We start from the raw sequence: 57671 nt of genomic DNA on the forward strand, positions 1-57671 counted from the left end.
CATTTCCCCGGACAGGACCACCTTTGCCGCCGAGACCTTGAACTGCCTGTCGTATCGCTTTCTTCTTTGGGTCATCTTGAACACCTTTCGCTCTTAACTAGGTGTCCAATTCATCATACCCACTCCAGAAAGCCTCCCATTTCTCATGTCCAAGAAATGGGAGGCAGTTCAAAGTGATCGGACGGGCTTCTCTATTTAACCCGGGCCGCCACCCATGGCGGCTTTCCAAGCGTATTCTCAGTGCAAAGCAATCGTCAGTTTAATCCTATGCGCTGATACCGCATTTCATTTGTTCGGCTCGAATTCTACGGCCTGGCAACCCTCGCACTCTCCGGCAAATGGATTGAACGCGAAGGCAGAGATGATGTGTGCGTGGACATCGAGGCTGCTGTAGGCAACATACTGGGACATGGACCCCCGCTGCGCGTGGTATGCGGCCCGGCATATTCATTGCCGTCCAACCCCGTGTAGTTGCAGCAAAGGGTGGAACCTCAATGCTCAGCTCATGTTGTCCGTGGGACACGAGAATCGTAAGTACACTTTGGTGCGATTCTCACGCTGATACTGAGCCACCTGGAATAAGATACGTCGCGACAACACTTCGCTTCACCTCTGTCTCGACAAGATGACGTAGACTAAAGTTTCCTTTAGTAAGAGAACGAGAACTATATCTGAAAGCGTTGCGATGGCGTGAAGGCACCGAGTCCGAACCGCCTGAATGCTACGTGCATCTGCATCGCCTTTTTGTTATCTCTGCCAGTTGGGCAGCACTACACTTGTCATCATTTACCCTGGTACATGCTGCCTAAATCCACTACCCCTTCTACCGCGCCGACCATCTCGTCATCGTGAGAGACAACGATGATCAGCTGGCTTTGCTTGTTGCGCTTAACATAGGCCGCAAGCTCGGCGCGGCTTACAGCGTCTAACCCAGTCGTGGGCTCGTCGAGTACCAAAACTGACGACTTGCGTGAAATCGCCGACCATAAGTACACTCGGCGCAGCTCACCGCCCGAAAGCGCGGAGCAACGTTTCCCGAGCAACTCCTTCACGCTGTTTTCCAGCGAAAGTAGGCCATCTACACCCCGGTGATAGGAAGAAAAGGGCGTGTCGAAATACTCTAACAGCTCTTTCACCGTTTCGTCCGGCGCGAAGCACGACTGTGGGCAGCACGATATCTCTCTCGCACGTATGTAATCCAAGTCGCATTCTTCGATTGGCACGCCGTTGTATTTTACTTTGCCTTTCGATGAGTATAGCCCGAGCATCAAGTAAAGAAGTGACGTCTTGCCTCTTCCGTTTTCCCCAACTATGCAATATGTACCAGGACCGGAAAACTTGAAAGAAAACCCGCCGAGGACCTCTCGGACAGATCCGTCTGGAAGGGCAACCGAGAATTCCAAATCAGATACCGAAATGTCATTTATTTCATCGAGTTTAGCTAAATCGGTCCGATTCCACCCCGATCTCTCCTTTTCTCTCGTCGCGATAGCCGTCCTATCCCATGATGCTTTGGCATCTTGATAGGATTTGAACAATGACATCATACTTTTCAAAGTCTTAAAGAGAACCGCGAAGTATGTACCGATGATAGTGTACTCGCCTATTGACATAGTTCCGTTAATGATTCGTACTCCGGAAACAACAAGTATCACCGCTTGAAACAACGCTGCGAAAAGACCATCGAGCGATGTCAGAGAATATGATAGCTTTCCGGAGCGCAAAACTTTGGGAAAATAGCTCTTAAACCCAGCGTCGAGCGCTTGTTCGCTCTTGCCGTACGAAGATGTCAGTTGAATGTTGAGAATCTGATTAAGCTGCGATGCAATTGCGGCGTAAAAGGCGCTGTCCGCCTCTTTCTTCTCATACGTGACCCTATACAAAAGTTTCCTCAACCCAGTAATTACACAGAAATACACGATGAGGAGAATGATGGAAAACACCGCGAGAGTTGAATCAATTGACCATATGATAAGCAATACGATGGGAATGGCTACAATGGACAGCGGCGCACTGATAAAATTCGCCAAAACGAAGGATGAGACCACGCTGGAGTCGGAAATAATCCGTTGCGTTGTATAGGCTGGATCGATGGTCCGACTCACCAAGTAATCGTCTCTTTCAAAACGCAAGACGGCCTCCCTGAGAAGATCAAAGGAAAGTCTCGTGGTTATGCGAATGGAAAGTGTTCCTGCAAAATAAGTAAAGAGGGTGGAGAAAACTCCTATTGACGCAACCAGGAGCGCGAAGAGTACGGCGTCTCTTTCGCTGCGGTTACCGAGAAGAAAATCTAAGAATTTCCCGTTCACGTATGGCATGGCATAGGAGAGAGCGGTTCCAATCACCGTGATAGCAATGAAGACGAAAGCCCCTTTTGCTCTGATGAACCTCGAGAGAACGCATCGAATCAAGGAAGGCCCCAATCTACCCGCCACAAAACATCAATCACTGATACCTTACACCTCAACACAACAGGAGCGAAGATTTGCCAATGAGACTGCTTTAAGATTGCCTTGGGCCAATACGATCTCAAGCTCTTCCTACAAGAGAGTCGGAATCGGACATCTCCTCCGACGAACCTGGCAATCGGGCGGTTGAAATATCTTTTTCAACCGCCCGATTGCCACAATAGATTTGAGCATCCGCCCACAAACGTCCGCGTTTTATACCCATCAAATCCTTTGCCTTTTGTCGTCTAGACTAGAAAAATCGCTCGAAATAACGCAACCGGCCTGCTCGCTTGAAGAAACCTAAGCCCGTAACGTAGATGTGCAAACTTCCGAAACGCCTTGCGCGGCATAGTGCGTATAAACTTCGTCAACCGCCTCAGAAATATCTGAGTATCGCGCCGGGTCAAAAGCATACGATGTCGCAGCTATACCCTGCACCCATTCGGAACGCGGATTAATTGAATAGCCACACAGCATCATCATACATGCATCTAGACCTGATTTCCCAAGTATCCGACGTATTGATGAGAGCATCGCGGGTCGCCCCTGCACCATCGTCGTCACCCCTATTAGCAGTATTTACCGTTTTTCTCTAAATGCGTATCGCCACCCTTAAGAATACGAAGTGTTTTATCCAGACCCGATTGTCCTCCATCTCAAACGAAGGGATAAGGAATCTCATCCGGAATCGGCAGTAACGGAGGATTCACAACGACAAGCGAAAAACATGAGTCATCTCTCAGAGGGGAGTAAAGGCTCCCCTCAAGCACCCTAGTTTCGTCATCCAAAGAGTTGATGGCAGTGTTTTTCTTACAAAGGTCGACAACAAAAGGGTTGATTTCTACAGATGTTACATCCATGCCACAGTTGGTAAGTATCAGGCCCTGTATTCTGGGGCCAGAACACAAATCGAGAGCCTTCCGTGCGCTCTGCGGTGTAAGGCGCCAATCTCAGCAAATCTGTCCCACAATACTGCGCTGAAGAACAAGACGGAACCCCTGAGCCAAACTCCCCTATACCTTATTAAGGCTAAGACAGGCAAGTTCACGCACCCGGCATATTCCAGAATAACATCCTATTGTTTTAGATGCTCTACAAGCATGAACAGCCGCGAATCGGAAAGATCTTCTAGTTTCGCCCCGACTGACCGCCAAGGGGCGAAATGGCCCCTCCATCCCCGGGCGACCGGCTCTGGCGCGCCGAGGAGTGTCCCCAAGTGCCGGCAGAAAAGGAACGGCCCTATCTGCCGGCTAGAGGGCACCGAAGAGAATGGCGTAGGTAGTGGATTCGCCGAGCTTGAGCTCGTCGCCGGGATTGAGTTGGGCGGAACGGCCGGGCTCGACCTGAATGCAGACGCGCGTGGCCCCGTTTACCACCACGGTTCCGTTGGTGGACGACAAGTCCTCGACGTGCCAGATATTTTGAGCATCGCACCAGATATGGGCATGGCGGGCCGAGACATCATCGCCGACGTCGGTAATATCGCCCTCACCAGTGGCCAGCGCGCCAATCTCAACACCCTGCTCACTCGGCTGAATCCAGCGCGGGGCGCTCACGACAAAACTGTTTTGCACGCGCAGCAAGCCCAAGGGGTGCGCCGGGGCGGGTTCGCGCTCGCCTGCGGTCATCGACATGCCAAGCGAACGCGGCGTGGAGGTGCCTCCGCCACAGGTCGCGTGCGCGTAGTCGATGGCATAGTTCACCGAGGACCGCACATCCGCCGAACAACCGACGGCGACAAACAGCACCAGCACGGCCTCGGCGCGCTCGGCGGGCATGAGTTCCGCCGCCTGGGACAGGCGATCGAGCGCGTTGCGATAGAGATTCGTGTCCTGGTGGCACTCTTCGAGCGCGCGTACCATCGGTTCACCTGCGGGACCGCACACCATATTGATCACAGCCGTGGAGTCCATGGGATTTCGCTGGCGCAGGGCCAGTTGCGACATAATACGCGCAGCCGAGGTACCGTATTCGGCAAAGTAGTGCTGCTGAAGCGTGCCGACCGGCGCGCGAACGATAAAGCGGGAAACCCAAGAGCGATCGGCGGCCCGGCTCTGCGGGCTGCGGCCGTCGGCGAGCGGACGGGACGAAAGCACCGAGCCGCACAGCTCGATATGGCTCAGATGCGCCGCGCGCTTAAAGATGTCAAACATGGCCCCGCATGGGGTGAGCTCAACTTGAGATGCCATGACCTAAGCCTCCTTGGTCGTAGAAATAGAATCGGACGATACTTCGACAGGTCCGCCAAAAGTACGGGCAGCTGCGGCTCCACCGGCAAGCGGAGTCGCCATCTGGGCTTTTGTGCGTCGCGGTGCCGAAACGGGAAGTTCAAAGGCAAAGCCCATCGCAAGCAAAAACCACGTAAGCGTATAGGTTGCAACCAGAGCGGCAACAAGGCCGCCCGTCACGGCGCGTTGGGAAAATACGATACATGCAGCCACAACCAGCACCGGAACCTCGCAGGCAGAAAGCGCAAGCACACCCTGCAGGAACCCCGAGCGCCGATTGCGCGCAAGTGCCCCCGTGGCAACGCCGGCTATGCCTGGCAGCGCCAACGCCAGCGCGGCAATAATACCCGGTAGCGACCCAGACCACACGAGCGATCCCAAAGTCGCCGTCACGCGAGCGCCCGACGCCAGCAGCGCGGCCGAAACCACGACCACAGCCCAAACCACGCCACAGACGACCGTCGCGCCGACCATCAGCGCGCGACGAACCGCGCGGCCAGACGCATCCATGGGGCACGGCGTGAGCGGCTCGCCGCGGAGCGAACGACCGACATTTTGCGCATAGTGGTCACAAAACGCCGAGAGCGCCGCCTCGACCGCCGCCGGCTCGGGACGATCTTTTTGATGGCTGGACAGACAGGCCATCACCACGTCGAACAGCTGGGCATCGACAAACGTCAGCGCATCGCGTAGCTCTTCGGAATCCGGCTCAAGCCCTAGCTGCTGGGCCTGCTCGGCCGCGGCGAGCGCCACATCGGGCTCACGACGAAGCAGCTGAGTCAAATCACAACCGGGCGCATGGGCACCAATGGGATAGTCGGGCCGCGTGTCCATCTTGAGACGGTAGGGGCTGGCGATGTCGCGCGTCTTTTTGCGCGAACCCGAGGTGCCCGAAGTGCTCGGCGCGGCTTCGTATGGCGCGACGCCGGCAATGAGCTCGTAAACCGTGCTTGCCGCGGCGTAGACGTCGATCGCCGGCGACATACGCAAAGCGCGCAGATCGGGAATATCGTCGGTGAGCATCTCGGGTGGGGCATAGGCAACCGTCGCGCGACGCAGCGTGGCATAGCGCTCCGTAAACGACGCCTTGCCGCCGGTACCGGCCACGGCCGACGCAGGCTCGAGCGCCAGCGACGAGCCAAAGTCGATCAGGCACAGGTCAAAGGTGCCCTCGGCAAGCTGCCGGTCAAGCGGTAGACGCGCCGTACGCACCATAATATTAGCGGGCGAGATATCGCGATGGACAAAGCCCTCACCCACCAGGCTCATACGGCAGAGCAGATCGAACAGGTCGCGACCCAGACGCGCCGCCACAAGCGGCGACAGGCGTCCGGCATCGTCCACGGCGAGTCGCGAACGCAAGCGGGCAAGCGTCTCGCCCTCGACCCATTCCATGACAATTGCAGGCACACCGTCGACCTCGCCCCAGCCATAGAGGCGGGGAAAGCCCTTAAGGCCCGAAAGGGCGCGATGGCATTCGTATTCCTCGCGAAACGCCGCCTTGAACTTGGCGACCAGCGCCTCGTGAGCGGCATCGTCGTCAAACTCATCGCGCGTCGGCAAGATGAGCTGCTTGAGTGCCACGGCCTCGCCTTGGGCGTTGACGGCACGCGTCACGCGGCCGATACCGCCACGGCGCATGGTGGCATCGTCGGCAAACAGCATCGTAAAACGACGCAGATAGGCAGGCAGTTCGTCCTGACCGAGCGCAATGGCCGGCTCAAACCCGTCGACACGCGCCAGGCGCAGACCGACCATGGGATCGCGACCGAGCGATTGTGGTGTGGTGGATGCAAGATCGATCATCATAGGGCAAGCGCCGCCACGTTATTGTTGAAGTTACCGAGCGCGACGTCATCATCGCCGTAATGGCCGACCCATTGACATAGGTTGGTGTAACAGCCCCACAGATTGGCATACTGCTGATACCACTTTGACCGGGGCGAGAATGTCTGACGACCGAACTCAGCTCGAATAACAAACATCTCCCCGACCAGGCTGTCGCACGGCCTGGGATCTCCCGTAGAGTTATAGGTCGAGACCACGTCATTGGCACGAGAAACATAGCCGTCGAGCATGTTGTACTTGGTCACAAGCCAACTGTGAATGCCCTCTTCATCAGCAGCGGAAAGGCCACCGGAGTTTGCATCGTTGTCAGTGTTGCCGCCCGTCGAGCCGCCGTTTCCAGACCCTCCGGTAGAGGAGCCCGACCCAGAGCCGCCGCTCGAACTCGACGAATTCGAGCCGGAGCCAGAAGTATCCGAGCTACCGGGCTTTCCGGACTGCTGGGCGTCCTGCTCCTTCTGCTGCTCGACCTTATTCACCGTTGCCGCCACGTTATTGTTGGACAACCGATCGATGATCTTGGTGTTGGTGAGCACGATGGTTTTGCCATTGGCAAGCGTGACTTCGTTGTCCGGGGCCTCGGCGCCGTCCGCATCGTCGGTGCCAAACACAATATGCGCGACCACGCTTGCCCAAGCATATCCAGTCGTGGTACCCAGATCACTTTTGACCTCATGCCCCACGCGCGGTTCGCGTGCGGCATGCGCCTGCATCATGGACGGCACGGTCATGCCATAGGCAGAAACGCCAGCTATGACCAGCACCAACGAGCACGATAGCAGTGCGTACGCCCGAGGCGCCAAGCCCAGTCGGCGTCGCATGCGCACCGCGGCGCCGCGCTTTGTCTGAGTGCCACCGGGCCGCATGCGTTCTCCTCCAACAAAAACACGCCGCTCAGAAGCGGCGCATTCATTCGAATCCATATTTGAGTGTATCAGCGAACCCAAAAGGTTGCGCAACGAATGGGCAAATTAAGGATGCGAGCGGAAGCATCCATGCGATAAGCGGATACGAAGTATCTTTGTTGCACAACAAACTCACAGTCGCACGGGGAAATTATGACTACCCCGTGCGACCGCGAAGATAACGTACGGCAGGAGCAGGCTCGCCACCTAAATCGCGCGACGGGCCTCGATGGCGCGGCCAAGCGTAAGCTCGTCGGCATACTCCAAGTCGCCGCCCACGGGAAGGCCGCTTGCCAGACGCGACACCTCGACGCCCAACGGCTTGATGGTACGGGCCAGATAGCTCGCCGTGGTCTCGCCCTCGATGTTGGGGTTGGTGGCGATGATGACCTCATGGATATCCTCGTGGCCCAAGCGTGCCAGCAGCTCGCGAATGTGCAGCTGCTCGGGGCCAATCTTGTCCATGGGGCTGATTACGCCGCCCAATACGTGGTAGAGACCGTGGTAGCTGCCCGTGCGCTCGATTGCCTGGACGTCGCGCGGCTCGCCCACCACGCAAATACGAGTGGTATCGCGCATCGGGTCCTGGCAGATGGAGCACTCGTCGGCCGTGGCGTAGTTAAAGCAACGGCTGCAAAAGTGGACCTCCTGCTTGACCTCCAGGATGGCCTCGGCCAGGCGGCGGGCCTCCTCGGCATCGGCCTCGAGCAGGTAATAGGCGATGCGCTGGGCCGACTTGGGACCAATGCCCGGCAGACGGCCCAGCTCATCGAGCAGTTTTTGCAGACTGTGATTCGCACTCATTTATATGTGTGTCTTAGAACGGCATGCCCGGGATGTTGAGGCCGCCGGTGATGGCGCCCATCTGCTTGTTGGCGAGCTCGTTGACGCCGCGGACGGCCTCGTTGACGGCAGCCATGATCATGTCCTGCAGCATATCGACGTCCTCGGGATCGAGGGCATCGGGATCGATGGTGAGGTTGACGAGCTCCATCTCGCCGTTAACGGTCACCTTGACCATGCCGCCGCCGGCAGAGGCGTCGACGGTCTGGGACTTGAGGTTCTCCTGCGCGGCGGCAAGCTGCTCCTGCATCTTGCGAGCCTGCTTCATCATCTGCTGCATGTTCATACCGGCCATGATGGCTCCTTTACGTGCGGCCGCACGCCGAGCTGCAAGGGCAGCCGGAGCACGGCGGGACTTTCAAACTCGAAAATCGTACCACGGCGCGAGGCCAGCGAACGGGGCGGACACGCTACCTCAGTCGATATACATGTCCTGGAGTGCAAGCCGCACCCAAAAATTATGCAAAGTTGAATAATTCGCATCTGCATAATATTGAAAGCTAAATCTTGTAGAGCCGGAATCCGACATTTAATGCGTACCACTAAATGGCTAAATGCCGAGCCACTACTCGAGGCGGCGCTCATGACGGCGAGGTATAATTTGATTGCCATAGATAGCAATTTGGAGGTGCCCCATGAATGCCCACGACGTGCTCCAAAACATCCGCTCAAAACACCCCGTTGCATATTTGGTTCTCTATCTCTTTGTCGGCTGGACATTGCTGGTTGTCATCACCCATGCCATAGCTTTTGGAGCAGAACTGCTGATAGCCAGCTCGGACCAGCCCGTCGTCAAATGGGAAGCGACCGATGAGTGCACCGACGGAACTCGAACCATTTACTACAACAGCCCGTCCCTCTACCAAGAGTTCAAGGTCAAGATAAAGGACTCCAAGATTGTCGATGCCGAACCAGGCGCTTTCTTGACAATCGGAGCAACCCTCAACGCCGAGCAAGTCGAGCACACGGACAGCCATGCGACGTATCGTATCGACCTCAGCATCCTAGGCCGACCGTCACGTACCTGTCTGCTCGAATGCGATATACACGGCACCACACTACACATGTCCGAAATACAGATGCGCCCGGACAAAAGAAAGTGATATATGGCCAAGTCGAAACAGACTAGGCATTAGGCATAGACTCGTCCGCCTTCGTAGGCAAAACGCAGGATGAGCGGGGCATTGTTACGCACGAAATCATCGAGTTCTTTGAGGTCCGCTTCGCTAAAGCCCTCGTGTGACACCCAATTGAATGCCGGCAAGATACACTCCGCCGTGTCAAAACCCCAATCGCGCGGGCGCTCCACAACAACCTTCACCGTGTTGTCCTCCCGGACTTCGGAATACGAAACCTGCGTATCGTCCTCAAGGCGGACATATTCCCACATCATAAGCTCGCTCCGTTCAAAGGGTTCTCTTCTTGAGCAGTATACCCGCCTGCGCAGCTACTCCACCGGTTTGAAGATGGTGGCCTGACCGAAGACGCTGCGGATGAGGTCTTTGGCCTCGTCCTCGGTCTGCGGGATGCTCGGGGCTGCACCCTGATGGCCGAAGGGGCTGCCCGCACCGGGGTTGGACTCCCAGGGAGCCGCAGGAGCGTCCTCCTCTTTGGGGGCAGCTACAGCGGACTTGGGCGCGGACGCCGCACCCGGCACGTCGAACGGAGGCAGATCGTCCCCGCCAGCATCGGCAGCAAAGCCGCCGACCATGGCGTCGTCGTAGGGTACCTGCTCGGATTCCCACGGCGCGGCAGGCTGAGTCTTGGGAGCGGACGCGCGCTCGGGCGCACGGGGTGCGGGCTCGGTCGGGAGCTTACCCGTGGCAGGAGCACCGGCGGGGTTGTCGGAGCGTAGCCAGGGGGCTTTGCCCAGGTCAGACGACTTGGGCGCAGGCGAGACGGGCTTGGGCGCGGGTGTCGGAGCAGCCGGTTTGGGCGCCGCGGGCTTAGGCGCCGACGGGGTCGATGCCGCTACCGGTGCCGTTTGCTGCTGCGACGCGCTGGCGCTCGAGGATACAGGGGCCGCCGAGGACACGGGTTGCGGGTCCGCAGATGCCGCAGCCCGTGCAGATGGAGAATGCTCCTCATGTTGAGGAGCCGGCGTGCCACCCCCATCCAGGACATAGTCGACGGTACGACGACCGAAGACCGCGCAGACCGTCGGTAGGACCACCGACTGCGTATCAGCGCGACCGAGCATCTTAATGGCAAAAGTCGAACCCGCGGGGAACGAGACCGTGAGCTTGGAGCCGTCGTCGGCCGTGGCGCGGGCGTTGAGCAAAAGCCCTGCGTAGGAAGCCTGACGCGCCTTGACACGCTCGACAACCTCGGCCCATTTGCGCTGCAGCTCTCCGGCATCCTCGACCGCGGGCGTCTCGGCGGCACCGGCGGCGGCAACCTGGGCGGCGTTGTTGGACTGGGGCTTAGGTGCCGGAGCGGTGGCAGGCGCGGGGGCCGCAACGGGCTGAGGCGTCGGAGCCGGCGCAGGCTGAGGTGCAGGCGCTGCAGGCTTGGAAGCTGACATGGACGCAGAACGGGGCGCAGGCTGAGCCGTCGGAGCGGCAGCACCACGGTCCCAAGGCATACCGCCCTGGCGCGCGGACGTAACAGCGGGGGCAGCGGATGCCGCCGGGGCGGCAGCGCGGGCGCCCGAAATGAGCGTCGGCTGTTGGGCAGCAGCGGGTACGGATGCTGCAGGCGCGGCGGCCTGAGCAGCAGCCACGCTCGCCGGCACGGCGGCGTTGGCAACCATGGCCTCCAGGCGTGCCACGCGCTCGGCCAATGCCTCAATCGTTAAATCAGCCTCGGGACGAGCCAGACGCGTGCAGGCAATCTCGAGCACCAGGCGCACGTCGCTCGCGCCCCTCATCTCCAGTGCGGCATCGTCGAGCACTGTCAGCACACGAGCCAGGCGGTCGGCAGGATGCTCGCCAAAGGCAGCGGCCTCGGCAGCAAGCGCCTCGGCCTGCTCGGAGCCGCCCTCAAACAACTCGGCACGGGCACCGGCAACGCAGGCAACATACACGTCGCGCACGTGCGCCACCAGGTCGCGCGTCAGTTCCAGCAGATCGTTACCTTCCTCGACCTGCGCGCGAATAAGCCCATACAGCTCGGCAACATCGCGATCGGCAATGGCGCGGGAAAACTCGCCCAGAATCTGGTCCGAAACCTCGCCTAAAAGCGAGCGGGCGTCGTCCGCATGCACAGAACCGTTGCCAAAGACGCTCAGCTGCTCCAGCGTGGACAACGCGTCGCGCATGCCGCCCTTTGCATGGCGCGCCACGATAGCCAGCGCCTCGTCGTCGTAATCGAAGCCCTCCTGCTCGCACACGTATGCCAGGCGATGCTCGATATCCTCGTTGCCGATACGGTGGAAATCGAAGCGCTGGCAGCGCGAGAGGATGGTCTCCAGAATCTTTTGCGGGTCGGTGGTGCACAGCACAAAGATCACGTGCGCCGGCGGCTCCTCAAGCGTCTTGAGCAGCGCGTTGAACGCCGCCGTCGTGAGCATGTGGACCTCGTCGATGATATAGATCTTGTACTTGCCGCGCACCGGGGCAAAGTTGACGGAGTTGATGATCTCCTCGCGCACATTGTCCACGCCCGTGCGGGAGGCGGCATCGAGCTCGTAGACATCGGGGTGGTTACCCTCGGCAATGAGCTCGCACTCCTCGCAAGTACCGTCGGGCATGCAGCCGCTTGCACCCTCGGCGCGCGCCGCCTCGGCATTGCGGCACAGCAGCGCCTTGGCCAGAATGCGCGCCATGGTGGTCTTGCCCGTGCCGCGCGGTCCGCAGAACAGGTACGCGTGGGACAGGCGCCCCTCGGTGATGGCGTGCTCGAGCGTCGAGACGATATGCTGCTGGCCCACCACGGAGTCAAAGGTGAGCGGGCGATACTTTCGGTACAACGATTCCATGGGTGCTCCCCCGGGTATACTGAGATTTGTTGCCGCGACGGCCATGCGGTCGCACGGCATACTGCATTCATAATAACCCGTACGGCGAGCCCGCCGCGATAGGAGTCTAAAGAGCATGGCAGACGCAGAGAGCAACCTCGTTCCCTCCGAAGCAGCCGACCAGGTCGAGGTCGCGCTCGAGGAGCAGGCCGCGGCCGACGACGGCATCCTGTACCTCAACGAGTACCAGTACGAAAACGACCTGGTCACCGACTTTGCGCGCCTGGTCGCCTCGCCCAGGCGCCGTGGCTCCCTGTACGTCGCCGCCGCGATTGCCGCGCTCATCGGCGTCGGCATGTTGGTGGCCGGCGGCAGCTGGATCAAGTTCGGCGTCGTGCTGATCGTGTTCGGCGCCTTTTTGGCCTGGTGGAGCAAGAACCTGCACCACACGCTAGCCCGCGACTTTATCGACGCCGTCGAGGCCGACGAGTCCATGGGTGGCCGCTATCGCCGCGTCGCCGCCAACGAGGACGGCCTGATGGTTTGGGGCAAGAGCGGCAAGTCGCAGTTCTTCCCGTTTGACAAGCTCGACCACGTACTCGACGGCGAGCGCATCTTTGTGGCCATGTTCGCCGACCAGGGCGTGACGATCCCCAAGGACACCTTCGTCCGTGGCGATGCCGAACAGTTTGGCTCCTTCCTCAAGGCCCGTATCAACAAAAAACTCCGCATCGAGACCAAGAAGAAGAAAATGAAGGCCGAGAAGGCCGCCGCCGAGGCCAAACAGGGCGACAAGCCCCAGGAGACCAAGGGCAAGCAGCGCAAGCAGAAGAAGAACAAGAAGAAGCGCTAAGGGCAAGCCAGACAGGCAGCCTCGCATCCCGTTATCCTCGCCATCCGCCCGAGCGTGCTACACTAGCAGCATCTATGCCACCGCGAACGGCTCGGCCCCGCGCCCGCCGCTCGCAAACGAACTTTAAACGCACGAGGGTTGGCCATGCCGCTTTTCTCGCAACATACCGCCCGGTTCTCGCCGGACGTTCCCTTGGAGGGCACCAGCTCTCGCGAGCTGCTCAAGCGGTACCAGCCGCTCGAGACGCTCGCGACCGGCGGTTTTGGCTCCATCGAGATCTGCCGCGACACGCACCTGCGCCGCCGCGTCGCCATTAAGCGCATCCCCCTTATCAACGGTGCCGGCATGCCCGCCAGCGACATCATGGATGTCCTGCGCGAGGCGCACACTGCCGCCATGCTTCAACATCCCAATATCGTGCAGGTCATCGACTTTACGCACGACACAGCCTATGCCTACCTGGTTATGGAATATGTCGATGGCATGTCGCTGGCCGAGTTTTTACATCGCGTGGACGGCCACTCACTTACCTTTGACGAGGCCGCAGCCATTGCCGATGCCCTGGGCCAGGCGCTCACCTTCGCCCATAGTAATGGCGTACTCCACCTGGACATTAAGCCCGCCAACGTGCTCATCGACCACTCGGGCAATGTAAAGCTCACCGACTTTGGCATGGCGCGGCTGTCGTCCGCCGGTGGCTTTGGCGGCTCGCGCGGCGGCACCATCGGCTACATGCCGCCCGAGCAGCTCGATATCGAGACCGGCACGGTCGACGAGCGCGCCGATGTCTTTGCCCTCGCCTGTGTGATCTACGAGGGCCTGTGCGGCAGCGCTCCCTTTATGGCGGCCACGCCCGCCGACTCGCTCGACCGCATCATCGGCGGCGCCACCTATCCCAGCGAGCTGATACCACACTTTCCCCCGGGAGCCGAGAGCGCGCTCATGAGCGCGCTCTCCCCCATGCCGCAGGACCGCCCCAACAGCATCGAGGCATTTTGCGACCAGCTCCTTGCCGGTCTGGGCAGCGTGCGCGAGGGCCGTCGCAGCCTGGAGCAAATGGTTGGCGAGCTTTCGGATGACGAGCAGGAGCTCGACGGTATCGAGCCGTCGCACTACGAGGACGACGCCATCGAGGTCGACCCCGCACTCGGCTGGGCGGGCACGCGCTGGAGCCATGCGCGCGACTACACCATGCGCATTATCTCGACGCTAACGTGCGGCACCTTTAGCTTTTTGCTGATGCAAACGGCCGGGGTCGCGGCGCTTCCCAGCCTGGTCATTGCGGCTATCGCGATCGGAGCGGCGGCTGGCCTGGCCCCCCAGATTGGCTCGGCCATCTCGGCTGTGGGCTTTTTGGTGCTCATGGCCAACGCCACCATGCAGGCGCAGGGCATCCTGTCGATGTTGCCCGTCGCGGTGATCTTTGCCGCCGCCATGTCCGGTTGGTGGATCGCCTGGGGTCGCACCGAGGCTGCCGCGAGCGCCGCACTCACCTGTGCACTCGCGCTTGGCTGTCTGACCGGCAATACCTTCCTGGCAGCTGGGGTCGCCGCCGGCGTCGCGTCATTTTGGCTCGGCCCGGCAAGCGCCGCCGCGGCAACGGGCATGGGCGCGCTTTTTGCCCGCCTGGCGACAGTCGCGCTTTCAGCCGGAGGCGTGCTGGGGCTCGGTAACGTTGCCGCAGCGCTGGGAGACCCACTCCTTTGGGCTGCCTTTGGGCTGGCCGCGGCAACTGCCGCAGCGTCATCCGCGCTGCTCAATGCCCATGCCAAGCGTGCCAATCAGGGCTCAAACCTTGCCGCAATCGCCGCCATCGCTGTCACCGGCATCGGCTGCGCAGCGGCGTCCTGTCTTGCACACCATATGGAAATTGCCAGCCTTGCAGCCGCGGTCATCGCCAAGGCGGCGGTTGCGGGAACCCTATCCTCTATAATCGTTGGGATATGCCTATATTTGCTCGGATACCAAAGAACCTATACGGAGAGTGATCTTTCGTGAACTTCCTGAACATCTTCGAGGACCACGTGGCCGGCATCTTCGGTGCCACCCGTGCCCCGTTCTCCTTTAAGAAGCTTGCCAAGCAGGCCGCTCGCGACATGGAGGATCAGACTCTGGTGATCAACGGCGTCAACACGGCGCCGGCACTCTATACCATCCTGATCGCCGCCGACGACGATCCCATGCTCGCCCCGTTCTACCCCGAGCTTTCGCGCGAGGTCCGCGAGTTTGTGAAGGCGCAGGCCGAAAAGCGCCGCTATGTGTTTGTCGGCGAGCCCCTCGTGCGCTTTATGATCGATCCGCAGCTGCGCGCCGGCAAGTTCTCGGTCTTTGCCGAGAACGTCGATGCCCCCACGCTCGGCCGCCTGTACGAAGAAGAGCGCGCCTATCAAAACGGCCTGGGCCAGAACAACTCCGCGGCAAGCCGTGCCGCCAGCGCCCCGCGCGCCGGCCAGCAGCAGTTTGCTGCCCCGCAGCAGCAGCGCCCCGCCGCCATGCCCCAGCAGCAGCCGACGCCTCGCGCCGCCGCTCCCGACCCGCTTGCCGTGGCAGACCCCTTCGCGCCTAGCGTCCCCGACCCCGCCGCCGCACCCATCCCGGTGCCTCAGACCGTCTCGCGCGACGCGCTTGCCGGCATGGGCGGAGCCGCCGCGACCGGTGCCGCCGTGGGCCTAGGCGCCGCAGCCGGCATCGCCTCCAACATGGCGAGCACTCGCGCCCCGCAGCGCCCGCTCGCCCAGCTCGTCGACGTCGTGAGCGGCGAGAGCCATAGCATCACCTCCGCACAGGTGACCATCGGTCGCGAGCGCTCAGTTTCCGACATTGCCCTGCGCGACCCCAACGTGTCGCGCCGCCACGCCCAGCTCACCTTTACGGGCTCGGATTGGTCGATCGAGGACCTCAATTCCACCAACGGCACGCTCGTCAACAACCGCCGCATTACGCGCTGCCCGCTGCGCAACGGCGATCTGCTGACGTTTGGCCTGAGCACCTTTGAATTTAGGGGATAGTCGCTTATGAACATCGATATCGTCCTTTTTGCAGGCCGCATCGTCCTGGTCGCCCTGCTCTATATCTTCTTGTTCGCCGTCATGAAGACCGGCGTGGGACTTGTGCGTGGACAGCGCCGCGACTCGGCTATCTGGACGATTGATGTGGACAAGGGTCCGCGCGGTATCCGCGGCATCCACGTAGACATGCTCGGCCCCGTCATCGTCGGTCGCTCGCCGTCTTCGGACATCTGCATCAACGAACCGTTCGTCTCGGCCTCGCATGCGCGCTTTTCGCTGCAGGGCCCGGCGCTCATCATCGAGGACCTCAACTCGCTTAACGGCACGCTCGTCAACGGCCGCCAGCTCGTGGAGCCCGCGACGCTGCGTGAGGGCGACGAAGTCCAGATTGGCGACGTGGTCATGAAGGTGAACCGTCGATGATCGACGAGGAGAACAAGTCCGCAACTATGACCGAGGCACCGGCCGCCGCCACAGCTGCGCCGGCCCACGCCGCTCCGGCGGGCTCCGCACCCGTGGAGCCCGAGGACACCGTGTTCTCCCTGCCTCTTTCGCATGTAACGCATGATATTTCGGATCTCGCCGATAACGAGGACGAAGAGGATGCCGTAGCGGCGCCCATCGGCGCACATGCTGCGGAACAGCCCACAGCGCCCGAAGCAACCCCGGCGCCGGCTCACTTTGCAGAGCCCGTCGCCGCGGCAATCAACGAGAGCGCTGCGGTGTTTGCGGCACCCGAGCCCGCCGCGCCGGCGTTTCCCATAGCCCCGGCATCCGAGGTTGCGCCCGCGTCTACGCCGGCACCCGAGGCAGGGCCATCCCCCGAGGACGGCCCTGCACCCGCAAGCGAGTCCGATGCCGTGGCCGAGCCCGCCGCCCAGTCGCAAAGCACGCCCGCGCCGTCGCACTTTTCGACGCCCGAGCCTATAGACGTCAGCCCGCAAGACGACGAGTCGACCGCCCGCATGTCCGAGGAGCCCGACTCCCCGGACACCGGCGATTCCGAATCAAACGCCGAGACCGACACCGTCTCTCCCGGTGACACCGCCGAAATCGACGTTGCCGCCGTTGAGGCCAAGCTCAAAGACCCCGGCTCGACCATGAGCTTTGAGCCCCTGACCGAGGAACGCATCGAGACCGACTCGACCTATGATGCCGGCACCACCACGCAACTCATGTGGGGCGCCCGCTCCGACGTTGGCTGCGTGCGCCCGCATAATGAGGATTCCTACCTGGTGCAGTCGCCGCTCTTTTGCGTATGCGACGGCATGGGCGGTCACGCCGCCGGCGAGGTAGCCTCTTCTATCGCCGTCGAGACTATTGCCAAAACGGCCCCGCAGTCCGCCGACGCAGCACGCTTGGCCGCAGCCGTCGAGGCCGCTAACGCCGCCGTAATCGAGGCCGCCTTGAACGGCCTGGGCAAGCCCGGCATGGGCTGCACAGCCACTTGCGCCTATATCGAAAACGACACGCTCGCCATCGCCCACGTGGGCGACTCTCGCGCCTATCTGCTCCACGAGGGCACGCTCATCCGCGTGACCCGCGACCACTCCTACGTGGAGGAGCTCGTGGACGCCGGCGAGATCACGGCAGACGAGGCTCGCGTCCACCCCAACCGTTCGGTCATCACCCGTGCGCTGGGCTCGGACCCCGCCATGTATGCCGACCACTTCACTCTGCATATCGAGGAAGGCGACCGCCTGATCCTGTGCTCTGACGGCCTTTCGAGCATGATTCCCGATAGCGATATCGAGAACATCGCCACGCAATCCTCAACCGCGCAAATCTGCGTCGACAACCTAGTGGACGCGGCACTTGCCGCCGGCGGCCACGACAACGTGACCGTAGTAGTCGTTGACCTGGTTGACGATGGCGTCATGCGCGAGGCGCAACGCGTGCGTCGCCGCAACGTTACTATCGCCGCCATCCTGGCCCTCGTCTTTGTGCTGGCAGCTGGCATCTGGGCCTACACGGGTGTCACCGGCTCGTACTACCTGGGTACCTACCAGGGCAATGTCGCCGTCTGGCGCGGCCTGCCCGGCAAGCCACTCGGACTCAAGCTCCACTGGCTCGAAAGCGAAACCAGCATCAAGCTGTCCGACCTGCCCGAAGACACGCAAAACCGCCTCAAGGCGGGCATTCCGCAAACAAGTATCGACGATGCGCAGGACACGATATCCAAGTACCGCCACCAGATCGACGAGGAGCAGACCCGCCAGGTGATCGACGCGCAAACGATTCGCGACAACACCAATCAGGGATCGACCTCCGAATCAGATTCCGAGAAAACCGCCGAACAGTCCGCCGAGGCCGAAGCCTCCGATAAGAATTAGAAAGGGAGTGCCGCTTATGAGTCGCCGCAACACCGAGCTGCTCTTGCTCATCGCCTCGGCGTTCCCCGTCATCCTGCTGTATGCGATGTACGTCCTCACCGCGGGCGCTGCCATCTCCTTTGAGACGCTCGCCGTACCGATCGGCCTCTTTGCCGCCTTCGCCGCGGCACATATCGCCGTGCGCATCTTGGCGCCCGGCGCCGACCCCGCCATCCTACCCATCGTATTTATACTTTCGGGCATCGGCATCACGTTCGTGACGCGTCTCGCCCCCGCTCTCGCCATCTCACAGCTCATCATCCTGTTTGTCTCGGTGGCGCTCATGGTGGGAACGCTTGCACTGGTCAAAAACCTCGACGTGGTCATGCGCTACAAGTACACCTTTGGCATTATCGGCATCATCCTGCTGATGCTGCCCATCTTTATCGGCACCACGATCTCGGGCTCCAAGCTGTGGATTCGCATCGCGGGCTTTACCATCCAGCCCGGCGAGTTCGCCAAGGTCTTTATCGTCCTGTTCCTGGCCGGCTACCTAGCCGAGAACCGCGAGCTGCTCTCCATCTCCAACCGCAAGATCCTGGGCTTTAAGATCCCTCGTCTGCGACTGCTGCTGCCGCTGTTTGCCGTGTGGGGTGTGTGCCTGCTCGTCGTCGTCTTCGAACGCGACCTGGGTTCGGCCGTGCTGTTCTACACCATCTTCTTGCTGATGCTCTACGTTGCCACGGGGCGCTTTTCGTATGTCGTTATCGGCCTTGCGCTCTTAGCCGTCGGAGCCGTGGGCGCCTACAAGTTCCTGTCGCACGTTCAGGTGCGTTTCCAGGTTTGGGTCGATCCGTTTAAGGACGCTCAGGGCCAGGGCTACCAGATCGTCCAGTCGCTCTTCTCGCTTGCCGATGGCGGTCTGGTCGGTGTTGGCATCGGCAACGGCATGGCCAACAACATCCCCGTCGTCGAGTCCGATTTTATCTTCTCGGCCATCGGCGAGGAGATGGGTCTTTTGGGCGGCGGCGCCGTGCTCATCCTGTTTATGCTCTTTGCCGTGCGTGGCCTCACCACAGCTGCCCGCGCAAAGTCCGACCTTGCCGCCTTTAGCGCCACCGGTCTTACGGCAGCCATCAGCTTCCAGGCCTTTTTGATCGTTGGCGGCGTTACCCGCCTGATCCCGCTGACCGGCGTCACCCTGCCCTTTATGAGCCAGGGCGGCTCCTCGCTGCTGGCGAGCTTTATCATCGTCGCGCTCCTGCTGCGCGCCGGTGACGAGGCGACCGGACGCGAGGCCGAGCTTACCGGCACCGGCACCATGGCCGCCATCACCGATGATCAGGCCGCATCTGCCGCCGCCCCGACGGGCACGCGCTTTGCCACCTCGTCTTCCTACGGCAGCGGCAGCCATTCCGTCGGCTCGCGCATGCGCCGTCGCCTGCTCGACACGCCTGAATCCGGTGTGCTCGGCCGCGTTGCGCTCGCCAACCGTCTAACCCGCGCGGTGCTCGCCTTTACGGCGCTGTTCGCCATCCTTATCGGCAACCTCACCTATGTCCAGGTCATCAAGGCCAAGGACTATCAGGACATGCCGACCAACAACCACACCATCGCCCGCTCCAAGTACATCCAGCGCGGCTCCATCATCACGTCCGACGGCGTGACGCTGGCCGAGTCGCTGCAGCAGGAGGACGGCACCTACGTACGCTCCTACCCCAACGGTAACCTGGCAGCGCACGTGGTTGGCTACGTGAGCCAGCAGTATGGCACCACCGCCATCGAGAGCGTCATGAACGACACGCTCACCGGCTCTAAGGATTACTCCAGCTGGAACAACGCCATCGCGTCGCTCGCGGGCCAGACCCAGCCGGGCAACACCGCCAAGCTCACCATCGACTCGCGCATCCAGACGGCTGCTGAGCAGGCGCTCAAGGGCTTTAAGGGCGCTGTAGTGGTCATCGACCCGCGTACCGGCGCGGTGCTCGCATGTGCCAGCTCGCCCACCTACGACAACACCAACATCGACGCCCTGCTGCAGGCGGGCGGCGGCGAGGACGGCTCCATGTACAATCGCGCCATGGACGCGCTGTACACGCCGGGCTCAACGTTTAAGGTCGTTACGCTTTCCGCGGCACTCGAGACCGGTACCGCCAGCCTTACCAGCACCTACCAGGCGCCCGGCTCCATGGACATCGGCAACGCACCGGTCACCAACTATGCCAACGAGAGCTACGGCACCATCAGCCTGCAGCAGGCCTTTGCCGTGTCCTCCAACGTCGTCTTCGGTCAGGTGGCAAACGAAGTTGGCGCAAACACGCTCGTACAGTTTGCCAACGCCTTTGGCTACGGCCAAAAGCTCGGCCAGGACCTGACCTCCGCGGCCTCCATCATGGCCGACCCGTCGCTCATGACCGAGTGGGAGACCGCCTGGGCCGGCGCCGGCCAGCCTGTCGGCATGGACCACACGCCCGGCCCGCAGACCACCGTCATGCAAAACGCCGTGATTGCCGCCGCCATCGCCAACAGTGGCGTGGTCATGGACCCGTACTTTGTAGCCCAGGTACTTGCCCCGGACGGAACCGTGGTCAAGACCACGCAGTCCCGCTCGCTGGGGCAGGCCGTCAGCTCCGCCACGGCCGACCAGGTCAAGCAGGCCATGCTTGCCGTCGTCCAGTCCGGCACCGGCACCGATGCCCAGATCCCCGGCGTCAAGGTCGCCGGCAAGACCGGCTCGGCCGAGACCGGCGGCACCAACGTCAACTCTATGTTCGTTGGCTTTGCACCTTACGATTCACCCACGGTCGCCATCTCGGTGGCCTTGGAGGATTTCGACAAGCATGACGTCAAGGCCGCCAAGATCGCCGGTATCGTTCTGACCGCGGCGCTTGCCGCACAGGGAGCGTGATGCCCATGATCGAATCAGACACCCGAGGCGCGCCGCGGCCGAAGAGTTAGCGGCAACGCGCCACACGGCCCCAGCGGCCACATCGTAGGTACTACACACATCGTTGAGCGAATAGTTATGTTAGGAGCAGGAATGGAACAGAGGGTCCTCGGGGGAAGATACCTCCTCAAGGATAAGGTGGGGACGGGCGGCATGGCGACCGTCTACCGTGCACAGGACCAGGTCCTCGACCGCACGGTAGCCGTCAAGATCATGCTGCCACAGTATGCCGGCGACGCAACCTTCGCCGCACGCTTTAAGCAGGAGGCCCAGGCAGCAGCCGGTCTCTCCTCCCCCTATATCGTGGGCGTCTACGATTGGGGCAAGGACGGCGACACCTATTACATCGTCATGGAGTACCTGCGCGGCACCGACCTTAAGAGCGGCATCAAGAGTCACGGCGCCCTCGACCCCAAGAAGGTCGCCCAGATCGGCTCGCAGATCAGCTCTGCGCTTTCGGTCGCCCACAAGCACGAGATCATCCACCGCGACATTAAGCCGCAGAACATCATGGTGCTGCCCGACGGCAACATCAAGGTGATGGACTTTGGCATCGCGCGTGCCAAGAACAGCCACCTCACGCAAGACAACAACGTGCTGGGAACCGCCCACTACGTCAGCCCCGAGCAGACCCGCGGTCAGGACCTCGGCCCCACCTCGGATATCTACTCGCTGGGCGTCGTGATGTACGAGTGCGCCACCGGCCGCGTTCCCTTTGACGGTGACGACGCCATCTCGGTCGCACTCAAGCAGGTCAACGAGCTGCCTATTCCGCCGAGCCAGATCAACTCCGGTGTCGACGCCGACCTTGAGCGCATCATCCTCAAGTGCATGGAGAAAGACCCGGCAAACCGCTTCCAGACCGCCGACGAGCTGCGTCAGGTGCTCAACAGCTACCTGTCGGGCCGTGCCGTCAACGTCTCGGAGCCCACGCGCATCATCGGTGCCCCCGGTGAGCTGGGCGCCACCAAGACTCGCGAGCTTTCCGATCAGACGCGCGCCATGGTGCGTCCCGTTTCGGGCGTGAGCGGCCAGAATACCGCCCGTAGCTCGGTTTCGGGCTCTACCGGCTCCTACGAGGTCGAAAAGCCCAAATCCAACAAGAACAAGATCATCGCCGCCGTGGTGGCAGCCGTTGCCGTCATCGGCATCGTGGTGGCCTTTGCCACAGGACTCTTTGGCGGCGAGCAGGTCACCGTGCCCGATGTGCTGGGCAAGGACCAGCAGACTGCCGTCGAGCTGATCAAGGAAGCCGGCCTCGAGGTCGGCACCATCGACCAAAGCTACAACGACGATGTCGACGAGGGCAAGGTCGCCGAGCAGACGCCCAACGGCAACACCAAGAAGGCCAAGGGCACCAAGGTGAACCTGGTAATCTCCAAGGGTCCCAAGCCCTCCGAGAAGGTTGAGGTTCCCCGGCTTGTCGGCCTGACCAAGGACCAGGCCGAGGCCGCGCTGGCAAGCGTTGGCCTGAAGGGCAACGCCTCCGAGGAGGCCAACGAGGCCGATGAGGGCCAGGTCTTTGAGCAGGGCACCGAAGCCGGTAAGGAAGTCGCGAAGGGCACGACCATCTCGTACAAGGTCTCGAGCGGCCCGGATACCACGTCCGTCCCCGACCTGACCGACATGACCGAGGCCCAGGCGCGCAACGCCCTCGATATGGCAGGCTTTGGCGTCGACGTGAGCTACCAGGAGAACGACTCGGTTACCGAGGGCACCGTGATCAGCTGGAACCCCAGCGGCAAGCAGAAGCCCGGCGCCACGATTACCGTCGTCATTGCCAAGAAGTCCGGCAAGGCCACCATCCCGGGCAACCTGTACGGCAAGAGTATTTCCGCCGCCGTTACCGCGCTCAACAACGCCGGTTTCTATAACATCGGCTTCTGTGACCAGAACGGCAATCCCGTGAGCGGTAACGAGGATGCCACCGTTACGGGCGTCTCCCCCACCGGCAAGCAGTCCACCGACAGCACGATTACGCTGACGGTCGCACTTTCTGGCTCGGGTTCGGGCTCTGGCTCGGGCACGGGTGACGATTCCGGTACGACCAACTAGTCGCCACCCCACCGCTCATCACGGCTCTCGCCGCAAACATATTCGCTCACAGGTGCCCGCTTGCTTCCCCAGCAAGCGGGCGCTTCGTTTTTGACATGGCATAAACCAGAAGAGCCCGGCACCGTGGTGGTACCGGGCTCGACAAATCTCTGGTGCCCCCGGGCGGATTCGAAAACTCCCCCCGCGGGGAAATTGGTGACGCGGGTGTCGACGGTCCGAATCCTGCCCTTAGACCAGAAGAGCCCGGCACCGTAGCGGTACCGGGCTCGATATTCCTCTGGTGCCCCCGGGCGGATTCGAACCGTCGACACCCGCTTTAGGAGAGCGGTGCTCTATCCCCTGAGCTACGGAGGCATGTTGTACTAGTGTAGCAGATTTGCGCCACTGCCATGCAGCGCATAGCCACTCTTCGAAGTTACGGTGGAACAGCCTTCCGGAAAGCGTGTCCCACTATCCAGACGAAATCTGGGACGGGCTTTCCGGATGGGGCCTCTCTAGGAAACTACGACCCGGAATTTGAGCTCGAAACGGGATATGGTTTCCCAATTGAGCCTGTTCCGGAAACTGCATCCCAGAATAGGCGCTCAAACCGGGATAATATTTCCCCAACGACTAGTTACCTTTGTGGAAGAGGTTTTTGATAACGGAGGGGATGCTCTTGGCGCCCTTGGCCGTCACATCGATAAAGTCGGGCGAACGCACGAGCTTATTCTCGTCGACGTACTTGCGGACCGCGCGAAGCGTCTCTTTGTCGTCACGCGTCGAAAACGTAAAGTGACCGTTGTCCTTGGTGAAGATGGCAAAACGCGTGATCTTCTTGGTGCCGCGCAAAACCTCGGCGGCAATATAGTCGACCTCGTCCCACGGGATTTGAATATAATCCTCGGGATTGCGCTCGTTATAGTACTCAAACGCCTTATTGCCCACCATCACGTTACCGTGGCTGGTAAGCCCCATCAGGCAGGTTGCCGGCGTTGCCAGATCGACCGTGCTGTTCTGAGATTGCGCCATGCGCGCCTCGCCCTCCAAATAAAACAATCGGACCGCATCCAGTGTACCCACCGGGTGCGGTCCGTTTCAATGGCTCAAAAGCCCTTGCCTAGCAATTCTCGGTCTTAAGCCGAAGCGTGCTTACATGAAGCCGCAGAAGCGACCGATGATGCCGACGGCGAAGAGAGCCAGGATGATGACGATCGGGCTGACCTTCTTCTTGAGGAGCTTGCAGACCAGCAGGGTCAGGCACACGGCGGCAAGGCCGGGGATGAGCTGATCGAGGTTGGCCTGAAGCGTGGTGACCTTCATCTGATCAAGGGCGGTAGCACCGACGGAGTTGTACATCGTCAGCGCTTCCTTGATACCCTCGGAACCGGAGGGCAGGCTAGCCCAGTCGATAAAGGCGCCAGCAGACTGCTTGACCGTGGAGACGATCGGGGTGAAGGAAATGGACACCCAGCGCTCGACCAGGGCGCCGATGATGAACATACCCAAGATGGAAGCGCCCTCGGTGACCTTGCCCATCAGACCACCGGAGAGGTCCTTGGCGATGGAGGAGCCGACCTTGTAGCCAAACTCCTGCGTGTACCACAGGAAAGCGTAACGGATGATGTTCCACGCGAAGAAGAACAGCAGCGGACCGACGATGCTGCCGGACATGGCCAGGGAAGCGCCCAGAGCGCCCAGAATCGGGCGAAGGGTGAACCAGAAGACGGGGTCGCCGACGCCGGCGAGCGGGCCCATCATACCGACCTTGACTCCCTGAATGGCGACGTCGTCAATCGGGGCACCGTTGGCGCGCTCCTCCTCGAGAGCGAGGGTAACGCCAATGACGGGGGCGGAAACATAGGGGTGGGTGTTATAGAACTCCAGGTGGCGCTTAAGAGCGGCAATCTGGTCATCCTTGCTGGTGTAGAGCTTCTTGATCGCAGGGATCATTGCGAAGCACCAGCCGCCGTTCTGCATACGCTCGTAGTTCCACGAGCCCTGAAGGAACTGATGACGGAAGCAAACCTTCTTGCGGTCAGCCTTGGTGAGCTGAATCTTGTTCTCTGCCATATGTATCACTCCCCTCCTACTCGTAATCGTTCAGAATGTCGCCGAGCGGGTCGCCGGAGCCACCGCCCATGCCGCCACCCTGCTTGGCCAGATCCTTAAGGCCAAGGTAGATGAGGGCAAGGGAGATGCCGATGAGACCAAGGGCGATCAGCGTAAGCTGAGGGATGGCAGCAAGGACAAAGCCGAGGACGAAGAACGGCCAGGTCTCCTTGGTGGCCATCATGTTGATGACCATGGCGTAACCGACGGAAGCGACCATGCCGCCGCCGACAGCCATGCCGCCGGACAGCCAGTCGGGCATAGCGTTAAGCGCGTTGGTAACAGCCTCGGCCGGGATAACGCACAGAAGTACTGCCGGGATGGCGATACGAAGGCCCTGCATGAGGATGGCAGCGTACTGCCAGCGCTCGATGCCGGAGAAGTCGCCCTTCTCGGCGCAACCGTCCATGGCGTGAGCGATAGCGGTAGCAATGGTACGGCAGATCATGGTCAGGAACAGACCAGCGACCGACAGCGGGACGGCGACGGCGATGGCCGCGGTAACGGCCTTGGCCGAATCAGTGGCGCCGCCGTTGAGGGCGAGCACCATGATGATCGAAGAAGCGACCGAGGCCAGAGCGGCGTCAGGCGCGACGGCGGCGCCGACGTTAGCCCAGCCAAGGGCCATCATCTGGAGCGAACCGCCCAGGAGGATGCCCTCCTGAAGGTGACCGGTTACGAGACCGATAAGCGTGCATGCCACGAGCGGCTGATGGAACTGGAACTCATCCAGAATGCCTTCCATACCGGCAAGCAACGCGACAATCGCAACAAGCAGAATAGTGATTGCAGACATGTATCGGACCCTCCTTTACTATGCTTGAGCGGCCAGTTCGGCCTTAGCTTTCTTCAACATGGCGTCGAGATCCTCGGAGGCATCCGAAGGAACCTTGCGGACCTCGAACTTGACGCCCTTGGCCTTGAGGGCCTCGAGGGTCTTAACGTCGTCATCGCCCATAGCGACGGCGTTGGTGACGACGACCTTGCCCTTGGAGTGAGCCATGGAACCGATGTTGACTTCCTTGATGTCGACGCCGGCCTCGATGGCCTTGAGCAGATCCTGCGGGTTCTCGAAGAGCAGCATGGCCTTGGTGTCACCAAAACGCGTGTCCTTGACGACCTCGGCCATCTTCTTGATGGGAACGACGTTGGCATGGACTCCCGGAGGGGCAGCCTGCTCGATCATGGTCTTGCGGAGCTCGTCGTGAGCAACGCCGTCGGAAACCACGATGATGCGGTTGGGGTTGATCTGCTTGGTCCACGTGGTGGCCACCTGACCATGAAGCAGACGGGTGTCGATACGGACGTGGGCGATCTTGATGTGCCCATCGCCGATGACCGTTCCCGGAGGGATGGCACCTGCAGGAGCAGCGGCGGCTGCAGCCGGCTTCTTCTCCTCGGGCTCCAGAGACTCGGGCTTGACGCGCACGCCAGCCTTAGCCTCAGTCACGAGATGTTTTGCGATCGCATGTGCAGTGTTCTTTGCGTCAAAGCGCTGCGAATATGCCTCGATGAGCATAGGCAGGTTGACACCGGTGACGATAGCCCAGGAATCGTGGCCCTCGATGAGCCCGCTGATCTGGTTGAACGGCGTGCCGCCCCACAGATCAACGAGGAAGAGCACCTGCTCCTGGTCCTCGAAGGAAGCGACTGCTTCCTCGACCTTGGCACGGAAGTCGTCGGGGCCCATGCTCGGCTCGAGCGAGACCACGGCAACAGACGGCTGATCGCCAAAGACCATCGAGCCCGTCTGCTTGATTCCAGCTGCCAAGTCCCCGTGGCTAGCAAGAACAATACTTACCATCACATAACCTCCTTTTTGTCTACGTATTTCCTACACGACATGAAAGGAGTATAGCTGTTTGGTTTGTGGAATTATAGCTAAATCCGCAAAAGGTTGGATTATTTGTTTAAACGTCTAGGTTTGTTACAAGTTGATTACGTTACTGCTTTTTGACTCATTACACGACAAGGCGTCGCTCATCAAGCCATGCATTTTACAGATACAAGCAGGCTGTTCATTAATATTGATTTTAGGCAAGCGCGAATGCGCTTGTACTGCCGCTATTTTGTTTAAACAGACATGGCTTGACTATTTTCGTGACTTATGGTCTATGAAACCACTCAAAATAGTTGCGGTGGAATAGTTCTTGTTTAAGAGCCAGAAGGCTGGATTTAGGAACTATTTCACCGCAACTTATAGGGGATCCTAGACGATGTGGAGGGGGTTGGCGGCGTCGACGGCGTCGGGGGCGTCGGAGAGGCCGTCAGGAGCAGCGTCTGCCGGATCCTCGTCGGGGGTCTCGATCTGCTTGATCATGACCTCTTGGCCCTGCAGCAGGTATGTCTCGCCGCTACCGCAATGGGGGCAGGTCTTGCCATGCTCGACCGTCGCGTAGTCGCGGCCGCATACCTCGCAATGCGTCACGGCCTCGACGGGCTCCACGATAAGCTCCGCGCCCTCGGTGATGGGCTTTTTATCTGCAGCCCAGCGCCAAGCGTCGAGCAGCAAGTCGGGAACGACGCCCGAGACCTCGCCCAACAGCAACGTCACGCTCGAAACGCGACTCACGCCATTGGCGCGCGCCACGTTCTCAACATCGCGAATGATGTGGTAAACGATCCCCAATTCATGCACTTTTTCTTCCGCCGTTCCCGTTATGGCTACTTACTTGCGACCAAATTTGATCTTGATGGCGCGCTTTAAAGCATACTTGCCCAGGCTTGGGAGCTTTTGCTCGTATTTGACCATCGTTGAGCACTCGGGGCGGTCGCGATCCAGATGGATAGCGTCAAACGCGCACTTGGTGGTGCACAGGCCGCAGCCGATGCACTTGTTGGGGTCGACGATCGAGGCGCCGCAGCCCAGGCAGCGGGCGGTCTCGGCGCGCACCTGCTCCTCGGTAAAGGTCTCAACATACTCGCTAAACGGCGCAGCCTTCTCGCGTTCGCGGTCCACATGCGCAACCTCGCGGCTCGCGTTGTCGTAGCTCTCGAGCACAACGTCGTCGCGGTCGAGCGCGGTGTAGCGGCGCTGATTGCGGCCGATAGTGAGCGTGGATCCCGGCTGCACAAAGCGATGGATGGACACGGCGGCCTCGTGGCCGGCGGCGATAGCGTCGATGGCAAAGCTGGGGCCGGTGTAGACGTCGCCGCCCACAAAGATGTCTGGCTCGGCGGTCTGGTAGGTCTGGGGATCGGCAAGGGCACCCTGGCCGCGGCCGAGCTCCACTTTGGAGCCAGCCAGCAGGTCGCCCCACACAATGGACTGGCCAATCGACATGACGACACGGTCGGCATCGACACGGCGCAGGTCGTTCTCGTCGTACTCGGGCGCAAAACGGCCCTCGTCGTCAAAGACACGCGTGCAGCGCTTGAAGGTGACACCGCACACACGACCGGCCTCGTCCAGGTGAATCTCCTTGGGGCCCCAGCCGCAGCTGATGTGCGCGCCGTCCTCAACGGCCTCGCGACGTTCTTCCTCGCTGGCGGGCATCTGGGCCTCGCTCTCCAGGCAGAACATCTCAACGTGCTCAGAGCCCAGACGGCAGGCGTTGCGGGCAACGTCGATGGCCACGTTGCCGCCGCCCACCACAATGGTGCTGCCGGACAGGGTATCGATCTTGCCGCTGTTAACCTCGCGAAGGAAGTCGACGGCCACGGTCACGTCCTCGGCATCCTCGCCCGGAATGCCGGCAAGGCGGCCGCCCTGGCAGCCAATGGCAACGTAGAAGGCCTTAAAGCCCTGCGCGCGCAGCTCGTCGAGCGTCACGTCACGACCGACCTCCACGCCATAGCGAAACTCGGCACCCATCAGGCGAATGATCTCGACCTCGGCCTCAATGACGTCCTTCTGCAGCTTAAAGCTGGGAATGCCATAGGTGAGCATGCCGCCCGGGCGCTCGTTTTTCTCGAAGACGATGGGCTTGTAGCCCTTCTCGGCCAGATAGAAAGCGCAGGACAGGCCGGCCGGACCGGCACCGATGATGGCGATCTTCTGATCAAAGCCGCCAGCGCGCGTCGGCGTCACCACGGGCGGGACGTAGCGGGTCGCGGCATCCAGATCGCGCTGGGCGATGAACTTCTTGACCTCGTCGATGGCCACGGCGGCGTCCACACGGCCGCGGGTGCAGGCGTCCTCGCAGCGGCGGTTGCACACACGGCCGCAGATAGCGGGCAGCGGGTTCTCGCGCTTAATGAGTGCCAGCGCCTCGTCATAGCGACCCTGAGCCGCGAGCTTCAAATAGCCCTGAACGGCAACGTGCGCGGGGCAGGCCGTCTTGCAGGGAGCGGTGCCGGACTCATGCGTCTCGATGCGGTTGTCGTTGCGGTAGTTGGGCGACCACTTGGTGTGGTCCCACTTGGTGGCATCGGGCAGCTCCTGGCGCGGATACTCGGGCACCTGTCCGCCGGCCTTTTTGCTGCAGAGCTTCTGGCCCAGCTTGGCGGCGCCGGCCGGACACACCTCGACGCAGCGACCGCAGGCCACGCACTTGTCCTTCTCGACCTTGGCGACATAGGCCGAGCGCGACAGGTTGGGCGTGTTGAACAGCTGCGAGGTGCGCAGGGCGTAGCACACGTTGACGTTACAGTTGCAGATGGCGAAGATCTTGTTCTCGCCGTCGATATTAGTGATCTGGTGCACAAAGCCGTTGTCCTCGGCCTGGCGCAAGATGTCGTAAACCTCGTCGCGGGTCACGTAATGGCCACGATCGGTCTCAACCACGTAGTCGGCCATATCGCCCACGGCGATGCACCAATCGGCCGGGTCGTCGGCGCAGCCCTCACCCATCACGCGACGGCTCGCGCGGCAGCTGCAGGTGCTGGCGGCATATTTGCCATCGTATTTGTCGAGCCAATGCTCGATATGCTCGATCGGCACCGAGGTGCTCGCGGCGTCGATGGCCTTCTCGACCGGAATGACGTGCATGCCGATGCCGGCGCCTCCGGGCGGCACCATCGGCGTGGCCTTGGACAGCGGTCCCTTGGACGCCTGCTCAAAGAACTTGGCATAGACCGGGTGCTCCTCGAGCTGGCTCACGCGCATGTTGAGGAACTCGGCAGAACCCGGCACCAGCATGGGCAACACCCATTGCTTGGCGCGCTCGGGGTTTTCCCAGTTGTACTCGAGCAGACCCGTGTAGCTCATGTCGTCGAGCATCTTCTCGATCTGGGTCTCGGGCATGCCGGTGAGCTTGGCCATCTCGGGCAGCGTATAGGGACGGCGCATCTTCATCTTGCAGAGCACTTCGGCCTGCTCGTCGGTCGCGGCCTCGGCAAACGACCAGTACTCGTAGCCCAACAGCTCGTCGCGATGCAGCAGACGGTTGGTGCAGTGCTCGCACAGCTTGACGATGGCCTCGCGCGGATGCTCCGGCAGCGGCGGCACGAACTCCGAACCGATGTCGGGCTCGGTGTAGCTAATCCCCGGTCCGTTGAGAATCATAGTCGTCCCTTCTCTTGCCGCAGCCTGGCAGGCACGCAGCGCCCCTCTTTTTTTGCAGGCCGGGCATGCCCCATGCCGTTCACCCGCCATTGTTGACATTGTGTCAAAAATAGTATTGACGAACCGTCAACAATATTCAAGACTGTTAGGCGAACGGTCAGGCAAAAGAGGATGAAAGGCGGCAAAACATGGGCAACAACACAGCAGGTACCTCTGTGGTCGATGCCGTCCCCGCATCCGATAGCGCGGCAAAGCGCCTGACGGGCGACGAACGCCGTCGCGAGATCCTCGATGCCGTGCGCACCGTAAGCTCCGAGCTGGGCGTGTCCCACCTATCGGTATCGGCCGTGACCAAGCGAGCCGGCTGCACGCGTTCATTGTTCTACCACTACTTCGCCGACATGGACGCCGCCGTCACCGCTGTTATGGACGAGGCGATCGACGGCTTTATCTCCGAACTCGAGCGGTGGAACGCCGACCGCACCGTCGGTGATATCGAGGGCGCGCTCGACACCGTCGCCCCGCTCTTTAAGCGCCTGGTCGCCAGCGGCCACGAGCTGCCGAGCACGCTTACCTCGAGCAGCGGCGCGCTCTACGGCGGCTTTTTGCACAACGTGGTCCAGCGCGTGGCGCAGTATATCTGCGACACCACCGTAGTGGATTTTGTCGCCCATCATGAGCTACGCATCGACCATGTCTACGAGACGTTCTACACCCTCATCATGGGCCTTTTGATGTATATCCGCACGCACCCCGATGTGCCCGACGAAACGGTCAAGGAAATCATCGCCTCGACACTCCACATCGAGGGCTATACCGCCAAGTATCCGGAGCGCAAGCCCCAGAACTGACGACATTTGGCCAAACTGCCCGCGATCAGAAGAGGGGCCGCGGGCGTGTGAAAGGAGAGCAGCATGCTGTTCGACGTTTGGGGTAGCGATACCCTTATCCACTGGGCTGGCTGGGCCATGGTCTTTATTGGCCTGATCGTGCTCAACGAAGTCGGCCGCCGCACCAAGCTGGGCGCGGCAATCATCTTTGGCGTGGCTCCGCTGGCCATGACCATCTACTGCGTCGCCATCGCCGTGGGCGTTTCGCAGGGCGCCGAGTGGGCGCTCACCAACCCCACCCATGTGTACCAGAACAGCTGGTTCCACTACGCCAAGGTATACGCGGCGCTCGCCGGTTGCTGGGGCTTCATTGCCATTAAGTACCAGTGGGGAAAGATCGGCAAGGCGCATTGGTTCCGCGCATGGCCGTTTGTGATCGTCGCCATCAACATCATGATCGCCGTCGTATCCGACTTCGAGAGCGCCTATCACTTCTTTGTCCTGGGCGAGTCCACCTGGGTCACCTCCGAAGGTGCTACGCAGCTGGCCGGCTGGAACAACGTGTTCAACGGCATCGCCGGTATCATCAACATCTTCTGCATGACCGGTTGGTGGAGCGTCTACGCCTCCGAGGATCAGACCGACATGCTGTGGCCCGACATGACCTGGGTCTACATCATCGCCTACGATATCTGGAACTTCTGCTACACCTACAACTGCCTGCCCACCCACTCCTGGTTCTGCGGCTTTGCGCTGCTGCTGGCGCCCACCGTCGCCGCCTTTATCTGGAACAAGGGCGGCTGGATCCAGAACCGCGCCTTTACGCTGGCCATTTGGTGCATGTTTGCCCAAGTGTTCCCGTACTTCCAGGAGGAGTCCATCTTTGTGACCCACTCCACGCTCGACCCCGGCGCCGCTACCGCGGTCTCGATCGCCGCACTGGTCGCCAACGTCGCCGCGATCATCTACATCGCCTACCGTGCCAAGAAGCTCGGCCGCAATCCCTACAAGCAGGATGTCTTTGAGGGCACCAGCGATTGGGAGAAGGCTACCGCTCGCCGCGCCAAGGTGGATTACGCGCACGCCGAGTAACGTGTTGGTCGCTGTTGGCAGTTGGGCATAGGCCCGCCCGTCAGGATTTTCATCCAATGTCTCGCAGAGCCCCCGGAAAGCGTTTCGCTCGCTTTTCGGGGGCTTTTGTCGTTGCGTCTCTATTCATCTATTCAAAAACATACGCATATATAAAATCGGATTTCAAATCATGCGGCGGCTCTATGGGGTCCCGTTTTTGGGTACAGTGTTGTCCCGATATTGAGCTTGGGGGATATATGAAAGATGAGACGATGGGCCAAGAGGATGCGGCCCAAGATGCAGAAGCGTGTGCCGAGGCCCTGGAGAGCCTAGACCGGATTTCACTTGATGAGATTGCGTTTGACGATTCGGGCGTTGATGTGCAGGATGAGTCGGAAGCCGAGGCGCAGTCCGATGATCAGGATGCAGACGACGTTGAGCCTGCCGAAGATGAGGCAGATCACGAAGACACCGAATGCAAGGCCGACGACCAGCCCGAATCCGACACGAGCGAGGAAACCATCTTGCTCGACAGCTTGCCGGCCGAAGATTCGCTGACCCGCGAGCTTCCCGGCCTGGGCTCTGCGCCTGCCGTGGACGAGACCATCGCCATGGGCGATATTCCCCTGCCGTCCGTTCCCTCGGCACGCGAGGCCGAGGTTCGCCATCGCAAGATGTCGCCCAAGCGCCGCAATCTGATGGTCGCCGGTGTCGTGGCCGCCGCGCTCGTCGCCGGCGGTGCAGGCTATGCTGCCTGGAACGGATATCAGCAAGAGCAGGCTGCCACTGTCGCCGCCAATGCCCACACGATGATGTCAGTGCAGATTGGCGTGCATGCCGCGGGCCTCGACTGTTCCACTGGCTCCAAGATTCCCGTACAGGTGAGCGGTCAGGATTCTGACGGCTCCTCCGTGAGCGAAACGCTCTATGTTGACGAGCACGGCCGCGGCATCAAACTGCTGCCCGGCGATTACACGCTCTCCATCGCTGCCTCCCCCATCGCGGCCGACGGCACCATCTATACCGTCCCGACCACCAAGACGCAGGTCACCGTTAAGAGCGATGGACAGGATTTAAGTGCCCAGGCCACCTTTAAGCTCAAGGTGCCTTCGGCCGACACAGTGACTGACGACCAGATCGATGCCGCCGCCAAGTATGCCGAAGAGGGCGGTGCGAGCTCCGCCGCGGCTGCCAAAGTGCTCCAGCAGGCAGCAATCGCGCGGCGCGACGCCGCCGTCAATGCCGTGAGCGCGCAAAAGGCACAGGCATCCCGTGATGCTGACGCTCGCCACAAGGCAACTGACCTCTACCAGCTCGATATTCCCGTCGAGTGGTACGGCAAGGTCGAGACTTGGCAGAATGGCAGCACGCTATGCATCTATCTGGGCGACGACGCCAATACGCCGCTCGTGACGCTCGTCGCCGTGCGCGATGGCGAGACCTTTACGCCCGATGACGGCGATACGGTTTTGGGCACGGTCAGCCTAGGCAACGGTTATACCGTCTATGCCAGCGGCCCCGTCTATCCGTACGTGGTGCCCCAGACTATCAACGGGCGCACCCAGAATCCCGTGTCGACCTACCCCATGGACACGGCCATTGAGCTTGTCGAGCTGACGACCGGCAACCGCTATACGTATAGCCAGATCAAGAACGACCTGGTTGGCAAAGACGGCAACGCAGACGCCGCCACCAAACTCGAGACCGACTACCTCGCGCAGATCCTGCTGCCGAGTATCAAAGCCCAGGACTAGCCTGGCGCAGCAACGTGCTCCCCAACCGTGATGAAGGAGCCAGGAGGTCCTGACCCCACAGGACCATAGATGATTAGGCAAGGAGCCACTTCCATGCGGGCATAACGTGTACCACACCGTGCTCGCATGGAATATCGGTCTGTTCATCCATGGTAACGATTGCCGACTCGCCAAGATCAAACTGGGCCATCGAGGCATCAAGCGCGGCAATTTCGCGCTCGCGCGTTTTCTCACTTGCCATATCCGCACTCACCTGAATCAGGCTATAAGCCCGCATGAGAAGCGCATCCCCAGCCACAAAGTCCACCTCATGGCTTTTGCTCTTCTCTTTGATTAGCAGGCGGCAGACCGAGCCGGTCCTCACCGCGGGAGTCCTTCTTCTTAGCGCATTGAACACTGCGGTCTCGAGCCTCTGGCCCTGGTCCAATGCCGATGCGGGAGAGAATGCTCCAAACATCGCAGGGTCGACAGCGTAGACCTTAGACGCAGACCGCATGTTATTTGCCAGTGAACGCGTGAACTCCGGCACAGAAAATAACAGGTAGGCGTCCTCATAATACTCAAGTAAGTCGCTGAGCGAATTACGACTGACGGGTATCTGTCTGCTCTTGAACTCGTTGTACACTTTGTTCACTGACAGCTCTCGTCCCGAAGATGCCATACACCGCGTCAAGAACAGCGATGCCAGGCGAGGGTTCTTGACGTCGTAACGTTCAACGACGTCCATGGCGACCGTTCGCGAAGCATATTCCTGTAGCAGCTGAATCGCGTCTGCAGGCCTCTGCTCAAGTGTCGCGATGAATCCCCCTTGTTCAAGATACTCGATCAGATGATGTCGAAGCAGCGCTGCATCGCTCGGGGAAAAGGTCGCATCTGACTCGAGAACGCTCCCCGTCTTATATCGAACGTATTCCGAAAAACTCAACGGAAAAAGCTCTCGCACAAGGGAACGACCCCTGAACTCGCTCTTAAGTTCTGAGGACAGCATCTTAGAAGAAGATCCCGTCACATAGACGGTCGCTTTCTCCGTATCGACTACACGCCGCAGAAACGCACCCCATTCGGGGATTTCCTGGATCTCGTCAAAGAAAATGTAAGCGCCCTCGGTTCGAGCAACAGGATACAGCGCATAGAACGTGTCGAGCACGTCCGCCAGCAGCGATGGCTCATACGGGCGCAAGCGCTCATCCTCAAAATTGAAGTAAAGCATCCGGTCAAGCTCGACGCCCCGGCTCTGAAGCCGCCGCATCTCCTGATACAGGCGATACGTCTTTCCACAACGGCGGGCCCCCACAATCACATTTACGATGTTGTCGCGCTTTGGCTCCTGTGGGTTTCCTAGATCAAGGTCTCGCTCAAAGACCTGCGGAACCCCCTGCTGTTCAAAGTCCTTTATTTTCTGGGCGATCAAGTCGTTGAATGCCATGATTCTCCAATCTTGCTCTCTAGCTAATCAAAATTATAGCGATTCTTGATTAATTAGAGAGCAAGATTATGTCTGACTTGATTAACACTTAGGCAAGTTTTTTCACTATTACTGCTCGAAGGATGCCGAGTGGCTGAGAGGACAACCAAGCTCGAATGCGACTCCCTGGACAGTCGATTTGGGACGGGACTTTTTTGACTACCCGTCCCAGAAAATCATCGCCAAATTAGCTACTTGATGCAACTAGCGCCAGGGGTCGGCTTCGAACAGCGGCTCGCGCTCGGGGCGGCGATCGCTGTAGGGATCGTAGCCGTCGTCGTCCTCGTTCTCGGCACGGATGTAGGGGTCGCGCGGCTTGGGTGCCGGCTTAGGCACAGGCTTGGGTGCGGCGGGTGCGGCATCGGTCGCCGGCGCACTTGTCTTGATTTCGTCTTTCATCTGCATAGCTCCTTGCATCGCATCCGTTCAACATTATCGATTGTCGCACGAAAAAGGGCGGCGGACCCAATTGGATCCGCCGCCCTTGGCGTTTAGAGACGGCTGGCAGATTTTAAGGCATGTCCCATAAATCTACTCGGCGTCGGGGACCTCGTAGGTGGCCGCCGGCGTGTTGTCGCACACGACGGTAAAGCCGCCGTCCTTGTCGGCATCGACCGTCACCTGATCGCCCTCGCGCACCGTGCCGTCGATGATAGCGACGGCGATGGCATCCACGACCTCGCGCTGAACCAGACGCTTGAGCGGACGGGCGCCAAAGACCGGGTCCAGGCCGCCCACGGCGAGCATCTGCTTGGCCGCCGGGGTGATGGCAAGCGTCATGCGCTCCTTGGCCAGACGCGCGCGGACGTCGGCGAGCTGGATGTCGACGATCTTCTCGATCTGCGCCATACCGAGCGGATGGAACACCACGATATCGTCGATACGGTTGAGGAACTCGGGGCGGAAGGTTTGAGCCATGGCAGCGTCGACCTGATGGCGCATCTCCTCCTCGTCCTTACCGGACAGATCGGCGATGGCCTTGGAGCCCACGTTGGACGTCATGATGATAATCGTGTTCTTGAAGGACACCTGGCGACCCTGGCCATCGGTCAGACGACCGTCATCAAGCACCTGCAACAGCACGTTAAAGACATCCGGATGAGCCTTCTCCATCTCGTCGAGCAAGATCACAGAGTACGGACGACGGCGCACGGCCTCGGTGAGCTGACCGCCCTCGTCGTAGCCCACGTATCCCGGGGGCGCACCAATCAGACGCTGGACGCTGAACTTCTCCATATACTCGGACATGTCGATACGCACGAGCGCGCGCTCGTCATCGAACAGGCACTCGGCCAGCGCCTTGGCGAGCTCGGTCTTGCCCACGCCGGTGGGGCCCAGGAAGAAGAAGCTGCCGATGGGCTTGTCCGGATCGGAGAGACCCGCACGGCTGCGGCGCACGGCCGCGGCAACGGCGGAGACGGCCTCATCCTGACCGATGACGCGCTTATGCAGCTCGCCCTCCAAGCCCTTCAGCTTGTCGAGCTCGCCCTGCATCATCTTGGACACGGGCACGCCGGTCCAGGCACTCACGACCTCGGCGATCTCATCAGAGGTCACCTGTTCGTTGAGGCCCTCGCCGTCCTGCTGCTTTTGTGCCTCGAGCGCAGCCTCGGAATCCTGAATCTGCTGCTGCAGGCCCGGAATCACGGAGTAGCGCAGCTCGGACGCACGGCCCAGGTCGCCATTGCGCGTCGCGCGCTCCTCTTCGCTCTTGGCCTCGTCGAGCTGTCCCTTGAGCTCTTGCACGTGGTCGATGGCGTTCTTCTGGTTGAGCCAGCCGGCCTTTTGCACGTTGAGTTTTTCCTGGACCTCGGCAATCTCCTGGCGCAGGGCCTCCAGACGCTCCTTGGAGGCGTCATCGGTCTCTTTCATGAGCGCCTGTTCCTCGATCTGCAGCTGAGTGAGCTGACGCGTGGTGGCGTCGATCTCGACCGGCATGCTGTCGAGTTCCATGCGCAGGCGGCTTGCCGCCTCATCGACCAAATCGATGGCCTTGTCGGGCAGGAAGCGGTCGGCGATGTAGCGATCGGAGAGGTCGGCAGCTGCCACGAGCGCGCTATCGGTGATATGCACACCGTGGAAGATCTCGTACTTCTCCTTCAGACCACGCAGGATCGAAATGGTGTCCTCGACGGTAGGCTCGCTCACCATAACGGTCTGGAAACGACGGGCGAGCGCCGCGTCCTTCTCGATGTACTTGCGGTATTCGTCGAGCGTGGTCGCGCCGATCGCGTGCAGGTCGCCACGGGCGAGCGCCGGCTTGAGGATGTTGCCGGCGTCCATGGAGCCCTCGGTGGCACCCGCGCCCACGATGGTGTGGAGCTCATCAATGAACAGGATGACCTTGCCTTCCGATTTTTGCACTTCCTTGAGCACGGCCTTCAAGCGGTCCTCAAACTCGCCGCGGTACTTGGCGCCGGCGACCAGCGCGCTCATGTCGAGCTCGATGAGGTCGCGGTCGCGCAGGGTGCTCGGTACGTCGCCGGCCACGATACGCTGGGCGATGCCCTCGACGATGGCCGTCTTGCCGACGCCCGGCTCGCCAATGAGCACGGGGTTGTTCTTGGTCCGGCGGGACAGGACCTGGATGGTACGGCGGATCTCGTCGGTACGGCCGATGACAGGGTCGAGCTTGCCGGCGCGGGCAAGGTCGCAGATGTTGCGTCCGTACTGCTCCAGCGCCTCAAACTGGGTCTTGTCCTCGGCAGACGTCACGCGGTCATCGCCACGCAGCTCCTCGTAGACCTGCTCGATGCGCTCCTTGGTCACGCCGGCGTCGCGCAACACGCGGCCGGCCTCGCCCTTGTCCTCGGCAAGTGCCATCAGCAGATGCTCGGTCACCACAAAGCTATCGCCCATCTTGGTGGCCTTCTTCTCGGCCTTTTCGATGACGCGGACGAGCTCATTGGACAGGCCCATCTGCTGACCCTCGCCCGAAACCTTGGGCGCGTGGTCGATGGCATCCTGCGTGGAACGCGCGAGCTGGGCCGGGTCGGCACCGATGCGCTCGATGATCACGGAGATATTGCGCTCGCCGGCACCGAGTAAGGCGGACAGCAGGTGAATCGGCTCCACCGCGCCGGCCTGCGCGTCGGCAGCCGTGCTCATGGCGGTCTGCAACGCCTCGCGCGACGTCATTGCTAGCTTATCGATTCTCATGGAATCACCTCTCTTGGGGCGGCCGCCCTACGGGGCGGCTTCACGTTGTTCGAGAAGTATTGTTGCCAGCTTTGTACGATCTTATACACAAATCTAAGTCTCTATATATAAGATTTTCTGAGTGATTGAGAGATAGGGAGTAGGCACGCTCGCCCGCTGCGGCCTCGTCCCCTTACTATCTCAATCTGTAACATCTAGCAACTGTTTATGGCTCCAGATGTTACAAATCAAGATGAAATGGCCAACGGCGCCCGTTTGTCTCAATCTGTAACATCTACTCGGCAAATAGAGCTCCATCTGTTACAAATCGAGACGAACAGAAGACGCCCGAATCGAAAATCTAAATCTGTAACACCAAGCCCACTTTTAGCGGCCAAGATGTTACAGATTAAGACAAATCGAGCCGCCACAAAGGCGCCTGTCCCCTTTGTGGCGGTTTTCGACAAAAAGAAGCCGCCCCGATAACAGAGGCGGCATCAAGCAAGTCCATTTCTTAGCGTCCCTCAAGACCCAACGAAAACGCAGCGATGGAATCGAGAACCGACAATAGCCCGTTCGCACAGATAGAGGCAGAGATTCAAGGTCAGAGTCCGGCTTAAACGGCTTAGCTATCGCACGTCACATTGTTCTCGTCGTCCCCCTATCGTATTTATAGTGCTTATAGTGAAAATAGTGAGTTTAGTGAGAAGAGTATCGCTCAAAACTCGTGGACTCAATTATTGACCTCACGCCCAGAATGAGTGGGGCAAATATTTCTATTAGAGGTCAAATCGAAGCCCAATAGGGCCTTTTCACCCCGTCATTTCGATCGATCGCTTTCTTTTGAATATTGTCGTAAGCTGGTATCACTTATCTTAATGAATGCATACTATTTGCGAGGTACCCGCCGTGAAACGCTCCACCTATATCGGCCTGCTCGTCTTAGCGTTTGCGATTACCGCAGTCGGCGTAGGAATTATCTATCTCGCATTTCTCCCCGCCTCTGCGACGCAGGCGGCGGTTGAGACCGTAAGCTATCCCATCGAGGTCCTCACCGATATCGTCAAACCCGATTCGGTCACCGTCGATTTTGACGGTACGCCCGCAGCGCTTGGTGTCAGCAACTATCCCCGTATCGAACTTGGAGCCAGGCGCTACACCAAAGATGAGCAGCTTATCGGCAAGGCAACCAGTTTACTCAAAGGCAAGACGTTTAAGCGGTGGTACGGCGCCGCAACATATCGAGCCAAGAATAGCCAAATGGTTGGCGGGTATTATTCGACCCTTGAGCTCGATGCGGCAAACGGGAGCAAATTGTGCAACGTCTCATACGACCCCGGCTGCGTGGACAATGAAGGACCGGGAGTCTATATCTCGGATGGCGACGTAATCTACGTCATGGAGGGCGACCAGACGGCAGTCGTCGATTTTATGGATCGGTGTACCGAGGATGCCTACGAACAAACTTGCGAGCCCGATCCGCAGACAGCGCGCAACAGTGGCTCGGCACGCACTTGGCTATTTGACGATGAAATAACCTGGACCCCATCGAAATAAGGACCCGCCGGGCAGGCACCTTTGTGGTGGTTTCGGCTCCGATGTTCCACTGTCTCGATCTGTAACATCTAGCGGCCCTTTTCGATCCTAGATGTTACAGATTGAGATGAAATGATCGGCGGCGATTGTTTGTCTCAATCTGTAACACCAGGCCCACTTTTAGCGGCCAAGATGTTACAAGTCGAGACAAACCGTGAACCACCACAAAGGTGCCTGCCCCCTTTGTGGTGGTTTTTGACAAAAAGAAGCCGCCCCGATAACAGAGGCGGCATCAAGCAAGCCTATTTATTAGCGTCCCTCAAGACCCAACGAGAACGCAGAAATGTAGCCCGGGACTTACCCTTTCCCGAACGCGACCCTCGCGAAGCGCGTGAGCGGGCGGGAAAGGGTAAGTCCCGGGCGGACAATAAAGTGCGTTAATCGGCAGCGGCCTTGAACTTGTTGTAGTTGATCAGGCAGCCGGCCTTGACGATGGCACGCTCCTCTGCCGTCATATCGGCAATGTAGAGCTCAATCTGCTCGACCGCACCATCGGCGCGAACCACGTAAGCGGCGATGTCCTTCAGGTCGCCGTCGAGCGCGGCGCGGATACCCGGCACAAAGACGTAGTCGCCCACCTCAAAGCTGGGCTCGGCCTCCATCTGGAAGGGCACCATACCCCAGTTCATCACGTTGGAGCGATAGCGCTTGGTGGCGTACTCGTGGACGATGTTGGCCAGGCCGCCAATTACGCGCTGGCAGCTCGCGGCCTGCTCGCGGGCAGAACCGTCACCGGGCTTCTTGGCATAGAGCATGGAGCCGTACTCAGTCGCCTTGGCATCGGCCGCGACACCCGCGCCGGTCAGCGCCTCAAACACGCTGGCAAGCTCGGCATCGAGTGCCGCCAGGTCGCCCGCTGCCTCGCCGGCAACGCGGCGCTTTTCCACCGCGTCGACCTCCTTGGAGCGGCCCACGTAGGCGGGGTCGCGACGGCTGAGCGTAAACTCGGCCAGACCCAGCGGGTTGGAGCGGAAGGAGCTCGTCTCGCCCGAGGGAATGAGCTCGTCGGTCGTAGTGACCGGGTCCATGATCTTGGAGCACACCTTGAGCAGGATGTCGTCGCCGAGAGGCTCCATCGCGGGCCACGGCTTGATGTTGGGGCCCTCGACCAGCTCGTCGGCCGGCTCAGCCTTGCCAAAGCCCCAGTACACGCGCTTCTTGTACGGCGCGTCGTCAAAGGTGTACTCGCAGGCCTCGTCCCAAGTCTCCTCGGGCAGGTCGGTCGCCGGCGTCAGGACGCCGCCGTTGGCAGCCGTCGCCGCAATGGAGCGGGCGTCCATCAGGGCCACGGCGCTCAGCTGACCGTTGCCCGGCTTGGAACCCTCGCGATTGGGGAAGTTGCGCGTGGTGTGGCGGATCGAAAGGCCGTTGTTGGCAGGCGTGTCGCCGGCGCCGAAGCACGGGCCGCAGAATGCCGTGCGCACAATCGCGCCGGCCTCCATAAGGTCGTAGATGTAGCCGCGGCGTGTAAGCTCGAGTGCCACGGGCTGGCTCGTGGGATAGACCGACAGCGAGAACTCGCCGCAGCCGGTGTTAGCGCCCTTGAGCACGCGAGCAGCCTGGACCACGGAGTCGTAGTTGCCGCCCGAGCAGCCGGCGATAACGCCCTGCTGCACGTGCAGCTTGCCGTCGACGATCTTGTCGAGCAGGCTAAAGTGCGTCTTGCCCTCGCCGATCTTGGCGGCCTCGAGCTCCACCTCATGCAGGATGTCCTCGAGGTTCTCGTTGAGCTCGTCGATCTCAAAGCCGTTAGAAGGATGGAACGGCAACGCGATCATGGGCTTGATACTCGACAGATCGACTTCGACGCAGCCGTCGTAGTAGGCAACATCGGCGGGCTTGAGCTCGCGGTAGTCCTCGCCGCGACCGTGCATGGTCAAAAACGCGTGCGTGTCCTCGTCGGTGGCCCAGATGCTCGACAGGCAGGTGGTCTCGGTGGTCATGACGTCGACGCCGTTGCGGTAGTCGGTCGTCATGCTCGCGATACCGGGGCCCACGAACTCCATAACCTTGTTCTTAACGTAACCCTTGGCAAAGACGGCACGGATGATGGCGAGCGCCACGTCGTGCGGGCCAACGCCGGGGCGCGGAGCGCCCGTGAGGTAGATGGCAACGACGCCGGGATAGGCGACATCGTAGGTGTCGCGCAGCAGCTGCTTTGCCAGCTCGCCACCGCCCTCGCCCACGGCCATGGTGCCCAGAGCGCCGTAGCGGGTGTGCGAGTCGGAGCCCAGGATCATCTTGCCACAGCCGGCGAAATTCTCACGCATAAAGGAGTGGATGACGGCGATGTGCGGCGGGACGAAGATGCCGCCGTACTTCTTGGCAGCCGAGAGACCAAAGACGTGGTCGTCCTCGTTGATGGTGCCGCCCACGGCGCACAGCGAGTTGTGGCAGTTGGTGAGCACGTAGGGCAGCGGGAACTGCTCCATGCCCGAGGCGCGCGCCGTCTGGATGATGCCGACAAAGGTGATGTCGTGGCTCGCCATGGCGTCGAAGCGAATCTTGAGCGCCTCGGGGTCGCCGGACGTATTGTGTGCCTGGAGGATCGAATACGCGATGGTGCCGCGCTTGGCATCCTCGGGCGTCTGCGTAATACCGCGCTCGGCAGCCTCGGCCTCAGGCACAACCTCGCTGCCACCGCGCAGGTAGATGCCGTCCTCGTACAGCTTAACCATACTGTCTCCCACTCTGCCCAAAAGATTTGGGCGCATAGCATGCATTCGTTCAATATCGTGCCATAGAACGGTTGCGAGTGGGTTACGAATCTGCACGTTCACTTTATCTCGGTAAAGTAAGGTACGAACCCGGCGAGGGCCGGCAGATTTGGTGCAAGAGTGTCCCTTTCGACTAGTCATTTAAGAACGTCCCCCCAATGACTACCCTACCGTATCCGGAGCAAGGCAACGCCGCAGGTAGAGGACGGACAGCGAGCGACGTCCAGAGCGAACAAGTTGGCATGGAAAAGGCAAGGCATAGACCTTCTGGTCATGCCTTGCCTTTTGAATGACAAATTGTCGCTCTGGGCGGCGCGCAGCGTCGGCCCGTTACGCGGTTTGGTAAAACCGCGTAACTACAAATCCCCGCCGGCACCCAGCAGCTTGCGCATGACCTGTTCGGGGTTAACCGAGCCGTCGCGCGGGGCCAGGGCGGTGATCTTCTTCTGCATCTTGTACTCGTGCAGCTCGTCCTCGAGCTGGCGCACGCGGGCGCGAAGCTTCTCGTTCTCGCGCTCGCGCTCCTCGGCACGCTCCTTCATATCGAGGATGCGCACCACGCCGGCAAGGTTGATGCCCTCGTCGGTCAGCTGGTTGATGAGCTCCAGGCGCTCGATATCGGCACGCGAATACAGACGCGTGTTGCCGCCCGAGCGCTGGGGGTTCACCAGGCCCTTAGACTCGTAGACGCGCAGAGTCTGCGGATGCATGCCGGTCAACTCGGCCGCCACGCTAATCATGTACAGCGGTTTATTCCTATTGTCCTCGGCCATGCTACCTGACCCCTTTCCGTCTCGTTATCGTCCATCATAAGCCCGCGGGCGCGGGTGTGCGCCACGACCGCCCTAGTACGTCGCCTTGTAACGGTTGACCTTCTCGCGATAATCGCGCGTGTCGGCCTCGCGCAGCTTGGTCATGGCATCGCGCTCGTCATCGGATAGGTTCGTGGGGACCTGCACCTTGATCTCGACGAGCAGTGCACCTGTGCGGCCACGGTGCTTAACGTCGGGCGCCCCCATTTCCTTAAAGCGGAACTTCTTGCCCGTCTGGGTACCCGCGGGCACCTTCAGACGAACCGTCGCACCGCCGGGCGTCGGCACGTCCACCGTGCAGCCGAGCGCCGCCTCATAGACCGAGACCGGTACCTCCATGGTCACGTCGGCACCTTTACGCTTAAACAGTGGATGCTCCTCCACGTGCGTGGTCACGACCAGGTCGCCGCGCTCGCCGCCGGCAACGCCATACTCGCCGCGACGCTTGTAGCGCAGCTTGCCGCCGTCGACCGCACCCGCAGGCACCGAGACCGTGATGGTCTGCTGCTCGCCCGTCGAGGGAATGCGGTAAGTGACCTTGTGCGTCACGCCGCGAAACGCGTCCTCGGCCGTCACGTCGACAGTCAGCGACAGGTCGCCGCCCTTGCGAGCACGGCTGCGGCCAGCGCCGGCACCGGCAGCGCCCGCAGCCCCGGCAAAGCCCGAGCCCCAATCGCTGCCCCAAGCGCCGTTGCCGCTAAAGATGCTGTCGAAGATGTCGCCCCAGCCGCTGGCACCTGCGCCGGCACCGTAGCCTCCGCCATACGCGCCGCCTGCGCCCGGCATGCCGCCAAACATGAGCATCTGGTCGTACTCTTTGCGCTTCTTCTCGTCCGAAAGCGTCTCGTAGGCCTCGCTGATCTCCTTGAACTTGGCCTCGTCGCCGCCGGCATCGGGGTGATATTTTTGCGCGAGCTTGCGAAACGCGCTCTTGATCTCTTTGTCGGAGGCGCTCTTGGATACGCCCAGGATGTCATAGAAGGTTTTGCCTGCAGCCATCGTAGCTCCTCTCCTGTTTCATCCGCCGCCCAGCGGGCGGCGGCTCATGCTTTCATATGGCACTAGGCCAGAAAGGGCCCCGGGTGCTGCCCCGGGGCCCTTCTCAATTACTCCTCGGTGCTCTCGGCCGTATCGGCCGCAGCATCCTCGGGCGCCGCTTCGGGCTCCGGTGCGGGGCGCTTCTCGCCACCGTAGGTCACCGTCACCATCGCGGAACGCAGAATGCGGTCCGCCATGCGGTAGCCCTTCTGGTACACGTCGTTGACGGTCTCGTCGTACTGCGACGCGTCCTCGACGCGGCCCACGGCCTGATGCTCGAGCGGATCGAACGCCTCGCCCTTGGGGTCGATGGGCTCAACGCCCTCATGCGCAAACACGTCGAGCAGCTTGGCATGTACCGCGTCAACGCCATCGACGAACTGCTTAAAGTCGTCGGCAAGCTCCTGGCTGCGGGCATGGTCGATCGCACGCTCGATATCGTCGACCACCGGCAACAGCGCAGTGACGAGCTTCTCGGTCGCGCGCTCGCGCTCGGCGATACGCTCGTTGGCGGTGCGGCGACGGAAGTTCTCCCAGTCGGCCTGCAGACGGGCGGTGCGCTCGGTGGCGTCCTTTGCCTTGTCCTCGGCGGCCTTCTGAGCCTCTGCCGCAGCATCAAGCTCGTTGCGCACGTCGGCAAGCTCTTTCTGAGCCTGCTCGAACTTGAGCTTAAAGTCGTTGTCGGCGGCTTCCTCACCGGCGCGGATAGCGGCTTCCACCATCTCGTCCTCGGTCATCGTCGCCTCCTTGTTGGAATCCTCTACTTGGTTCTCGGCAGCCTCGGCGGCCGGGGCCTCGTTGGCCTCGGTATCGTCAACGGCCTCTACGGGAATCTTCACGTCCTTCTCCTCAGAGTCAACGGGGGCGGCACCAACGGCGGCCGCCTCCGTGCGAGCTTTACGAGCGGACATGATTACTTGTCCTCGTCGTCCACAACCTCGTAGTCGGCGTCGACGACGTCATCGTCGGCAGGCTGGGCACCGGCGGCACCGTCGGTCTGCTGCTGAGCGTCGGCGTAGACAACCTGAGCCAGCTCGTAGGCCACAGACTGCAGGGACTCGCCGGCGGCCTTGATGGCCTCGACGTCAGAGCCCTCGAGCGCCTTCTTGGCGTCGGCGATAGCGGCCTCGGCCTTGGACTTCACGTCGGCGGAAACCTTGTCGCCCAGCTCGTTGAGGGTCTGTTCGGTGGAGTAGCACAGGCTGTCGGTCTGGTTGCGGACCTCGACCTCTTCCTTCTGCTTCTTGTCCTCCTCGGCATGAGCCTCGGCGTCCTTGACCATACGATCGACTTCGTCGTCGGACAGAGCGGTGGAACCGGAAATGGTGATCTGCTGCTCCTTGCCGGTGCCCTTGTCCTTAGCGGAGACCTTGACGATGCCGTTGGCGTCGATGTCGAAGGTAACCTCGATCTGCGGCACGCCGCGGCGGGCAGCCGGGATGCCGGTCAGCTGGAACTTACCGAGCGACTTGTTGTCGCGAGCAAGCTCGCGCTCGCCCTGGAGCACGTTGATCTCGACGCTGGTCTGGTTGTCGGCAGCGGTGGAGTAGACCTCGGTCTTGGAGGTCGGGATCGTGGTGTTGCGGTCGATCATCTTGGTCATGATGCCGCCCATGGTCTCGACGCCCAGCGACAGCGGGGTAACGTCGAGCAGCAGGATGCCCTCGACGTCGCCGGTGAGCACGCCGCCCTGGACGGCAGCGCCGTCGGCAACGACCTCGTCGGGGTTCACGGACATGTTGGGCTGCTTGCCGGTCATGGTCTTGACGAGCTCCTGGACGGCGGGCATACGGGTGGAGCCGCCGACGAGGATGACCTCGGTCAGATCGGAGAGCTTAAGCTTGGCGTCGCGCAGGGCGTTGGTGACAGGCTGCTTGCAGCGCTCGAGCAGGTCGCGGGTGATCTTCTCGAACTCGGCGCGGGTCAGCGTGTAGTTGAGGTGCAGCGGGCCGGACTGGTTCATGGTAATGAACGGCAGGTTGATGGTGGTCTGCTGGGCGGCGGAGAGCTCCTTCTTGGCGTTCTCGGCGGCCTCCTTCAGACGCTGCAGGGCCATGGGGTCCTGACGCAGGTCGACACCGTTCTCCTGCTGGAACTTATCGGCCATCCAGTCGATGACGCGCTGATCCCAGTCGTCGCCGCCCAGGTGGTTATCGCCCGAGGTGGACAGAACCTCAAACACGCCGTCGGCGAGGTCGAGGATGGAGACGTCGAAGGTGCCGCCGCCCAGGTCGAAGACCAGGATGCGCTGGTCGGTGCCCTGCTTGTCCAGGCCATAGGCCAGAGCAGCAGCGGTCGGCTCGTTGACGATACGCTTGACGTTGAGGCCAGCGATCTTACCGGCGTCCTTGGTGGCCTGACGCTGGGCGTCGTTGAAGTAGGCCGGGACGGTGATGACGGCGTCGGTGACGGTCTCGCCCAGATACTTCTCGGCGTCAGCCTTCATCTTGGCGAGCGTCATGGCGCTCACCTGCTCGGCGGTGTAATCCTTGCCCTCGATATCGACGACGGCACGGCCACCCTGGCCCTCCTTGACCTCATACGGCACGGTCTTGATCTCGGAGGTGCACTCGGAGTACTTGCGGCCCATGAAGCGCTTGATGGAGAACACGGTGTTCTTGGGGTTGGTGACAGCCTGGTTCTTAGCGGCCTTACCCACGACGCGGTCGCCGTCGGCACGGAAGCCCACGACGGACGGGGTGGTGCGGTCGCCCTCGGCGTTCACGATAATGGTCGGAGAACCGCCCTCGAGAACGGCCATAGCGGAGTTAGTAGTACCAAGGTCGATACCAAGAATCTTACTCATTAGAAATTCCCTCTCTCTTTTGCGTTCGCGCCGCCTCGACGATCTGTCGCGCGGCGCTTCGGCTTGTCTTTCAGGATGTAGTGTATCCCCTTATGGGCCGGAATATACAAAATCTAAGTCAATTCATATAAGATTTCTTATTGCTGAGAGTTTAGGTTCTTAAATGCGCAGGTAGATGCGCTGAATGAGTTCTCGGCAAATCTATCGAGATCTATGTAGAGATGGCTGAGGCTTGGGTCTGGAACCCCTCGGGATGGCCCTGCGGAAAGCAAATCCCGGTTTGAGCGTGAATTCCGGGCTGCAGTTTCCGCAACCAAGGCCCTCGGGAAAATAGATCCCAGTCTGAGTGTGGATTCTGGGTCGCAGTTTCCGCCAGAGGGCTCGACCGGAAAGCGCGACCCGTTTTGGACGCCAATTCTGGGTTGCGCTTTCCAGAAGCTCGCTAAATAGCTCAATATTTCAAGTCACCTTTAGCTAACATTTACGCAGCTCAACGGCCCCACCTGCACTTTTTTTAGTAAACCTTGGCATACTCGGCGAACGGTATGAAGATGCCGGTCAGAGGGTATTGCAAACGGTCGCTCCCGTGGTATGTTTTTGCCCGAATCAAACCGGCGCGCATCGCCTGTAGCGTCGGTCAACAGAGAGGAAACTACCATGGCTCATCCCGTAATTGATGCCGACGAGTGCATCGCTTGTGGCGTTTGCGTCGACTCCTGCCCCGCTGGCGTTCTGGAGCTCCAGGACGTCGCTACCGTCGCTGACGAGGACTCCTGCGTCGCCTGTGGCGCTTGCCAGGACGCTTGCCCCGCCGGCGCGATCACCGAGATCGTCGAGGAGTAACAGCTCCCCCACTTGCACACTCAAAAGTACACCGTGCACAAAAAAGGAGGCCTCCGCATCGCCGCGGAGGCCTCCTTTTGCATATGTGGGCAGCTAATTTGGAGCGGGACCCTTGGCAGTTGCGGTGGAATAGTTCCTGTTTTATGTCTTGGATGCCGATTTTAGGAACTATTTCACCGCAACTTATAGATGCGGCGTCGACTAGGACAAATCGTCTTCGTAGGGCATCAGGTCTGCTAGGTAGCCTTTTTCCTTGAGCATGGCCTCGATCTCGTCGAGGGTCTGTTCGTCCTCCGCCGCAATGCGATGGAAGTGGTAGCCGCTGGTCACCGTCAGCAGCGGAAAGCTCTTGCCGCTCTCGATATCGCGCAGATAGCGCCCGACATCGCGACGATTGCGGATGTCCAGGTCGGCCGTAATCTTACCGTACACGCGGTGATTGACAATCACGTTGAGCACGGCGCCGCCGGCGTCGACGATACTCGTGAGCTCATCGCCTGCCTGCTCCACGCTGTGGCGAACCTTGACCAAGCGCGTAGGCACGGCGGGGCTGCTGGGGGCCTCCTGCAGCACGTAGCCGCGGTTGGTCGCCACGATATCGTGCCCATCGGCGCGCAGCAGGGCGATGTCCTGCACCACGATCTGGCGGCTCACACCCACCTCGCGGGCAAGCGCGCTGCCCGATACGGGCCCCTTGGCCCCCTCGAGCACGGCCATGATGGCACGGCGACGCTCGCGGGCGTTCATTATTTACCGTCCAGCAGACGCAGGTGCTTAAGCGAGAGGTCGAGGATCGGCGCGGAGTGCGTCAGGGCGCCCGAGCTAATAAAGTCAACGCCCAGGTCGGCAAGCGCGCGGATATTGCTGGCATCCACGTTGCCCGAGCACTCGGTCTTGGCGCGGCCGGCGATAAGTTCAATAGCGGCGGCCATGTCGTCATGGGTCATGTTGTCGAACATGATGATGTCGGCGCCGGCCTCCACGGCCTCGCGCACCATGTCCAGGTTCTCGCACTCGATCTCGACCGTCGTGGTAAACGATGCATGGGCGCGCGCCATCTCGATCGCGCGCGTCACGCCACCGGCGGCATCGATGTGGTTGTCCTTGAGCATGACGGCCGTCGACAGGTTGTAACGGTGGTTGCTGCCGCCGCCGATCTCGACCGCGGCCTTCTCGAAGACGCGCATGCCCGGCGTGGTCTTGCGCGTGTCGACGAGCACGGTCTTGGTTCCCTCGAGCGCCGCGGCCATGCTGTGCGTATAGGTAGCGATGCCGCTCATGCGCTGCAGGTAGTTGAGTGCCACGCGCTCGCCTGAAAGCAGCACGCGCGCATCGCCGCGCACCTGGCCCACGTGGTCGCCGGCATGCACCTCGTCACCGTCGGCAACATCAAACAGCACCGAGCTCTGCGAATCCAGCAGCTCAAAGGTGCGAGCGAACACATCCAGACCGGCGATGATGCCATCGGCTTTGGCGATAAGCTCCACCGTGGCGGGACGCGCCGTGGGGCACACGCTCGCCGTGCTCACGTCCTCAAACGTAATGTCCTCGCGCAGAGCCTGCAGAATCAGATCATCGACGACAAGCTTCATGGTAATGGGATTCATGGTCTACTCCTCCACGGCCTGTGTGCCGGCGGCACGGGCCAAATCATCGATTGCAAGGGTGTCAGCGCTCAAGGCGCGGTGACGCCCGTCGAGCGCGGGCTCGCCCGCCTGCTCCACGGCCAGCGACTCGCCGGTACGCATATACCACGCGGCGCGACGACCCCAAACCAGCGCCTCGAGCAAGCTGTTTGATGCAAGGCGATTCTTGCCGTGAACGCCGTTGCAGGCCGTCTCGCCCGCGGCGTAGAGCTCGGGCATCGAAGTGCGGCCGTCCTTGTCGACCCATACGCCGCCCATAAAGTAGTGCTGCGTCGGCGTAACGGGAATGGGCTCGTCCAAGATGTCGCGGCCGTCCTCCAGGCAGCGCGCGCGGATGTTGGCAAAGTGCCCGGTCACCACGTCGCGCTCGACGGGGGCAAAGCTCAGCCACTCGTGCTCGGTACCGTCCTGCTTCATCTGCTCGCGAATAGCGGCGGCGACCACATCGCGCGGCTGAAGCTCGTCGGTAAATCGCTCACCAGCGGCGTTGAGCAAAATCGCGCCCTCGCCGCGGCAGCTCTCGCTGATCAGGAAGGTGCGGCCCGGCTGCGGCGAGAACAGTCCCGTGGGGTGAATCTGCACGTAGTCCAGGTGCTCCATCTTAATGCCATGCTCCTGAGCAATATAGCAGGCGTCGCCCGTGAGCTGCGGGTAGTTGGTCGAATGGTCGTATACGCCGCCGATACCGCCCGTCGCCCATAGCGTGTGGCGGGCATGGATCTTAAACGGCTCGCCGGCATGCACGCCCTCGGCGGCATTTACCAGCTCGTCGGCGGGGCGAACCGAGTTGCCCTCGTCCACGGGAACGGCGACGACGCCGGTACACACCGTGGCGCCATCACGCTCGCCCGTTAGGATGTCGGTCATGGCCACGTGCTCCAAAATCTGCACGTTGTCCAGCTTGCGGACGGCCTGGAGCAGCTTAGTCGTGATCTCCTTGCCGGTGATGTCGGCATGGAAGGCGATGCGCGGACGGCTATGCGCGCCCTCGCGGGTAAAGTCGAGGCTGCCGTCAGCCCTGCGCTCAAAATCCACGCCCATGGCCAGCAGGTCGTTGATGACCGAGCGGCTCGAGCGAATCATGATGTCGACGCTCTCGCGGCGGTTCTCGTAGTGGCCGGCGTGCATGGTGTCCTCAAAGAAGGCATCGTAGTCCGAGCCTTCGGGCAGCACGCAAATGCCGCCCTGCGCGAGCATCGAATCGCACTCGTCGACAGCGCCCTTGGAGAGCATGATCACGCGCGTGCTCGCCGGCAGGTTGAGAGCCGCGTACAAGCCCGCTACGCCGCAGCCGGCAATAACGACGTCGCACTCCATGTCGGGGTATTGTTTGGTTTCCACAGGAATCCTCTCCCTTGAATGTGACATAAGGGACCGTCCCTCATGCAACATTGTTCTAGCGTGCTGCGTACTCGAGCATACGGTCGAGCGTGAGCTTGGCCTGGTCTGCTGCCTCGTCCGAGACGCCGATCTGCACCTCGCCCTCGCCCGTCTCCAGACAGCGCACGAGCTTTTCGAGCGTGATGAGGTCCATGTTGACGCAGGTGGGCTGCACCGCGGGGAAATAGAACTTCTTGCCGGTGCCCTGGCAGCGGCGCTCGAGCTCGTAGAGCACGCCGCGGACCGTCACGATAATGAACTCGCTCGCGTCGGACTCCTCGGCATACTTGATGATGCCGGCGGTGGAGCCGATGTAGTCGGCCTCGGCCAGGACGTCGGCCTTGCACTCAGGATGCGCCAGCACGAGCGCGTCGGGGTGGGCCTCCGTCGCGTCGACGATCTGCTCGACGGTGATGATGTGATGGCGTGGGCAGTAGCCGTTGTTGAGGATGACGTGCTTTTGCGGCACCTGCTCGGCTACGAAGCGTCCCAGGTTTTGGTCGGGAATGAACAGGATATGCTGCTGCGGCAGCTCGGACACGATCTTAACGGCGTTGGAACTGGTGACGCACACGTCGCTCCAGCTCTTGATCTCGACCGTGGAGTTGACGTAGCACACCACGGCCAGGTCGTCGCCGTACTCGGCGCGCGCCGCGTCAACCGTCTCGCGCTTGACCATGTGCGCCATGGGACAGTCTGCGCCCGGCTCGGGCAGCAGCACGGTCTTAGTGGGATTGAGCAGCTTGGCGCTCTCGCCCATAAACTCCACGCCGCACAACACGATGGTCTGCTGCGGCAGGCTCTTGGCGAGCTTTGCCAGGTAGAAGCTATCGCCGACGTAATCGGCAACGGCTTGGACCTCGGGCGCCACGTAATAGTGCGCCAGGATCACCGCGTCACGTTGGGTTTTTAGTTGCTGAATGGCCTCGACGAGCTCTGCGGGCACCAGTGCCGCACGCTCCGTTGCCGTCGTTGCCGATGCCAAGCCGGCCGCGATATCGCGTGCAAGCTCCGACGCATCCATGTTCGCGCTCTGTGCCATCAAGGCCCCTCTCTTTTGGCGAATCTTGGGGCTTTAGTATGACACCTAGGTTTACAGCTGACAAGACAGCTGTAAACCTAGGTGTAAAGTTGAAATAAAGATTCAATCATGTGGCAGGTCCATATTCGAACTGGCAAGCTGAGGATAGCTGAGCTCTCGATGGCGCAGGAGGCATCTTTCGCCACCGCAATACCGCTTGGCGCGAGTTGCACGCCGTGGGGCGCAAACGGTCCGCACCCCCGCAAGCGGCGCGTACCCGATGTGGCAAAATCGAACTACTTAAGGGGGCCGAATGCTCAAGATTATTGCCTGCGACGATGATGTCGCTTTTCTAGATAGACTGCACCGGATGATCGACCGTTGGTCGACCGAGACGGGCACGGCGGTCGATGTTGCGCTCGTCACACGCGGCGAGGACCTGCTGGCCCGCCATGCCGCATCGCGCGCCGACATCATTCTGCTCGACATGATCATGCCGCTCGTCAACGGCATGGACACCGCACGCGAACTGCGCCAGGCCGACACCGCCGTGCGCCTGGTGTTCCTCACCTCATCGCCCGAGTTTGCACTGGAGTCCTACGAGGTCCGTGCCTTCGACTATCTGCTCAAGCCCGTGACTTACGAACGCCTGGCGCAGCTACTCGACGAGCTTTCGAGCATGCGCCCGGCAGCAACCGACGAGCTCGTGATCAAAACGTCCTTTGGCTACCACGCCCTGCGCCTGTCCGACATCGAATATGCCGAGGCGCGCAACAAGCACGTGGTCTTCCACCTGCGCGACGGACGCGATATCGAGGCACTCGAATCATTCCGCAGCGTCGAAGACCGTTTGGCGCAAAATGTCACCTTCTTTAAATGCCACCGCAGCTACCAGGTCAACCTGCGCAATATCGATCACTTTGACCGCACGGACATCGTCATGCGCTCCGGCGCGTGCATCCCGCTTTCGCGCAGTTGCAAGCAGGGATTCCAAGACGCCTACTTTGCGGTGCGCTTTGAGGGTGGGAGACACTGATGGTCTCCTCGGTCGAAATGGTCCTTTGGGCAATCCACCACGCCACGACGCTGCTCTTTGGCGTCTTTGCCTCGGCGGCGCTGTGCGGTGTCGAGATCAACCGGCGTCATACGCTTGAACTGGTGCTGGTCGGTGCCGTAACCGGATGCGCATTTGGCCTCGCCAATGCCGTCGGCGGAGAGCTTTTCGCCCGCCAGGTATATCCGCTCGTCGTGCATCTGCCGCTCATCATCTATTTGTGTGCGCGCTACCGCCTGAGCCCGCTGCTTGCCGCGCTCGGCATTACGAGTGCTTATCTGAGCTGCCAGTTCAGCAATTGGATGGGCATCGCCGCCTTTGCCGCAACCGATTCGCAGATCGCGTACTATCTGGCGCGCATCGCGACCACACTCGCCGTCTTTGCCGTCCTGTTGCATTGGGCCGGCGACATCGGTCCACGCTTGGCGATTAAAAGCACCACCGAGCTGGGCATCCTTTTAATCCTGCCGCTCGTCTATTACGTCTTTGACTATGCCACCAACGTCTACACCACGCTGTTCCACTCGGGCTCGGTGGTAACGGTTGAGTTTTTGGCATTTGCGCTCTGTGCCTTCTATCTTATGTTTCTTGCCGTTTACCTGCGCGAATACGAAGAAAAGGAAACCGCCGAGCGAGAGCGCTGGATGCTCGAAACCCGCGACAGCGCCGCCATCAAAGAGCTCGAGGCTTGGCGTCAATCTGGGCGCGAGCTGTCGATTCTTCGCCACGATATGCGCCACTTCCTACGCGGCCTGGCCGCTTTAATTGAGGAGGGCCACACCGACGAGGCGCTCAAACGCATCGATGAACTCTGCGAAGCCGGCGATCGCACCGCCGTACGCCGCTTCTGCGCCAACGAGACCGTAAACATCGCGCTTTCGTCATTTAACTCGGATATCAATAGAAACGGCATTACCGCCAACCTGCGCGCCGCCGTACCCGAAACCATCCACGTAGGTGACGCCGACCTGTTTAGCGTGCTCTCAAATGCCTTGGAAAACGCTATCACCGCCGCGAGCGCCGCGCCCCAGGGAAAGCGATTCGTCGACTTTGACCTGCGATTAGAGGACGGCCAGCTGCTGCTGTTAGTTTCCAACACGTTTGACCGCGCGCCGCGCATGGTCGACGGCATGCCCGTGACCCGGCATGCGGGCCACGGCTTTGGCACCAAGAGCATCAAACTTGCCGTGGAGCGCATGAACGGCAACTGTCAGTTCCGCATTAACGGCGATCGGTTTGAGCTGCGCGCCGTGATGTAGAAGTGCGGCGCCGATCTCGAGGCGCGCCTTGCCCGCCAGGCAATCGCTCGCCGGCGCCAATCCGCTACAGCGGCGCGGCTGCCGGGGTCAGCTGCTTGATGTATGCCCACATGCGCTGCTTGGCGGCTTTGTCAGTGAGCGCCGCCTCAAAACCGTCGAGCGCGAGCACGCGGCGACCCTGCACATGGGCGACCAAGCCGGGCTTGAGCATGGCGGTGTCGAAGTCATCGATCGCCACGAGCATATCGGCGTAGGTCTCGCGCATGGCGTCAGCCGCGTTGTTGTCGAGCAGTAGCACCGCCTCGGGGTCCAAAGCCTCAAGCGCCTCACGGAACAGCTCGCACGGCAGAGTCTCGCCCACCGCGACCGCTCCGTCACCCACGCCGGCGACGCTTGCCAGCACGCAAAAATCCTCGGGCGCGTAGCCGATGGCCCCAAGCGCCTTGCGCAACGCCGCGCCATCCGGGCCGGCGGCAAGCTCGCCACCCGAACGCTCGGCCTCGTCCAAATCGCCTTTGACCAGCACGATCGGCGAGCACGCGTTGCCCGCAATACGCACGCCACGGACCGCAAGCGATGTGAGCTCCTGCTCGGCCGCCTGGGCGATGGCTTCTTTTTTCTGGCTTTGTGACGTGGACATGCGCTCTCCAATCGTTTGCGTGCCCACCATTATATAAAAGAGCTGCCCGCGAGTGGTTGCTTTGCGGGCGGCTGGGTATAAGCACGGTCGTACTGAGTTTTACGCGGCCGAGCCGCGTCGCATTATGGAGGTCACCATGGCTGACATTAATCAGATTACCCCCGAGAACTTCGATTCCATCGTTAACGACAGCCTGCCCGTGCTGGTCGATTTTTGGGCACCGTGGTGCGGGCCCTGTCGATCCCTCTCGCCCATCGTTGACGAGGTTGCCGATGAGCTGGCGGGCAAGCTCGCCGTTGCCAAGTGCAACGTCGACGACAACCAGGACCTGGCCATGAAGTATGGCGTCATGAGCATCCCCACGCTGATTGTGTTTAAGAACGGCGAGGAGATTGACCGCTCAGTTGGCGCTCTGCCCAAGGCGAGGCTGCAGGCGCTGCTGGAAAAGCATCTGTAATACGCTTGTTACTTACCCGCCGTCTATGAGCGCTTTTGCACCGCTCGCCGGACTTCTGGATGCACCGAGTGCAACCACGGATAGTATGGTAGTTACAAACAGCCCCCAGTGAACGGGTGCGGGTCGCACAGACTCGTACCCGTTTTCTTATGCAGCTGTGCGCAGAGCGGGCGTAGTAAAATCTGAACCACTGAACTGCCCCATACAAAAGGAGATTTCCCATGCATGATGTTGGAATGAACATGAGCCAGCTTGCCATGAGCGTCAAACAGGTCGACGACACCATCGAGCTCGCTCATGAGTGGAGCCATCAGTTGCTGCATGCGACCGAGAATTTTGACATGGAGCGCATCGGCGCCAAGCTCGAGGCCGCCATGGCCGCGCTGCACGAGGCGCATGACGCGCTCGAGGGCTACGAGGAAGCCATCGAGGCCGACCACAACTCCGTCGGCTCCGTGAAGCTGGTGTAAGGTGGCCGAACACGAGCACGGCTGCGGGTACGAGCACGAGCATCCGCACGGGGCGGACGGTGACGCGGGCTGCCACTGTAGTGGTTCCGGCTCCGAGCTGGTCCGTTTTTCGGTTACCGCACCCGACGACCTGCTGCGCCGTTTTGACGAGCAGATCGCACGCCGCGGCGACGTGGCCAACCGATCCGAGGCCGTGCGCGACCTGATTCGCGCCTCGATCGCCAAGGAGCAGATGCGCACGCCCGATGAGCACGTTATCGGGTCGCTCACCATGATCTACGACCATCACACCGGCGATCTGACGCGCCGTCTGGACGAGGTGCAGCACGACTACACCGACGAGATCGTATCGACCATGCACGTGCATCTGGATCACCACAACTGCTTGGAGATTCTGGCGCTCAAGGGTCGCGGCGAGCGCGTCTACGAACTAGCCGACCGTCTGCTGGGCCTGCGCGGCGTTAAGCACGGCGAGCTCACGTGCGCCGCCACCAAGCAGAGCCTGGGGCTGTAGCGGGATTTCCCGCAGCGCACCTGCCAAATAGGGACAGGTTTGTTTTGGCAGGTTTAGAAGTTTTACCTACCAAAATAAACCTGTCCCTTTTTGGTCGGTTTTGATGAGGGGGGTCGCATGCGGCATGTGCATATTCATGTGACGGGCATTGTGCAGGGCGTTGGCATGCGACCGTTTGTGTATCGCGAGGCCATGGCACATGGCATTTGTGGATGGGTGCTCAATGCGGGCGACGGCGTGCATATCGAGGCGCACGCTTTGGCCGATGCGCTCGATGCT

General features: G+C 60.9%; 46 protein-coding genes and 1 tRNA gene (1 of these 47 running past the window's edge). 19 read left to right on the forward strand and 28 right to left on the reverse strand.

What is annotated here, in order from left to right:
• Positions 1-782 precede the first annotated feature (782 nt).
• The 6 genes from AAAX72_RS04350 to AAAX72_RS04375 form a co-directional block, all read right to left on the reverse strand.
• Entirely contained in the window at positions 783-2411 is a 1629-nt protein-coding gene (locus AAAX72_RS04350) for an ABC transporter ATP-binding protein (protein ID WP_117564924.1), read from the reverse strand.
• 1289 nt (positions 2412-3700) lie between these two features.
• Positions 3701-4639, reverse strand: coding sequence for an FHA domain-containing protein (locus AAAX72_RS04355; protein WP_349091081.1), 939 nt, complete (start codon positions 4637-4639; stop codon positions 3701-3703).
• 3 nt (positions 4640-4642) lie between these two features.
• Complete coding sequence (locus tag AAAX72_RS04360) at positions 4643-6487, reverse strand: hypothetical protein (RefSeq protein ID WP_349129245.1); 1845 nt, start codon at positions 6485-6487, stop codon at positions 4643-4645.
• On the reverse strand, positions 6484-7389 hold the full coding sequence (locus AAAX72_RS04365; RefSeq protein WP_349091079.1) for a hypothetical protein: 906 nt from the start codon (positions 7387-7389) through the stop codon (positions 6484-6486). Before AAAX72_RS04365 ends, AAAX72_RS04360 begins: the two co-directional genes overlap by 4 nt.
• A 246-nt stretch (positions 7390-7635) precedes the next feature.
• Positions 7636-8232, reverse strand: a complete 597-nt coding sequence (gene recR, locus AAAX72_RS04370; RefSeq protein WP_006235173.1) for a recombination mediator RecR — start codon at positions 8230-8232, stop codon at positions 7636-7638.
• A gap of 13 nt (positions 8233-8245) precedes the next feature.
• Positions 8246-8566: a YbaB/EbfC family nucleoid-associated protein gene (locus tag AAAX72_RS04375; protein ID WP_006235174.1), complete on the reverse strand. Its 321-nt coding sequence runs from the start codon at positions 8564-8566 to the stop codon at positions 8246-8248.
• A gap of 340 nt (positions 8567-8906) precedes the next feature.
• Between AAAX72_RS04375 and AAAX72_RS04380 the strand changes: the two genes are divergently transcribed.
• Entirely contained in the window at positions 8907-9374 is a 468-nt protein-coding gene (locus AAAX72_RS04380) for a hypothetical protein (RefSeq protein ID WP_349129246.1), read from the forward strand.
• 29 nt (positions 9375-9403) lie between these two features.
• Here the strand turns inward: AAAX72_RS04380 and AAAX72_RS04385 are convergent, their stop codons facing one another.
• On the reverse strand, positions 9404-9664 hold the full coding sequence (locus tag AAAX72_RS04385) for a hypothetical protein (protein ID WP_099432547.1): 261 nt from the start codon (positions 9662-9664) through the stop codon (positions 9404-9406).
• Between the two features lie 54 nt (positions 9665-9718).
• Positions 9719-12190, reverse strand: coding sequence for a DNA polymerase III subunit gamma/tau (gene dnaX, locus AAAX72_RS04390; protein ID WP_349091077.1), 2472 nt, complete (start codon positions 12188-12190; stop codon positions 9719-9721).
• Between the two features lie 115 nt (positions 12191-12305).
• Here dnaX and AAAX72_RS04395 point away from each other — a divergent pair, with 115 nt between their 5' ends.
• From AAAX72_RS04395 to pknB, 7 genes are all read left to right on the forward strand, one after another.
• Positions 12306-13022: a hypothetical protein gene (locus AAAX72_RS04395; RefSeq protein WP_349091076.1), complete on the forward strand. Its 717-nt coding sequence runs from the start codon at positions 12306-12308 to the stop codon at positions 13020-13022.
• 144 nt (positions 13023-13166) lie between these two features.
• Positions 13167-15020, forward strand: coding sequence for a serine/threonine-protein kinase (locus AAAX72_RS04400; RefSeq protein ID WP_349129248.1), 1854 nt, complete (start codon positions 13167-13169; stop codon positions 15018-15020).
• Complete coding sequence (locus AAAX72_RS04405; RefSeq protein WP_035136732.1) at positions 15017-16030, forward strand: FhaA domain-containing protein; 1014 nt, start codon at positions 15017-15019, stop codon at positions 16028-16030. The genes AAAX72_RS04400 and AAAX72_RS04405 overlap by 4 nt, the downstream gene beginning before the upstream one ends.
• A 6-nt stretch (positions 16031-16036) precedes the next feature.
• Positions 16037-16453: an FHA domain-containing protein gene (locus AAAX72_RS04410; RefSeq protein WP_006235180.1), complete on the forward strand. Its 417-nt coding sequence runs from the start codon at positions 16037-16039 to the stop codon at positions 16451-16453.
• Positions 16450-18363, forward strand: coding sequence for a Stp1/IreP family PP2C-type Ser/Thr phosphatase (locus tag AAAX72_RS04415; RefSeq protein WP_349091074.1), 1914 nt, complete (start codon positions 16450-16452; stop codon positions 18361-18363). The genes AAAX72_RS04410 and AAAX72_RS04415 overlap by 4 nt, the downstream gene beginning before the upstream one ends.
• A gap of 16 nt (positions 18364-18379) precedes the next feature.
• Entirely contained in the window at positions 18380-21250 is a 2871-nt protein-coding gene (locus tag AAAX72_RS04420) for an FtsW/RodA/SpoVE family cell cycle protein (protein ID WP_349129250.1), read from the forward strand.
• Between the two features lie 132 nt (positions 21251-21382).
• Positions 21383-23344 (forward strand): Stk1 family PASTA domain-containing Ser/Thr kinase, encoded by a 1962-nt coding sequence (gene pknB / locus AAAX72_RS04425; RefSeq protein WP_349129251.1) that lies wholly within the window; start codon positions 21383-21385, stop codon positions 23342-23344.
• Between the two features lie 278 nt (positions 23345-23622).
• Here the strand turns inward: pknB and AAAX72_RS04430 are convergent.
• The 7 genes from AAAX72_RS04430 to AAAX72_RS04460 form a co-directional block, all read right to left on the reverse strand.
• Positions 23623-23698: transfer RNA gene (locus tag AAAX72_RS04430), tRNA-Arg, on the reverse strand.
• A 258-nt stretch (positions 23699-23956) separates the two neighbouring features.
• Complete coding sequence (locus AAAX72_RS04435; RefSeq protein ID WP_195919107.1) at positions 23957-24355, reverse strand: DUF956 family protein; 399 nt, start codon at positions 24353-24355, stop codon at positions 23957-23959.
• A gap of 120 nt (positions 24356-24475) precedes the next feature.
• Positions 24476-25396, reverse strand: a complete 921-nt coding sequence (locus tag AAAX72_RS04440) for a PTS system mannose/fructose/sorbose family transporter subunit IID (protein ID WP_055310058.1) — start codon at positions 25394-25396, stop codon at positions 24476-24478.
• Between the two features lie 16 nt (positions 25397-25412).
• Positions 25413-26231 (reverse strand): PTS mannose/fructose/sorbose transporter subunit IIC, encoded by an 819-nt coding sequence (locus AAAX72_RS04445; protein WP_148332484.1) that lies wholly within the window; start codon positions 26229-26231, stop codon positions 25413-25415.
• An 18-nt stretch (positions 26232-26249) separates the two neighbouring features.
• Positions 26250-27239 (reverse strand): PTS sugar transporter subunit IIB, encoded by a 990-nt coding sequence (locus AAAX72_RS04450; protein WP_195246705.1) that lies wholly within the window; start codon positions 27237-27239, stop codon positions 26250-26252.
• A 405-nt stretch (positions 27240-27644) separates the two neighbouring features.
• Complete coding sequence (locus AAAX72_RS04455; protein WP_349091071.1) at positions 27645-28073, reverse strand: hydrogenase maturation nickel metallochaperone HypA; 429 nt, start codon at positions 28071-28073, stop codon at positions 27645-27647.
• 30 nt (positions 28074-28103) lie between these two features.
• Entirely contained in the window at positions 28104-30881 is a 2778-nt protein-coding gene (locus tag AAAX72_RS04460) for an FAD-dependent oxidoreductase (protein ID WP_349091070.1), read from the reverse strand.
• A 188-nt stretch (positions 30882-31069) separates the two neighbouring features.
• On the opposite strand from AAAX72_RS04460, the gene AAAX72_RS04465 reads away from it, so the two are divergent.
• The 3 genes from AAAX72_RS04465 to AAAX72_RS04475 all read left to right on the forward strand — a co-directional run bounded on the left by AAAX72_RS04465 (position 31070) and on the right by AAAX72_RS04475 (position 34536).
• Positions 31070-31732: a TetR/AcrR family transcriptional regulator gene (locus tag AAAX72_RS04465; RefSeq protein ID WP_138340865.1), complete on the forward strand. Its 663-nt coding sequence runs from the start codon at positions 31070-31072 to the stop codon at positions 31730-31732.
• A gap of 63 nt (positions 31733-31795) precedes the next feature.
• The gene (locus tag AAAX72_RS04470) at positions 31796-32803 is read left to right on the forward strand and encodes a DUF5692 family protein (protein ID WP_118205874.1); all 1008 of its coding nucleotides are present in this window, start codon (positions 31796-31798) and stop codon (positions 32801-32803) included.
• A 236-nt stretch (positions 32804-33039) separates the two neighbouring features.
• On the forward strand, positions 33040-34536 hold the full coding sequence (locus tag AAAX72_RS04475) for a hypothetical protein (RefSeq protein ID WP_349129253.1): 1497 nt from the start codon (positions 33040-33042) through the stop codon (positions 34534-34536).
• A 73-nt stretch (positions 34537-34609) separates the two neighbouring features.
• On the opposite strand, the gene AAAX72_RS04480 is transcribed toward AAAX72_RS04475, so the two are convergent.
• From AAAX72_RS04480 to clpB, 3 genes are all read right to left on the reverse strand, one after another.
• Positions 34610-35962 (reverse strand): ATP-binding protein, encoded by a 1353-nt coding sequence (locus tag AAAX72_RS04480; RefSeq protein WP_349129254.1) that lies wholly within the window; start codon positions 35960-35962, stop codon positions 34610-34612.
• 243 nt (positions 35963-36205) lie between these two features.
• Positions 36206-36400, reverse strand: a complete 195-nt coding sequence (locus AAAX72_RS04485) for a hypothetical protein (RefSeq protein WP_226790497.1) — start codon at positions 36398-36400, stop codon at positions 36206-36208.
• Positions 36401-36532: 132 nt separating this feature from the next.
• Positions 36533-39160, reverse strand: a complete 2628-nt coding sequence (clpB, locus tag AAAX72_RS04490) for an ATP-dependent chaperone ClpB (protein WP_349091066.1) — start codon at positions 39158-39160, stop codon at positions 36533-36535.
• An 888-nt stretch (positions 39161-40048) separates the two neighbouring features.
• Between clpB and AAAX72_RS04495 the strand changes: the two genes are divergently transcribed.
• Complete coding sequence (locus AAAX72_RS04495) at positions 40049-40696, forward strand: hypothetical protein (RefSeq protein ID WP_349129255.1); 648 nt, start codon at positions 40049-40051, stop codon at positions 40694-40696.
• A gap of 416 nt (positions 40697-41112) precedes the next feature.
• Here AAAX72_RS04495 and AAAX72_RS04500 read toward each other — a convergent pair whose 3' ends face one another.
• From AAAX72_RS04500 to dnaK, 5 genes are all read right to left on the reverse strand, one after another.
• Positions 41113-43413, reverse strand: a complete 2301-nt coding sequence (locus AAAX72_RS04500) for a hydratase (RefSeq protein WP_349129256.1) — start codon at positions 43411-43413, stop codon at positions 41113-41115.
• Between the two features lie 395 nt (positions 43414-43808).
• On the reverse strand, positions 43809-44225 hold the full coding sequence (locus AAAX72_RS04505; RefSeq protein ID WP_006235210.1) for a helix-turn-helix transcriptional regulator: 417 nt from the start codon (positions 44223-44225) through the stop codon (positions 43809-43811).
• 72 nt (positions 44226-44297) lie between these two features.
• The gene (locus AAAX72_RS04510; RefSeq protein ID WP_055285310.1) at positions 44298-45263 is read right to left on the reverse strand and encodes a DnaJ C-terminal domain-containing protein; all 966 of its coding nucleotides are present in this window, start codon (positions 45261-45263) and stop codon (positions 44298-44300) included.
• Positions 45264-45370: 107 nt separating this feature from the next.
• The gene (locus AAAX72_RS04515; RefSeq protein WP_195445868.1) at positions 45371-46213 is read right to left on the reverse strand and encodes a nucleotide exchange factor GrpE; all 843 of its coding nucleotides are present in this window, start codon (positions 46211-46213) and stop codon (positions 45371-45373) included.
• Positions 46214-46215: 2 nt separating this feature from the next.
• Positions 46216-48108, reverse strand: coding sequence for a molecular chaperone DnaK (gene dnaK, locus AAAX72_RS04520; RefSeq protein ID WP_055310046.1), 1893 nt, complete (start codon positions 48106-48108; stop codon positions 46216-46218).
• 657 nt (positions 48109-48765) lie between these two features.
• Here dnaK and AAAX72_RS04525 point away from each other — a divergent pair.
• Positions 48766-48951: a 4Fe-4S binding protein gene (locus tag AAAX72_RS04525; RefSeq protein ID WP_006235216.1), complete on the forward strand. Its 186-nt coding sequence runs from the start codon at positions 48766-48768 to the stop codon at positions 48949-48951.
• A 201-nt stretch (positions 48952-49152) separates the two neighbouring features.
• Here AAAX72_RS04525 and AAAX72_RS04530 read toward each other — a convergent pair whose 3' ends face one another.
• From AAAX72_RS04530 to nadA, 4 genes are read right to left on the reverse strand one after another with little or no spacing between them, the layout of a single operon-like run.
• Entirely contained in the window at positions 49153-49698 is a 546-nt protein-coding gene (locus tag AAAX72_RS04530) for a transcription repressor NadR (RefSeq protein ID WP_349129257.1), read from the reverse strand.
• Positions 49698-50558 (reverse strand): carboxylating nicotinate-nucleotide diphosphorylase, encoded by an 861-nt coding sequence (nadC, locus tag AAAX72_RS04535; RefSeq protein ID WP_035136620.1) that lies wholly within the window; start codon positions 50556-50558, stop codon positions 49698-49700. The genes AAAX72_RS04530 and nadC overlap by 1 nt, the downstream gene beginning before the upstream one ends.
• 3 nt (positions 50559-50561) lie before the next feature.
• Entirely contained in the window at positions 50562-51938 is a 1377-nt protein-coding gene (locus AAAX72_RS04540) for an FAD-binding protein (RefSeq protein WP_349129259.1), read from the reverse strand.
• A 55-nt stretch (positions 51939-51993) separates the two neighbouring features.
• A complete protein-coding gene (gene nadA, locus AAAX72_RS04545) occupies positions 51994-53019 on the reverse strand; it encodes a quinolinate synthase NadA (RefSeq protein ID WP_117583639.1) in 1026 nt (341 codons plus the stop codon).
• A gap of 292 nt (positions 53020-53311) precedes the next feature.
• On the opposite strand from nadA, the gene AAAX72_RS04550 reads away from it, so the two are divergent.
• The gene (locus AAAX72_RS04550) at positions 53312-54034 is read left to right on the forward strand and encodes a LytTR family DNA-binding domain-containing protein (RefSeq protein WP_349129261.1); all 723 of its coding nucleotides are present in this window, start codon (positions 53312-53314) and stop codon (positions 54032-54034) included.
• The gene (locus tag AAAX72_RS04555) at positions 54034-55311 is read left to right on the forward strand and encodes a GHKL domain-containing protein (protein ID WP_349129262.1); all 1278 of its coding nucleotides are present in this window, start codon (positions 54034-54036) and stop codon (positions 55309-55311) included. The genes AAAX72_RS04550 and AAAX72_RS04555 overlap by 1 nt, the downstream gene beginning before the upstream one ends.
• Before the next feature lie 64 nt (positions 55312-55375).
• Here the strand turns inward: AAAX72_RS04555 and AAAX72_RS04560 are convergent, their stop codons facing one another.
• Complete coding sequence (locus AAAX72_RS04560) at positions 55376-55951, reverse strand: hypothetical protein (protein ID WP_161115202.1); 576 nt, start codon at positions 55949-55951, stop codon at positions 55376-55378.
• A 136-nt stretch (positions 55952-56087) separates the two neighbouring features.
• Here AAAX72_RS04560 and trxA point away from each other — a divergent pair, with 136 nt between their 5' ends.
• The 4 genes from trxA to hypF all read left to right on the forward strand — a co-directional run.
• On the forward strand, positions 56088-56408 hold the full coding sequence (gene trxA, locus AAAX72_RS04565) for a thioredoxin (RefSeq protein ID WP_022093990.1): 321 nt from the start codon (positions 56088-56090) through the stop codon (positions 56406-56408).
• A 221-nt stretch (positions 56409-56629) separates the two neighbouring features.
• A complete protein-coding gene (locus tag AAAX72_RS04570) occupies positions 56630-56878 on the forward strand; it encodes a hypothetical protein (RefSeq protein ID WP_006235225.1) in 249 nt (82 codons plus the stop codon).
• 1 nt (position 56879) lies between these two features.
• Positions 56880-57392: a nickel-responsive transcriptional regulator NikR gene (gene nikR / locus AAAX72_RS04575; RefSeq protein ID WP_118205863.1), complete on the forward strand. Its 513-nt coding sequence runs from the start codon at positions 56880-56882 to the stop codon at positions 57390-57392.
• A gap of 117 nt (positions 57393-57509) precedes the next feature.
• A protein-coding gene (gene hypF / locus AAAX72_RS04580; RefSeq protein ID WP_349129265.1) for a carbamoyltransferase HypF crosses the window boundary here: on the forward strand, positions 57510-57671 show its 5' end (the start). 2310 nt of this gene lie beyond the right edge of the window; only the first 162 of its 2472 coding nucleotides appear in the window; the start codon lies at positions 57510-57512; the stop codon falls past the right edge of the window.

It is taken from the genome of Collinsella sp. CLA-ER-H8 (assembly GCF_040092335.1).
GTDB lineage: Bacteria > Actinomycetota > Coriobacteriia > Coriobacteriales > Coriobacteriaceae > Collinsella.

What these genes read in the sequence shown, in the direction of transcription:
- AAAX72_RS04560 (WP_161115202.1), bottom strand. Translation starts at nt 55,951, where the DNA reads ATGTCCACGTCACAAAGCCAGAAAAAAGAAGCCATCGCCCAGGCGGCC.
- AAAX72_RS04525 (WP_006235216.1), top strand. Translation starts at nt 48,766, where the DNA reads ATGGCTCATCCCGTAATTGATGCCGACGAGTGCATCGCTTGTGGCGTT.
- trxA (WP_022093990.1), top strand. Translation starts at nt 56,088, where the DNA reads ATGGCTGACATTAATCAGATTACCCCCGAGAACTTCGATTCCATCGTT.
- AAAX72_RS04395 (WP_349091076.1), top strand. Translation starts at nt 12,306, where the DNA reads ATGGCAGACGCAGAGAGCAACCTCGTTCCCTCCGAAGCAGCCGACCAG.
- AAAX72_RS04480 (WP_349129254.1), bottom strand. Translation starts at nt 35,962, where the DNA reads ATGGCATTCAACGACTTGATCGCCCAGAAAATAAAGGACTTTGAACAG.
- AAAX72_RS04360 (WP_349129245.1), bottom strand. Translation starts at nt 6,487, where the DNA reads ATGATGATCGATCTTGCATCCACCACACCACAATCGCTCGGTCGCGAT.
- AAAX72_RS04410 (WP_006235180.1), top strand. Translation starts at nt 16,037, where the DNA reads ATGAACATCGATATCGTCCTTTTTGCAGGCCGCATCGTCCTGGTCGCC.
- AAAX72_RS04435 (WP_195919107.1), bottom strand. Translation starts at nt 24,355, where the DNA reads ATGGCGCAATCTCAGAACAGCACGGTCGATCTGGCAACGCCGGCAACC.
- AAAX72_RS04530 (WP_349129257.1), bottom strand. Translation starts at nt 49,698, where the DNA reads ATGAACGCCCGCGAGCGTCGCCGTGCCATCATGGCCGTGCTCGAGGGG.
- AAAX72_RS04465 (WP_138340865.1), top strand. Translation starts at nt 31,070, where the DNA reads ATGGGCAACAACACAGCAGGTACCTCTGTGGTCGATGCCGTCCCCGCA.
- nadA (WP_117583639.1), bottom strand. Translation starts at nt 53,019, where the DNA reads ATGGCACAGAGCGCGAACATGGATGCGTCGGAGCTTGCACGCGATATC.
- AAAX72_RS04365 (WP_349091079.1), bottom strand. Translation starts at nt 7,389, where the DNA reads ATGCGGCCCGGTGGCACTCAGACAAAGCGCGGCGCCGCGGTGCGCATG.
- pknB (WP_349129251.1), top strand. Translation starts at nt 21,383, where the DNA reads ATGGAACAGAGGGTCCTCGGGGGAAGATACCTCCTCAAGGATAAGGTG.
- AAAX72_RS04385 (WP_099432547.1), bottom strand. Translation starts at nt 9,664, where the DNA reads ATGATGTGGGAATATGTCCGCCTTGAGGACGATACGCAGGTTTCGTAT.
- AAAX72_RS04375 (WP_006235174.1), bottom strand. Translation starts at nt 8,566, where the DNA reads ATGGCCGGTATGAACATGCAGCAGATGATGAAGCAGGCTCGCAAGATG.
- AAAX72_RS04555 (WP_349129262.1), top strand. Translation starts at nt 54,034, where the DNA reads ATGGTCTCCTCGGTCGAAATGGTCCTTTGGGCAATCCACCACGCCACG.
- AAAX72_RS04440 (WP_055310058.1), bottom strand. Translation starts at nt 25,396, where the DNA reads ATGGCAGAGAACAAGATTCAGCTCACCAAGGCTGACCGCAAGAAGGTT.
- AAAX72_RS04485 (WP_226790497.1), bottom strand. Translation starts at nt 36,400, where the DNA reads ATGAAAGACGAAATCAAGACAAGTGCGCCGGCGACCGATGCCGCACCC.
- AAAX72_RS04505 (WP_006235210.1), bottom strand. Translation starts at nt 44,225, where the DNA reads ATGGCCGAGGACAATAGGAATAAACCGCTGTACATGATTAGCGTGGCG.
- AAAX72_RS04475 (WP_349129253.1), top strand. Translation starts at nt 33,040, where the DNA reads ATGAAAGATGAGACGATGGGCCAAGAGGATGCGGCCCAAGATGCAGAA.
- AAAX72_RS04355 (WP_349091081.1), bottom strand. Translation starts at nt 4,639, where the DNA reads ATGGCATCTCAAGTTGAGCTCACCCCATGCGGGGCCATGTTTGACATC.
- clpB (WP_349091066.1), bottom strand. Translation starts at nt 39,160, where the DNA reads ATGAGAATCGATAAGCTAGCAATGACGTCGCGCGAGGCGTTGCAGACC.
- AAAX72_RS04510 (WP_055285310.1), bottom strand. Translation starts at nt 45,263, where the DNA reads ATGGCTGCAGGCAAAACCTTCTATGACATCCTGGGCGTATCCAAGAGC.
- AAAX72_RS04460 (WP_349091070.1), bottom strand. Translation starts at nt 30,881, where the DNA reads ATGATTCTCAACGGACCGGGGATTAGCTACACCGAGCCCGACATCGGT.
- dnaX (WP_349091077.1), bottom strand. Translation starts at nt 12,190, where the DNA reads ATGGAATCGTTGTACCGAAAGTATCGCCCGCTCACCTTTGACTCCGTG.
- dnaK (WP_055310046.1), bottom strand. Translation starts at nt 48,108, where the DNA reads ATGAGTAAGATTCTTGGTATCGACCTTGGTACTACTAACTCCGCTATG.
- nadC (WP_035136620.1), bottom strand. Translation starts at nt 50,558, where the DNA reads ATGAATCCCATTACCATGAAGCTTGTCGTCGATGATCTGATTCTGCAG.
- AAAX72_RS04420 (WP_349129250.1), top strand. Translation starts at nt 18,380, where the DNA reads ATGAGTCGCCGCAACACCGAGCTGCTCTTGCTCATCGCCTCGGCGTTC.
- AAAX72_RS04500 (WP_349129256.1), bottom strand. Translation starts at nt 43,413, where the DNA reads ATGGTTAAGCTGTACGAGGACGGCATCTACCTGCGCGGTGGCAGCGAG.
- recR (WP_006235173.1), bottom strand. Translation starts at nt 8,232, where the DNA reads ATGAGTGCGAATCACAGTCTGCAAAAACTGCTCGATGAGCTGGGCCGT.
- AAAX72_RS04470 (WP_118205874.1), top strand. Translation starts at nt 31,796, where the DNA reads ATGCTGTTCGACGTTTGGGGTAGCGATACCCTTATCCACTGGGCTGGC.
- AAAX72_RS04400 (WP_349129248.1), top strand. Translation starts at nt 13,167, where the DNA reads ATGCCGCTTTTCTCGCAACATACCGCCCGGTTCTCGCCGGACGTTCCC.
- AAAX72_RS04570 (WP_006235225.1), top strand. Translation starts at nt 56,630, where the DNA reads ATGCATGATGTTGGAATGAACATGAGCCAGCTTGCCATGAGCGTCAAA.
- AAAX72_RS04515 (WP_195445868.1), bottom strand. Translation starts at nt 46,213, where the DNA reads ATGTCCGCTCGTAAAGCTCGCACGGAGGCGGCCGCCGTTGGTGCCGCC.
- AAAX72_RS04450 (WP_195246705.1), bottom strand. Translation starts at nt 27,239, where the DNA reads ATGGTAAGTATTGTTCTTGCTAGCCACGGGGACTTGGCAGCTGGAATC.
- AAAX72_RS04445 (WP_148332484.1), bottom strand. Translation starts at nt 26,231, where the DNA reads ATGTCTGCAATCACTATTCTGCTTGTTGCGATTGTCGCGTTGCTTGCC.
- AAAX72_RS04380 (WP_349129246.1), top strand. Translation starts at nt 8,907, where the DNA reads ATGAATGCCCACGACGTGCTCCAAAACATCCGCTCAAAACACCCCGTT.
- AAAX72_RS04415 (WP_349091074.1), top strand. Translation starts at nt 16,450, where the DNA reads ATGATCGACGAGGAGAACAAGTCCGCAACTATGACCGAGGCACCGGCC.
- AAAX72_RS04550 (WP_349129261.1), top strand. Translation starts at nt 53,312, where the DNA reads ATGCTCAAGATTATTGCCTGCGACGATGATGTCGCTTTTCTAGATAGA.